This is a genomic window from Dapis purpurea BLCC-M126 (genome assembly GCF_050015975.1).
In the GTDB taxonomy this organism is placed as follows: Bacteria; Cyanobacteriota; Cyanobacteriia; order Cyanobacteriales; family Microcoleaceae; genus Trichodesmium.
Genome location: NZ_JBNHER010000131.1, coordinates 1 through 51,899 on the forward strand (window position 1 = coordinate 1; position 51,899 = coordinate 51,899).

The 51,899-nt window shown below is 35.1% G+C and carries 41 protein-coding genes, 1 rRNA gene and 1 pseudogene; 25 read left to right on the forward strand and 18 right to left on the reverse strand.

Translation table 11 applies throughout. The annotated features are described in order from the left end of the window. Positions 1 to 186 precede the first annotated feature (186 nt). Together ACP6PL_RS11605 and ACP6PL_RS11610 are read left to right on the forward strand one after the other, a co-directional pair. Positions 187 to 1,482, forward strand: coding sequence for a M16 family metallopeptidase (locus ACP6PL_RS11605; protein WP_426545416.1), 1,296 nt, complete (start codon positions 187 to 189; stop codon positions 1,480 to 1,482). 925 nt (positions 1,483 to 2,407) lie between these two features. Beyond that, entirely contained in the window at positions 2,408 to 3,103 is a 696-nt protein-coding gene (locus tag ACP6PL_RS11610) for a PEP-CTERM sorting domain-containing protein (protein ID WP_426545417.1), read from the forward strand. A 118-nt stretch (positions 3,104 to 3,221) separates the two neighbouring features. Here ACP6PL_RS11610 and ACP6PL_RS11615 read toward each other — a convergent pair whose 3' ends face one another. Continuing rightward, entirely contained in the window at positions 3,222 to 3,344 is a 123-nt protein-coding gene (locus ACP6PL_RS11615) for a hypothetical protein (protein ID WP_426545418.1), read from the reverse strand. Between the two features lie 83 nt (positions 3,345 to 3,427). Between ACP6PL_RS11615 and ACP6PL_RS11620 the strand changes: the two genes are divergently transcribed. The 3 genes from ACP6PL_RS11620 (at position 3,428) to ACP6PL_RS11630 (ending at position 5,682) form a co-directional block, all read left to right on the forward strand. Then, a complete protein-coding gene (locus ACP6PL_RS11620; protein ID WP_426545419.1) occupies positions 3,428 to 3,694 on the forward strand; it encodes an AbrB/MazE/SpoVT family DNA-binding domain-containing protein in 267 nt (88 codons plus the stop codon). 244 nt (positions 3,695 to 3,938) lie between these two features. Continuing rightward, positions 3,939 to 4,967, forward strand: a complete 1,029-nt coding sequence (locus tag ACP6PL_RS11625) for a C39 family peptidase (protein ID WP_426545420.1) — start codon at positions 3,939 to 3,941, stop codon at positions 4,965 to 4,967. Between the two features lie 535 nt (positions 4,968 to 5,502). Beyond that, positions 5,503 to 5,682 (forward strand): PEP-CTERM sorting domain-containing protein, encoded by a 180-nt coding sequence (locus ACP6PL_RS11630; protein WP_426545421.1) that lies wholly within the window; start codon positions 5,503 to 5,505, stop codon positions 5,680 to 5,682. Between the two features lie 492 nt (positions 5,683 to 6,174). Here the strand turns inward: ACP6PL_RS11630 and nadC are convergent, their stop codons facing one another. The 4 genes from nadC to sufR all read right to left on the reverse strand — a co-directional run bounded on the left by nadC (position 6,175) and on the right by sufR (position 8,735). After that, entirely contained in the window at positions 6,175 to 7,035 is an 861-nt protein-coding gene (gene nadC / locus ACP6PL_RS11635; RefSeq protein ID WP_426545422.1) for a carboxylating nicotinate-nucleotide diphosphorylase, read from the reverse strand. A gap of 85 nt (positions 7,036 to 7,120) precedes the next feature. Next, positions 7,121 to 7,237: ribosomal RNA gene (gene rrf, locus ACP6PL_RS11640) — 5S ribosomal RNA — on the reverse strand. Positions 7,238 to 7,541: 304 nt separating this feature from the next. Next, entirely contained in the window at positions 7,542 to 7,913 is a 372-nt protein-coding gene (locus ACP6PL_RS11645; protein WP_426545423.1) for a hypothetical protein, read from the reverse strand. A 99-nt stretch (positions 7,914 to 8,012) separates the two neighbouring features. Beyond that, positions 8,013 to 8,735 carry an iron-sulfur cluster biosynthesis transcriptional regulator SufR gene (sufR, locus tag ACP6PL_RS11650; RefSeq protein ID WP_426545424.1) on the reverse strand — a complete coding sequence of 241 codons (723 nt, stop codon included), beginning with the start codon at positions 8,733 to 8,735 and terminating at the stop codon, positions 8,013 to 8,015. Positions 8,736 to 8,998: 263 nt separating this feature from the next. On the opposite strand from sufR, the gene sufB reads away from it, so the two are divergent. The 5 genes from sufB (at position 8,999) to ACP6PL_RS11675 (ending at position 15,648) form a co-directional block, all read left to right on the forward strand. Continuing rightward, positions 8,999 to 10,435, forward strand: a complete 1,437-nt coding sequence (sufB, locus tag ACP6PL_RS11655) for a Fe-S cluster assembly protein SufB (protein ID WP_426545425.1) — start codon at positions 8,999 to 9,001, stop codon at positions 10,433 to 10,435. 745 nt (positions 10,436 to 11,180) lie between these two features. Next, positions 11,181 to 11,963: a Fe-S cluster assembly ATPase SufC gene (gene sufC / locus ACP6PL_RS11660; protein ID WP_426545426.1), complete on the forward strand. Its 783-nt coding sequence runs from the start codon at positions 11,181 to 11,183 to the stop codon at positions 11,961 to 11,963. 328 nt (positions 11,964 to 12,291) lie between these two features. After that, on the forward strand, positions 12,292 to 13,653 hold the full coding sequence (gene sufD, locus ACP6PL_RS11665) for a Fe-S cluster assembly protein SufD (protein ID WP_426545427.1): 1,362 nt from the start codon (positions 12,292 to 12,294) through the stop codon (positions 13,651 to 13,653). Positions 13,654 to 13,830: 177 nt separating this feature from the next. Continuing rightward, positions 13,831 to 15,093: a cysteine desulfurase gene (locus ACP6PL_RS11670; protein WP_426545428.1), complete on the forward strand. Its 1,263-nt coding sequence runs from the start codon at positions 13,831 to 13,833 to the stop codon at positions 15,091 to 15,093. Between the two features lie 177 nt (positions 15,094 to 15,270). Beyond that, positions 15,271 to 15,648 carry a DUF4177 domain-containing protein gene (locus tag ACP6PL_RS11675; RefSeq protein WP_426545429.1) on the forward strand — a complete coding sequence of 126 codons (378 nt, stop codon included), beginning with the start codon at positions 15,271 to 15,273 and terminating at the stop codon, positions 15,646 to 15,648. A gap of 494 nt (positions 15,649 to 16,142) precedes the next feature. On the opposite strand, the gene ACP6PL_RS11680 is transcribed toward ACP6PL_RS11675, so the two are convergent. Then, positions 16,143 to 16,616 (reverse strand): hypothetical protein, encoded by a 474-nt coding sequence (locus tag ACP6PL_RS11680; protein WP_426545430.1) that lies wholly within the window; start codon positions 16,614 to 16,616, stop codon positions 16,143 to 16,145. A 459-nt stretch (positions 16,617 to 17,075) separates the two neighbouring features. Between ACP6PL_RS11680 and ACP6PL_RS11685 the strand changes: the two genes are divergently transcribed. Continuing rightward, positions 17,076 to 17,279, forward strand: a complete 204-nt coding sequence (locus tag ACP6PL_RS11685; protein ID WP_426545431.1) for a hypothetical protein — start codon at positions 17,076 to 17,078, stop codon at positions 17,277 to 17,279. 604 nt (positions 17,280 to 17,883) lie between these two features. Next, the gene (locus tag ACP6PL_RS11690; RefSeq protein ID WP_426545432.1) at positions 17,884 to 18,492 is read left to right on the forward strand and encodes a cytochrome b/b6 domain-containing protein; all 609 of its coding nucleotides are present in this window, start codon (positions 17,884 to 17,886) and stop codon (positions 18,490 to 18,492) included. A 566-nt stretch (positions 18,493 to 19,058) separates the two neighbouring features. On the opposite strand, the gene ACP6PL_RS11695 is transcribed toward ACP6PL_RS11690, so the two are convergent. Next, positions 19,059 to 19,184, reverse strand: a complete 126-nt coding sequence (locus ACP6PL_RS11695) for a hypothetical protein (protein WP_426545433.1) — start codon at positions 19,182 to 19,184, stop codon at positions 19,059 to 19,061. 25 nt (positions 19,185 to 19,209) lie between these two features. On the opposite strand from ACP6PL_RS11695, the gene ACP6PL_RS11700 reads away from it, so the two are divergent. Together ACP6PL_RS11700 and cobJ are read left to right on the forward strand one after the other, a co-directional pair. Continuing rightward, positions 19,210 to 19,716 (forward strand): PEP-CTERM sorting domain-containing protein, encoded by a 507-nt coding sequence (locus ACP6PL_RS11700; RefSeq protein WP_426545434.1) that lies wholly within the window; start codon positions 19,210 to 19,212, stop codon positions 19,714 to 19,716. A gap of 281 nt (positions 19,717 to 19,997) precedes the next feature. Further along, positions 19,998 to 21,941: a precorrin-3B C(17)-methyltransferase gene (cobJ, locus tag ACP6PL_RS11705; protein ID WP_426545435.1), complete on the forward strand. Its 1,944-nt coding sequence runs from the start codon at positions 19,998 to 20,000 to the stop codon at positions 21,939 to 21,941. Between the two features lie 59 nt (positions 21,942 to 22,000). On the opposite strand, the gene ACP6PL_RS11710 is transcribed toward cobJ, so the two are convergent. From ACP6PL_RS11710 to ACP6PL_RS11720, 3 genes are all read right to left on the reverse strand, one after another. Continuing rightward, entirely contained in the window at positions 22,001 to 22,159 is a 159-nt protein-coding gene (locus ACP6PL_RS11710; protein WP_426545436.1) for a hypothetical protein, read from the reverse strand. 34 nt (positions 22,160 to 22,193) lie between these two features. Continuing rightward, positions 22,194 to 22,802 (reverse strand): hypothetical protein, encoded by a 609-nt coding sequence (locus ACP6PL_RS11715; protein WP_426545437.1) that lies wholly within the window; start codon positions 22,800 to 22,802, stop codon positions 22,194 to 22,196. 445 nt (positions 22,803 to 23,247) lie between these two features. Further along, positions 23,248 to 26,409, reverse strand: coding sequence for a WD40 domain-containing protein (locus ACP6PL_RS11720; protein WP_426545438.1), 3,162 nt, complete (start codon positions 26,407 to 26,409; stop codon positions 23,248 to 23,250). Between the two features lie 175 nt (positions 26,410 to 26,584). Here ACP6PL_RS11720 and ACP6PL_RS11725 point away from each other — a divergent pair, with 175 nt between their 5' ends. The 4 genes from ACP6PL_RS11725 to ACP6PL_RS11740 all read left to right on the forward strand — a co-directional run bounded on the left by ACP6PL_RS11725 (position 26,585) and on the right by ACP6PL_RS11740 (position 30,070). Next, positions 26,585 to 27,580, forward strand: coding sequence for an aspartate carbamoyltransferase catalytic subunit (locus ACP6PL_RS11725; protein WP_426545439.1), 996 nt, complete (start codon positions 26,585 to 26,587; stop codon positions 27,578 to 27,580). 250 nt (positions 27,581 to 27,830) lie between these two features. Next, positions 27,831 to 28,298, forward strand: coding sequence for a molybdenum cofactor biosynthesis protein MoaE (locus ACP6PL_RS11730; RefSeq protein ID WP_426545440.1), 468 nt, complete (start codon positions 27,831 to 27,833; stop codon positions 28,296 to 28,298). 401 nt (positions 28,299 to 28,699) lie between these two features. Continuing rightward, on the forward strand, positions 28,700 to 29,356 hold the full coding sequence (locus ACP6PL_RS11735) for a sigma-70 family RNA polymerase sigma factor (RefSeq protein ID WP_426545441.1): 657 nt from the start codon (positions 28,700 to 28,702) through the stop codon (positions 29,354 to 29,356). A 183-nt stretch (positions 29,357 to 29,539) separates the two neighbouring features. After that, entirely contained in the window at positions 29,540 to 30,070 is a 531-nt protein-coding gene (locus ACP6PL_RS11740; protein WP_426545442.1) for an anti-sigma factor family protein, read from the forward strand. A gap of 38 nt (positions 30,071 to 30,108) precedes the next feature. Here ACP6PL_RS11740 and ACP6PL_RS11745 read toward each other — a convergent pair whose 3' ends face one another. Beyond that, on the reverse strand, positions 30,109 to 30,510 hold the full coding sequence (locus tag ACP6PL_RS11745; protein ID WP_426545443.1) for a gamma-glutamylcyclotransferase family protein: 402 nt from the start codon (positions 30,508 to 30,510) through the stop codon (positions 30,109 to 30,111). A 494-nt stretch (positions 30,511 to 31,004) separates the two neighbouring features. On the opposite strand from ACP6PL_RS11745, the gene ACP6PL_RS11750 reads away from it, so the two are divergent. Next, positions 31,005 to 31,586: a glyoxalase-like domain protein gene (locus ACP6PL_RS11750; protein WP_426545444.1), complete on the forward strand. Its 582-nt coding sequence runs from the start codon at positions 31,005 to 31,007 to the stop codon at positions 31,584 to 31,586. A gap of 613 nt (positions 31,587 to 32,199) precedes the next feature. Here the strand turns inward: ACP6PL_RS11750 and ACP6PL_RS11755 are convergent. The 6 genes from ACP6PL_RS11755 to ACP6PL_RS11780 form a co-directional block, all read right to left on the reverse strand. After that, on the reverse strand, positions 32,200 to 32,748 hold the full coding sequence (locus ACP6PL_RS11755) for a YqeG family HAD IIIA-type phosphatase (protein ID WP_426545445.1): 549 nt from the start codon (positions 32,746 to 32,748) through the stop codon (positions 32,200 to 32,202). 292 nt (positions 32,749 to 33,040) lie between these two features. Continuing rightward, entirely contained in the window at positions 33,041 to 34,129 is a 1,089-nt protein-coding gene (gene mltG / locus ACP6PL_RS11760; protein WP_426545446.1) for an endolytic transglycosylase MltG, read from the reverse strand. Positions 34,130 to 34,397: 268 nt separating this feature from the next. Continuing rightward, on the reverse strand, positions 34,398 to 34,970 hold the full coding sequence (locus ACP6PL_RS11765; RefSeq protein ID WP_426545447.1) for a DUF3727 domain-containing protein: 573 nt from the start codon (positions 34,968 to 34,970) through the stop codon (positions 34,398 to 34,400). Between the two features lie 1,477 nt (positions 34,971 to 36,447). Beyond that, on the reverse strand, positions 36,448 to 36,873 hold the full coding sequence (ruvX, locus tag ACP6PL_RS11770; protein ID WP_426545448.1) for a Holliday junction resolvase RuvX: 426 nt from the start codon (positions 36,871 to 36,873) through the stop codon (positions 36,448 to 36,450). A 58-nt stretch (positions 36,874 to 36,931) separates the two neighbouring features. Beyond that, positions 36,932 to 38,221 (reverse strand): GNAT family N-acetyltransferase, encoded by a 1,290-nt coding sequence (locus tag ACP6PL_RS11775; RefSeq protein WP_426545449.1) that lies wholly within the window; start codon positions 38,219 to 38,221, stop codon positions 36,932 to 36,934. Positions 38,222 to 39,221: 1,000 nt separating this feature from the next. Beyond that, positions 39,222 to 40,394 (reverse strand): F420-0:Gamma-glutamyl ligase, encoded by a 1,173-nt coding sequence (locus ACP6PL_RS11780; RefSeq protein ID WP_426545456.1) that lies wholly within the window; start codon positions 40,392 to 40,394, stop codon positions 39,222 to 39,224. Positions 40,395 to 40,881: 487 nt separating this feature from the next. On the opposite strand from ACP6PL_RS11780, the gene cruF reads away from it, so the two are divergent. From cruF to ACP6PL_RS11800, 4 genes are all read left to right on the forward strand, one after another. Further along, entirely contained in the window at positions 40,882 to 41,823 is a 942-nt protein-coding gene (gene cruF / locus ACP6PL_RS11785) for a gamma-carotene 1'-hydroxylase CruF (RefSeq protein ID WP_426545450.1), read from the forward strand. A 351-nt stretch (positions 41,824 to 42,174) separates the two neighbouring features. Then, positions 42,175 to 43,353, forward strand: coding sequence for a 2'-O-glycosyltransferase CruG (gene cruG / locus ACP6PL_RS11790; protein ID WP_426545451.1), 1,179 nt, complete (start codon positions 42,175 to 42,177; stop codon positions 43,351 to 43,353). A gap of 320 nt (positions 43,354 to 43,673) precedes the next feature. Further along, positions 43,674 to 44,621 carry an Npun_F2552 family protein gene (locus ACP6PL_RS11795; RefSeq protein ID WP_426545452.1) on the forward strand — a complete coding sequence of 316 codons (948 nt, stop codon included), beginning with the start codon at positions 43,674 to 43,676 and terminating at the stop codon, positions 44,619 to 44,621. Between the two features lie 390 nt (positions 44,622 to 45,011). Beyond that, entirely contained in the window at positions 45,012 to 47,777 is a 2,766-nt protein-coding gene (locus ACP6PL_RS11800; RefSeq protein ID WP_426545453.1) for a UPF0182 family membrane protein, read from the forward strand. Between the two features lie 749 nt (positions 47,778 to 48,526). On the opposite strand, the pseudogene ACP6PL_RS11805 reads toward ACP6PL_RS11800, so the two are convergent. Then, positions 48,527 to 48,970: pseudogene (locus ACP6PL_RS11805) on the reverse strand (Uma2 family endonuclease); the annotation flags it as partial. 521 nt (positions 48,971 to 49,491) lie between these two features. Between ACP6PL_RS11805 and ACP6PL_RS11810 the strand changes: the two are divergent. Then, positions 49,492 to 50,430, forward strand: coding sequence for a TlpA family protein disulfide reductase (locus ACP6PL_RS11810; protein WP_426545454.1), 939 nt, complete (start codon positions 49,492 to 49,494; stop codon positions 50,428 to 50,430). Between the two features lie 255 nt (positions 50,431 to 50,685). Next, the gene (locus ACP6PL_RS11815; protein ID WP_426545455.1) at positions 50,686 to 51,888 is read left to right on the forward strand and encodes an RNA-guided endonuclease InsQ/TnpB family protein; all 1,203 of its coding nucleotides are present in this window, start codon (positions 50,686 to 50,688) and stop codon (positions 51,886 to 51,888) included. Positions 51,889 to 51,899: the final 11 nt, after the last annotated feature.

Below are 51,899 nucleotides of genomic sequence, written 5' to 3' on the forward strand. Positions count from 1 at the left end.
GCGTTTCATGTCGCGTAGCGAAACGGCATATCCAATCGACCAAGAGAAGAGAAATGATATTTCCCAATCTTCAATCCTCTCGGTTTTAACCAGAGGTAATTATCAATTATCCATTATCAATTATCAATTAATGAACTCTACCTTCTGCTATATATAGTTGAAGATAAACGACAGATAAAATCAAGAATGACCTCAACTTTAGTCCCACCAACCCTCCCACATCTAAATACTCCCACCATTCGTCAACTACCAAATGGACTAACTATCATTGCCGAACATCTGCCAGTTGAAGCTGTCAACCTCAATATTTGGCTTAACGTTGGATCTGCCTTAGAATCTGAATCAATTAACGGGATGGCCCATTTTCTCGAACATATAATTTTTAAAGGTACCCCTAAACTTCCCAGTGGCGAATTTGAACGTTTAGTCGAACAACAAGGCGCCGTAATGAATGCTGCCACCAGTCAAGACTACACCCACTTTTACATCACCACTGCTCCCAAAGACTTTGCTAAATTAGCACCTTTGCAATGGGAGGTACTCCTCAACCCCAGTATTGCTGATAACGCTTTTGAACGAGAGCGGTATGTTGTACTTGAAGAAATTCGGCGTTCAGATGATAACCCTAACCGTCGTTGTTATCGAAAAGTCATTGAAACTGCCTTTGAAAAATTACCTTATCGTCGCCCAGTATTAGGTACGGCAGAAATTATTTCTCAACTGCAACCCCAACAAATGCGTGATTTTCACCAGAGTTGGTATCAGCCGAATTCTATGACTGCTACTGTAGTCGGAAATTTACCAGTGGAAGAATTAATTGATATTGTCACAGACTCATTTACAGAAACTGACAATAGTCGAAATACTCCAGAAATACCACTGCCAGCTAATATTAATCTAACGCCGGAGTTACCTTTTACAGAAATAGTTCGCCATGAAGTAGTTGATGAAGCTCTTCAGCAACCAAGGTTAATGATGTTTTGGCGCGTACCTGGGTTAACCGAATTATATGAAACTTATGCCTTAGATGTGTTGGCAACTATTTTGAGTCGGGGGAAAACATCTCGTCTGGTGCGTGACTTACGGGAAGAACGAGGTTTGGTTTATTCTATTGGTACTAGTAACATAAGTTATTGTAATCAAGGTGTTTTCTATGTCTCTGCTAGACTGCCAGAAGAAAATTTAGCTGAAGTCGAAGCAGCGATCGCTCATCACATTCATACTATCCAACAAGAATCAGTGACAGAAACAGAAATTAAACGTATTCGGAGGTTAGTGGCGAATAGGTTTATTTTTGCAAATGAGACACCAAGCGATCGAGCAAATTTATATGGTTACTATCAGTCAATAGTGGGAGACTTAGAACCTGCGCTAAATTATCCTCAGAATATTCAAGCGTTTGAGTCGTCAGATATTCAACAAGCAGCATTGAAATATTTATCTGTTGATGCTTATGGGGTAGTGGTATTTCGACCAAAGTAATTTCAGTTATCAGTTATCAGTAGTGGACTAACATAACCAATTTAGTGCAAAAATGTAGGGTGCGTTAGACGGCTTAAATCTATACTATGAAAGGGATTTAGCAATCTGTAGTAACGCACCATTGAATATGTGTCAATCTAGTAAGGTGCGTTTCGGATATAGCCAACATGAAAAGGCGGTAATAGTAGTCGTAATGAATAACTAAATTAAAAATTCCTGCCGTAACGCACCAAGTAATCAAAAGTAGTAGTCTGTGAAGATTCAATTTTTTGTCAGTGGGAGCAAGATGCTCCCATCCCCTATTAGAATTTTAAAACTCACTAGAAGTACTTTACAATTTCTAGATACAATAGTAAAATAACCATTTTTTGTCTAAAAATTATATAATTCTAATTGAAGTAGCCTTGATATAGCATGATGTCCACTTAGAGGAATGCCTTGAATACCTTGGACTTCTATCTCCCCTCTCGTTCAATTACTCTATTTCATCTTAAGTTGTGTAAATTCACGCTCTCCTCTACCTAGTTGTTTTCTCTACTGATTCGGTCTTTTTCTTTGATGCTAATAGCCAGATTAACCACTATTTCAAGGTTTGTCATACTTTATTGATTTGTTGAATTTGATATTTTTCCTTTGAGACTTTTGTTTTTATTCATCAGTGATCGCACGGGTACAAAGTCCAATGCCGATAATTTATGTTTGTGATTCTAGACAGCTAAAATCCTTATTTCATAATTAGTTCCATTGGTTTTACTCTTCAAAATCTCTTCAGAAAATTTAAAGATTCTCTAAAGATTCTCAAAAAATATTGCAAAAGTTTTTTGAGACTGTTTTAATAAAAATATAGGAAGCACACAAAAGTTTACATTACTGACTCTAACTGCTATCACCTATAAACTTACAACACACAATAGGAAATTTAATCATGTTTAAGAAACTTTCAATTGCTGCTGCTGGCGCTACAATCGCTACTTTAACTGCTGTTCCTGATGCTAGTGCAATTGTAAATAGTAGTTTTGAAAACGATTTCACTGGATGGAGTACAATTGGAAGTACAAGTATAGAAGACGGTAGTTTTGGTACAACACCTTCAGATGGTGATTTTAATGCGTTAATCAATAGTAATGGTGGGGTTGATGAATCTGCGATTAACGCTTTCCTTAACTTGGCTTCAGGAGATATCGAGAGTTTCTTAGGTAGTGATGCTACTGGTTCTGCTATCAAGCAAACTATTTTTGCAAAAGCTGGAGATACTCTAACTTTTGATTTTAACTTTTTGACAAATGAATTTACCCCAGATTATCTGTTCAACGATTCTGCGTTTGTGTCTATCTCAGGCTTAAATATTTTAGCTGATACTAATTCTAATTTTATTACTTCTATAACTCCTTTCTCTGAAGAGACAGGGTATCAAAGCTTTTCTTATACCTTTTCTGAGACTGGAAATTACACTCTAGGATTTGGAGCTGTAAATGTAGGAGACGATGCAGTTAATTCTGGACTTTTAATTGATAATGTTGAGTTGACTTCTACACCTGAGCCGACTACAATATTAGGCTTATTTGCTACTGCTTGTGGAGCATTTTCTTTGCTAAAACGTAATCAAAAAGAAGAAGTGTAGGTTCACCAGTCTAACTCCTTGCAAACCTACGTCACTTTAAAAAACCTAATTTAATTATACCTACAAATATTTGATTTTAGAGAGATTCACCTGAAAGTGTTAGGTGTGTCTCTCAAATTTATTTATGCCATGTAATATTTTCTATTTGTTGTGAATAACTCCATTGAAAATTATCGCTGTAACGCACCAAGCAGTTAAGATTTATGGTAATTAAGTCATCTGTTACTAACTTAACTTTCATAACTCATCACTAAATCTACAGGACTAAAGTCGTTACTACCAACGAGCAATTGTTGACACCAACACCCCAGGTATGATGAGATTTTGTACTCACTTAAACATACCCAAACCAATTTAATCACAACAACCAAACTCGGAGAAGAATATCAAATAGTCATTCCTCCAGAAGTACGCGATACCTTAAAATGGCAACCAGGCGATCGCCTAGAACTAAAAATCGTAGACGACACTATAGTTATAGTCCCAGAAATGAGCCATACATCACGCCTCTTCGGCAAACATTGTCAACTCTGGCAAGAAGAAGATGCTATCAATTACATTCGCTCTCAAAGAGAATCATGGCGAGATTAGAAGAACTAGAAGGAACCCAAATAGCTCTAGAAAGCGTAATTTTTATTTACGCCTTAGAAGGTAATGCACAATTTGGCGATCGCGTCCAGATATAGGAGATTAAACAAATAGCAATAACTATTCTCCAAACTTAAAACAAACTAAAATTCCAAGCAACTTCTCAAAAATATCCCATAATTTGGTCTAGTCCAGAGAATAGTATATTATAGCTGCTGATTACTATTTCCTATTATATAAACCTAGTATGGAACTCAAAGACTTTCTGGGGACGGACCTTAAATACGACGTAAAAACCCTGGCCGATGATGAACACCTGACTCGCGAGATTCAGGCCATACTTATTGACCTAAATATGCTTAACCCTCCAGTCGATGGTATATTTGGCCCATTAACTACAGCAGCACTTCATCGGTTTCAAGTTAATCAAAAAAGTGGTGAAGCTGGATACTTAGGGGAAAAAACTATTACAAAATTGTTCGAGGCAATAGAAGCAAATATTCCCGCAGCTCCAATCATATTAAAAACTAAAAAGGATACTATTCTTAAGTCTAAACCGCTTCAATCTTCTCAATTAACTGATTCAGAAAAACATCATATCCCTGCTAATCAAGAATTTGAACTTTTAGCTTATGCTCCAGTTAGAAATCACTTCCGGATTGCTTTTCGTAACCATAAACACAACAGTTCAGGAGTTTGGTATATCCATGAAAAAAACGTTGAAATTTCTGAAAATAATCAAATTGTACATCCTAAGCTCAAACCAGACAATATCAGAATTAAAGTTCCCTACAAACCAAAACTAGATGATTGGTATAATCCTACAGGCTTATGTAATATTACTTCAATAGCTTCATGTTTAGAATTTTTACAGGCTAATCGTCAGTCTAATTATGGTGAATTTGAAGACGAACTGTACGACTATGCTTTAAGTCAAGGTTACAGTCGTCATAATCCATATCATTTAGTTAAAATTGTTAGAGATTATGGATGTAGAGATACTTTTAAAACTAATGCCACTATTGAAGAAGTTCAAGACTATCTAATAGCAGGAAATCCTGTAGCAATACATAGTTATTTTACCTCTTTTGGTCATCTAATTGTCGGTGTTGGTTTTGATAATGAAGGATTATTTATACACGACCCTTATGGTGAATGGTTCTCTACTGGATATCGTACTGATTTAAGTGGTGCTTATCTACATTATTCTTATCGATTAATTCGTAATGTTTGTATACCAGATGGTAATTTTTGGGTACATTTTATTTCTAAATAGAATAAGAAATACTAATTAACATTACATTTCTTATACTGAAATTTTCACCAAGTTGAAGGAGTAAAACGAGTTATAAACTTGAGATAATTAATTAATATATAAAGTCATTGTGACACTAACGGAGCGGAAGGAAGAATCCCAGGGTTTTAGATATTGCTTCCCTTTTGTTGCAATGAGAATTATTCAACGGAAGTTAATATTATTACCCTGATTTTAACGATGAAAAATAACCATCGGCAAAATTCAAGATTCTCTAAAGTTGAGTATATTTTTGTCAGGCTGAATATTATACTACTCCCAAAACTTTCTGTATATACTATCCAATCTAACTTCATCAAAACTTCATAATTCCTCTTTATGTAGCTATACACCTTAAAGGCTTATTTGGTAATTAATTGCAGTGATTTTAAATACTAAAAACACTATCGTTATTTTTAAAGATTCTGTAAAGTTGAATATGAAGGGGTTGCAAAAACTTTGAGGGGGAGGATAAATTAAATACAAGAGTAAAATCAACACACAGGAAAATTAAATCATGTTGAAAAATCTTTCAATTGCTGCTGCTAGCTTAACAGTCACTATTTTAACATTAGGAGCTGCACCAGCACACGCATCAGAAGCTGTATCTGTACCTGAACCTGCTTCTATCTTAGGTATAGTATCAGCAGGTGCTTTAGGCGCAGCTACCCTTAAGCGTAAACAAGAAGAAAAGTAGGTTGACAGATCTAATCTCTTGCCAACCTATCCTCATTTTTCAAATACAAGTTAAATTATACCTTCAAATATTTGATTGTTAAAGATACACACCTAATATTTTTTTAGGTGTGTCTATTGTTTTTGTTTATGTAATATTCTGTCTAGCAAAACAACTATACATTATAGGTTCGTTTGTAGCTTGGTTCCACAAAGTGGTAGGATAAAAAAAACAAACTAATATTATTTATCCTTGAATGACCACAAATAATAGTTAATCGGCAACATAGAACAGACAGAAAATTAGGAGATGCTAGAAGAATAGTACACAGATACATTTAAAATCCTGCGTTACGACATATACTTCAATACCTTTCAACACCTAGATTTTGGGGCAGGTTTATTTTATCTGATAGTTAAACTGCTTAATTTAACGTGGAACCCGCTCCTACTATTGCAACATTTTAGGTGTATCATGTTACTACAAGTTTTGCAATTCTCAATTCTCAATTCCCTATTCTATTTTCATACTTAAATCTAACCAAGTTGACCGAGTAATAGGAGCGCTAGTAGAAATATAATCTACTCTTGTTTTGGCCACATTCCTAATAGTTTCCAGGGTGATATTTCCGGAAGCTTCTATTTTAATCCGACTATTATTTTGCCGAATCATTTTAACTGCTTCCTCCATAACTTCAACAGACATATTATCTAGCATAATAATATCTGCTTGATACTCCAAAGCAGTCTCTACTTCTACTAATGTTTCTGTCTCTACTTCAATAGTTAAAGGATAAGGTATCGTTTCTCTGACTTTAGCGATCGCTTCCCCAATACCTCCAGCAGCAGCAATATGATTATCTTTAATCATCACCGCATCATCCAAACCCATCCGATGATTTTTTGCCCCACCGACTTGAGTAGCATATTTTTCTAATATTCTGAGACCAGGTGTTGTTTTCCGAGTATCAACAAGTTGTACTGGCAGATCGGCAATTTTCTCTGCATATCTACGAGTCATGGTTGCTATCCCACTCAGACGCATTCCCAGATTTAAGGCCACCCTCTCTCCAGTTAGTAAACTATTTAAAGGCCCATCTAATTTAGCAATGACTGTTCCCTTCTCGCACCATTCCCCCTCTGCAACAGTGGGTAAAAAATTTACCTTTTCATCCAGAATTTGAAATACCCTGGCTGCTATGGGTAATCCTGCAATGACTCCTGCTTCCTTTACTAACCAATGGCCTGCTCCTAAGATTACTTCATTTCCTGCAAATAGGCCAGAAGTTGTGCGATCGCCCCTACCAATATCTTCTAGCAGCCAATCTTTTAATAAATTGTCTAATATTATTTTTGATGGTAGAACTGCTTTCATAGTTTTCCCTATTTCCCATGATTTTCCATTTTGCCAAAAAACAAAGGTTCTCTCGTATCGTTGAGAGAACCTTTGTTCATATTTAACCTGGCATCGTGCTATTTTACCGGGCAGCTACCCACCGAGTATCTTCGCCACTCTAGCGTTTCACTTCCGAGTTCGGGATGGATCGGAGTGGTTCCACTACGTCATAGACACCAGGAAAAGCTAATAGTTAGTTATATTAATTATATTTGCCTTTAGCCATTTATAGGTTAAGGCGTCTTTTTTTCCTGACATTTATTAATATAAGTACCTTTTCTATGAATGTCAACCCCCTAAGCAAAATTTTTTTTCCGTCTCAAACTTTCAGCTCAAATAGGCCATTTTTCTTAAACTACCTAACCCTTTGGGTATTTAGAGAAGGGGACTTAGGAGGATTCTAAGTTGATACTACGCAAAAAGCGTCCATCTCCTAATCATCCGTATATCTGTGCCAAAAATCCTTGTCTAGCCTTCCTTCTTTTTTACTCAATTTTTCCTTTCTTCTCAAACCATTTAACCACCTGTTGAACTGTTAAATCCTGAAGTGGTATAGAAGATTCTTGAGCAACCTGCTTTAAGTGAGGTAACGAGGCCATCACCAATCTAGTAAAGAAGTTCTCAAAATTAGCGTCTATATCTAAATTTTGCTTCAGACTTTCATCCTTTTTAATCCAAGTTTTCACCTGTTCAGAAGGTATTTCCTCTAGAGTCAAAGCAGTTTCGGCTGCTATTTGCTTTAAGCACCTTAAAGAATAAATGGCCAATCGTGTTGAAAACTTATCCTTGGAAGTTAGAAGCGCTCCATCAACTTGAGCAGACTCCTCTGGTGTTAAAAATTCTATAGATTGCTGCATATCAACTTTTAATTTTATATTTTTTTTACTGACAGTATTAAATACAAATCACACTACTTCTTCCTTCTTCCTTTTTCCTTCTTCGTGTATAAAGACAAATCACACCACTTCTTCCTTCTTCCTTCTTCCTTCTTCCTTTTGTTTAGTAATTAAATAACCACAACGATGTTCTCCATTAACAATCCAATGAGTTCTCTCCACAGTACAATCATGCAGTACAGCACCAAACATCTCTAACTCATGGCCACAAACACTGGGGAAAGATTCGGCCACATTAGATATGGCACAGTTGTGTTCTATCAATATATAGCCTTCAACTTCCTCTAAAATTGAATCACTTTTGAATTTTGAATTTTGAATTTTGGCTTGTTCATTAGGATACCACTCTGCCATGTAACCCTCAGCTTTGCGGAGTTCAACTAAATGTGCCACGCGCTCTTGCACTGAACCTGTTCCCAATAGTTGGCGATAGTGCATTGCCTTACGTTGCCATTGTTTGTGCAGCACTTGGGTAAGTTGGTCATGTCCCATCGTTTCTGCCAAGGTATCCAGAAAAGAAACAGCGAACTGATCGTAACTGTGGGGAAAGCGATCGCGTCCCTGAGTTGTCAGTTCATAGATATGTTGTGGCCTTCCCATTCCTGTTTGTACTGATTTATATATAATTAGTCCTTCTGTTTCTAAGTCTTTCAAATGGCGACGTATAGCCTGGGGGCTAATTTCCAATGACTCAGCCAACTCCAAAGCAGTAGCTTGAGTTCGCTTCATTAAATGTTGCAGGATTTCTTGTTTGGTTGAATTTTGTTGAGTTGTTTCCATCATTTTAATTATCAGTTATCAGTTATCAGTACCTCCAATAATAGGGAGGCCAGAAAATCCTAAATTTCTTTTTTATACCCTTGAAAAAAGACCCTTGAGACCTTATTTATTGGCTAAAAAATTTTTTTTTATTGGACTTTGACAATATCACTGTTGTTAATGTAACCTAAAATAGACTTAAGCAACAAATAAGTTGTTTAAATCTAAAAGGCCACTAGAGCCTCTTTAATTACTAAGTAAGTAAATATAACTAGGAAATAATTACAATGACTGCTAAAGTAACAACCTTAGTCAATCAACCTTATAAATATGGTTTCGTCACTGATATTGAATCAGACACCATTCCTCGTGGACTCAGCGAAGATATAGTTCGTCTGATATCTGCTAAAAAGAATGAACCAGAGTTTATGCTCAACTTTCGTCTCAAAGCATATAAAAAGTGGCTGGAAATGAAAGAACCTGTTTGGGCGCAGGTTGACTATCCACAAATAGACTACCAGAATATAATTTACTATTCAGCGCCAAAAGTTCAAGATAAGAAGAAAAGTTTAGACGAAGTAGATCCAACCCTTTTAGATACCTTTGAGAAACTTGGCATTCCTCTATCAGAGCAAAAACGTTTAAGTAATGTTGCAGTTGATGCTGTATTTGATAGTGTTTCTGTTGCTACTACTTTTAAAGAAAAGCTTGCTGAAGAAGGAGTGATTTTTTGTTCTATTTCTGAAGCAGTAAAAGAATATCCAGAATTAGTGGAAAAATATCTGGGTAGCGTTGTACCAGTGGGAGATAATTTTTTTGCTGCTCTAAATTCTGCGGTATTTAGTGATGGCTCTTTTGTTTTTATTCCTAAAGGTGTACAATGTCCGATGGATTTATCTACCTACTTTAGAATCAATAACGGTGACTCTGGTCAATTTGAGCGCACTCTAATTGTAGCAGAAGAAGGTAGTTCTGTCACCTATTTGGAAGGTTGTACGGCTCCAATGTTCGACACGAACCAACTTCATGCTGCTGTAGTAGAGCTTGTTGCTTTGGATAACGCTGATATTAAATATTCCACAGTGCAAAACTGGTTTGCTGGGGATGAAAATGGTAAGGGTGGTATCTATAATTTCGTGACTAAGCGCGGTTTGTGTAAAGGAGTAAATTCTAAAATTTCCTGGACGCAGGTAGAAACTGGTTCCGCTATTACCTGGAAATATCCTAGTTGTGTTTTAGTGGGAGACAACTCAGTGGGAGAATTTTATTCTGTTGCTCTAACGAATAATAAACAACAAGCAGATACAGGTACAAAAATGGTACATATCGGCAAAAATACTCGCAGTACAATTATTTCTAAAGGTATTTCTGCTGGTAACTCTGCTAATAGTTACCGTGGTTTGGTGAAAATGGGATCTGGTGCGAAGGGAGCGCGGAATTATTCTCAATGTGACTCAATGTTAATAGGCGATCGCGCACAAGCAAATACTTTTCCCTATATTCAAGTAGATAATAATACTGCCAAGGTTGAGCATGAAGCTTCTACTTCTAAAATAGGAGAAGACCAACTTTTCTATTTTACTCAAAGAGGTATTTCTGCTGAAGATGCAGTCTCTATGATTATTAGTGGTTTCTGCAAGGATGTATTTAATGAGTTGCCGATGGAATTTGCTGCGGAAGCTGATAAATTATTGAGTTTGAAATTAGAAGGAACGGTGGGATAATGGATAATTGATAATGGATAATTGATAATTAATCCCCAGAGGTTTAAAACTTCTCATTTTAGTGAATAATGGATAACTAGAGAGAGAGAGTTTTCATTATTTATTATTCATTATAAATTAATAAAATTTCTGTACTTGATTCAATCTTTTCGTTTTTAGCCAGAGGTAATTAATAATTGATAATTAGCCTAAAAATGTAGGTTGGGTAAAACGAAGTGAAACCCAATATCAGCGTTATTATTGCTATACTTTATAAATATATTTCTTAATAAGGGATAGGTTATTAAGTAGTTATGCAGAATTAATTACACATACTTTCAAGCCGAAAAGCATATGTTCCTGTGATTTAGGAATAAAATTAGGTAATTAATTTTACCTAATTCAGAGGTATAAAGCCTGCCATTTTAAGGGAATGAAAAAGCGGTCGTTTGCGGAGCATTCCGAAGAATGAGATGGCGAGGTTTCCTGCTCTTGCAGAGCCGCTAACGCTTTTCATTTCGCGCAGCGTTAACGCGCGTTGTGCGGAACGCTAAACGCCATATCCAATCGAGTAAGAGAAATATTCAACTCAGCATTTCAAGCCTCCGACTTGAGTCGGAGATACTGATAACTGATAACTGAAATGACCTAGGTACTTGTTGTTGGGTTACCCTGGCGGGAAGCAAGCTACGTTCCTCAACCCAACCTACACTTATTCACGCATTTTACTAAAAAAAATAATTCAGAACTGTTCAAAGGTGTAAACATGATTAAAGAAAATAGCGAAGTTATTTTATCTGTTAAAAACTTAACAGCTAATGTAGAAGGAAAAGAGATTCTTAAAGGTCTGAATCTAGAAATAAAAGCCGGAGAAATTCATGCTATTATGGGTCCGAATGGTTCCGGAAAAAGTACCTTCTCTAAAGTATTGGCAGGTCATCCTGCTTATGAAGTGACAGGGGGAGAAGTTACATTTTTAGGCAAAAATTTATTAGAGATGGAGCCAGAAGAACGTTCATTAAATGGGGTTTTCTTGGCATTTCAATATCCTCTAGAAATTCCTGGAGTGAGCAATTTAGATTTTTTGCGAGTTGCTTATAATACTAAACAAAAACATCAAGGATTAGAAGAATTAGATGCTTTTGATTTTGACGATTTGGTACGGGATAAATTAGATATTGTCAAGATGAAACCAGAATTTTTAGACCGCAGTTTAAATGAAGGTTTTTCTGGAGGAGAAAAGAAGCGAAACGAAATCTTACAAATGGCATTGTTAGAACCAAAATTAGCAATTTTGGATGAGACAGACTCAGGGTTAGATATTGATGCTTTGAGAATAGTAGCAAATGGAGTAAATCAATTAGCAAATGAATCAAATTCTATGTTAGTAATTACTCACTATCAACGTTTGTTAAACTATATTGTGCCAGATTTTGTTCATGTAACGGAAGGCGGTAGAATTATTAAAACTGGTACAAAAGAACTAGCATTAGAACTAGAAGAAAAAGGTTACGATGATGTGATTGAAGCAGCAAAAGTAGGGGCTTAAATAATTATTAATTATTAATTACCTCTTCTTATTGATTTATTATAAAGAATGAGGATTGGCTAAAAGGATTTTTTTTGATGCAGAAACATTCAATTGTTTCCCCCTACTTCTTACTCCCTCTTTTCTAGAGATGTCTAATAACTGATAACTGAAATGACTACTTTTTTAATTACTTAATAATTGAAGTGTCACCTAAGTATAGTATTATAGCAGTCGAAGCCAAGAGCGCGGACATTTCTCAATCTTGAAACCCTTTGACAGTGTACTATTCCCTGTTCCCTGTTCCCTAGCGCGTAGCGCTATACTTTTGATAATTGGTATAAAAATTATGCAAGTGTCCGTAAAACCAGAGGTATCTTATTTAGACAAATTACTGGAAGAATCTTGTAAAGCAGTTTCTCCAACTGTACCCCCAGAATTTCCTCTAGATGTCAAAATGGCAGCTTGGTTACAACAAGTGCGCGATGGTGCAGCAACCTGGGTGCGTGAGTTAGCTTTTCCAACTAAGCAAGATGAGGAATGGCGCTTTACTGACTTATCTGAAATGATGAAGTTAGGTTTCCAAGCACCTGCTCCAGTAAACTTGGATGTTTTGAATATCGCTCCCTTTATTTTACCGGAAGCAATAGACAGTCGGTTAGTATTTGTCAATGGGGTATTTGCACCTAATTTGTCATCGGTGACAGATATAGAAAATCAGGTATTTGTGGGCAACCTGGGGCAGTTGCCGACTGAATATCAAGAGCAGGTTAGCAATTATTTGGCACAACAACCAGGGAGTCAAGAAGTATTTACCGCCTTGAATACTAGTGGTTTAACTGATGCAGCAGTAGTATGGTTGCCAAAAAATCAGGTGGTAGAAAAACCAATACATCTATTATTTATTGCTACTCAGACGGAAATTCCCATATTGACTCAGCGCCGTTGTTTAGTAGTAGCGGAAAGTAATAGTAGTGCGAAAATAGTTGAGCATTGCGTGACAGCAGAAGTAATTTGTCCAGAAGCACCAACTTCTCATCCTTATCTGACAAATACTGTTACAGAAATATGGGTAGAGGAAAATGCAGAAATTAATCACACTAGGGTGCAGCGAGATGCAGGAGCAGCATTTCATATTGGCAAAACAGCGATCGCTCAAGCTAAAAATAGTCGCTATACCTGTAATGCTATTCATTTAGGAGCAAAGTTATCTCGTCATAATTTAGAAGTTGCTCAAATGGGTGAGGGAACGGAAACTAATCTTTATGGTTTGGCATTTATTGGCAATGAGCAACAAGCGGATACTCACAGCAGCATTATTTTGAATCATCCCAATGGTATGACTGATCAACTTTATAAGTGCATTGTTGACAATAAAGCCCATTCTGTATTTAATGGCAAAGTCTATGTTTCTCAAACTGCCCAGTTAACAAATGCTGCTCAGTTAAATCGTAATTTGTTACTTTCTTCTGGAGGGAGAGTTGATACAAAACCTCAATTAGAAATTATTGCCGATAATGTTCAATGTTCTCATGGAGCAACTGTTAGTCAGTTAGATGATGATGAGGTTTTTTATTTGCAAAGTCGAGGTTTAAGTCAAGAAGCAAGTCGCAACTTATTAATTGATGCTTTTGCAGCAGAAATTATTAACAAGTTGCCCTTACCTTCTTTGCAACATATTTTAAAACAATGTGTTGCTTGTAAAGTTTAAAACAAGGAGCAAGGAAGAAGGAATAAATAAGGAAAAAGGTGAGTTAAAAAGTTTTTGTTTGTAGTAGGGCTTTAGCCCGAAAATTATAGATAGGGCTAGAGCAATTCTACAAGCTGTAATTATAACTATTTAACTAGAGATGATATAAGTCAATACTAATAACTGATAACTGAAAAGATGACTATTATTCAAGACAGAACTTTAGCAGATAAAGTACGAGCAGATTTTCCGATTTTAAATCAGGAAATAAATGGTAAACCACTGGTTTATTTAGATAATGCTGCTACTTCCCAAAAACCATTAGCAGTTATCAATGCTTGGCAGGAATACTACCTTAAATATAATTCCAATGTACACCGAGGTATTCATACTTTAAGTACAAAAGCAACAGATGCTTATGAGGGGGCAAGAGATAAAGTAGCTGCTTTTGTTAATGCCACATCTCGGAATGAAATTATTTATACTCGAAATGCTAGCGAAGCTATTAATTTAGTTGCTTATTCTTGGGGTTTAAATAACATTAAATCAGGAGACGAAATTATTGTCTCAGTTATGGAACATCATAGTAATTTTGTTCCCTGGCAAATGATTGCTCAAAAAACTGGAGCAGTTTTAAAATTTGTCGAATTGACTGAAACTGAAGAATTTAATTTAGAACAATATAAAACTTTGGTTTCAGACAAAACAAGGTTAGTAGCAGTTGCCCATGTTTCTAATGTTTTAGGCTGTCTTAATCCAGTAAAAGAAATCTGCTCAATCGCTCATCAAAATGGAGCTAAAGTATTAATAGATGCTTGCCAAAGTGTACCGCATTGTGTGGTAGATGTGCAGGCAATGGATTGTGATTGGTTAGTAGGTTCTGGTCATAAAATGTGCGCTCCAACTGGCATCGGTTTTCTTTATGGAAAATTGGAATTACTGGAGCAAATGCCTCCATTCTTAGGAGGAGGGGAAATGATTTCTGAGGTATTTCTTGACCATTCTACCTATGCAGAATTACCTCATAAGTTTGAAGCAGGAACACCAGCTATTGGAGAAGCGATCGCTCTTGGTGCAGCAGTAGATTATCTGACAAATATAGGTATGGAAAAAATCCATAATTATGAAGCAGAATTAACTACTTATTTATTTGATAAATTACGTCAAATTCCCGAATTAACTATTTACGGACCTCAACCAAATATCAATGGTGAAGGTAGGGCAGCATTAGCATCTTTTACAGTAGAAAATCTTCATCCCAATGATTTATCAACAATGTTAGATGAAGCAGGGGTAGCTATTCGTTCTGGTCATCATTGCGCTCAACCTTTGCATCAATATTTAAAGATTTCATCCACAGCAAGAGCAAGTTTATATTTCTATAATACTCGTGATGATATCGATGCTTTTATTGTTGCTTTGAAAGACACAATAGAATTTTTTGCTAGTATTATGGGTTAAAGAAAAATTTGGGTTTAATACTTAAGAAAGGCAAGAGAAACTCGGCAGAATGTAATTAATTTTGTGTACCTGCTGAATTACGCCTACCTAATTATATGTTGGGTTTTGTACCTTAACCCAACCTAAAAGAGCAACTAAAATTCCAAATTTTTTTGCAACTATATGGAGGTTATATGTATGAGAGAGTGGCACCTCAACAAACTTATAGTTATTAACTTAATTTTTCTGAATATTGCTATTATTGTCCTAGCAGTAGCATTAATTTTTGCACCCAATCAAACTTTAGCAACTTCCATCCCTAAACCTCAAGTAAAAACAGAGTCAAAAATTGAATTGGTAAATTCAGAAAAGTTAAGTCAGGGTAGGGGGAGAAAATATGAGTATAAAGTTGAATATCAATTTGGTTTTCCTCAAAGTGAGCAAGAAAGAGACAACTATACAAAAGCTTTAAATGAAGCTGGAAAAGATGGATGGGAATTAAGTCAAACTGACGTTATTTTTAATCCGACTAACGGACAGGGGTTGTATATTTTGATTTTTCAAAGAGAGAAATAAATTTTGATTTTTACCTTTATGTTTATAAATCTAGATTAGTAGTAGACTGACACACCTAAAATATTTTCATTAATTGATAATTGATAATGGATAATTGATAATTACCTCTGGTTAAAACTGAGAGGATTGAATATTCAATCCAGTAGGATATCTAGTGCAGGATGACGGAAATAAGTGACCAGTGACAAAATACTCAAAGCCTTACCAATCAAAACTTCTGACTTCTCCTCCTGGCTCCCCTCCTAGGAGGGGCGGGGGTGGGTTGGTTTAGGGGTGGGTTGAATTCTGACTTATGACTTATGACTTCCGCGTAGCGGTACTAGCTTTATTTTGTCAGTAAATCTGAGTAAATGAAGACCCTTTACCCAAACCCTCTCCTTTGTCCGACTTAAGTCTCCCTCTTTCAAAGAGCAAGTTAGGTTTTTACGCACAATTTTAGTCTAGACACGCTACTCTTAAGTAATTTAAGATTGTTTTTGAATAGTTAGTTAATCCTATTTTTGTGCGACAACTTCAATTATTTCTGTATCCATAATCATCTTGCTATTACTAACTAAATCTTCGTGCTTATTAGTATTTAGACTAACCGTTATTTCATTCTTACCTGGTTCTAAATTTCCGAGATAATACCAATTACTATAAATTCTCGTTATTTTTTTCCCGTTGATATACAAATGAGCATGGCCTTCATAGGGGTTACTACTTTGGTTAACTGTTTCGGGAACCAATTTAAAATTAGTTAGTTTTAACTCTAAATTCCATCCTTTCATGCTATCTTTATAAACAAATAAGTCTACTCCAGGAACTGGTTTTCCTGGCGGAATTTCTATTTTTTTATGACTATGATTCATGTGACTGTGAGATTGATCGGCAACTACAGAATTACTCGAAGAATTGACAGTAGTGGCGACTCCTAATCCAGCAGTTAAAATTACCATTGTGGATGTTAGCTTGAGTATTTTATTCATATTTATTTTTCCATAGTTTATTATTAGTCAGCACATCATATAGAAGAATAGTAAAAATATCAAAAGACAAACTGTCATAGTTATCAATTGAAAATTTAATAATTTATAACTGTTTAACTGGAAATGATATAGCGTTTTTCAGTCTAATAGACCTCTCCGATAATCAAAAATCAAATCAATCCCATACGTATAAATCATCAATTCTTTCCCCCTACTCCCTACTCCCTCTTTTCCGGAGATGTCTAATGAGGTACATATCTCTTTATGTTGTATTCTATTCCCTATTCCCTAAAACCAAAGAATTTTGTACCTCACCAGCATGGGAATTACTATATTAATTTTGCCAGGTTTATAAAAGGCTTCTATAATGTCGAGAAGTGAGTTTTTTATAATGAAGTTAAGAGTAGCAATAGAAAATAAAATCAGGTAAAATAAAAGTAGTTAAAAAAGGAGTGTGATATGGATAGGGAACAAATTAAGCGTATTTATGAGCAAGTAGCATCGAAAATAATTTACGATAGAATCGAAAATCGTGAATCATATTTAGTATTTGAAAGAAAACTATTGCAAGCATATAGAAATAGTGAAGAGGCTAGCAGAAAATACTATGAATTAGAAATGCTAATCAGAGAGTCCAGTAAATCTACTTTCATTAATGGATAATGGATAATTGATAATGGATAATTGATAATTACATCTCCCTTTTAGGGCAATGCTTTATAAACATCTTTCTTAACATAAAACTTGACAAAATAGACAAGTTATGATTAAGTTTTGAATCGGCTTTTTCAGGAGAAAAGAGTATTTTTCAATACTCTTTTTTATCAATGTAGACAGGATTCTTCCTCCCCATCCTCCCCATCCTCTCCACAAGGGTTTCAGGAGTTCCTTATAAGGGATAGCTTTTAGGGAGAGGATTGACACAAATGTTGAAAAGATTTATTTCTCTTGGTCGATTAGATATGGCGTTTTCGGCTAAGAGCCGACATGAAACGCAATCCCATCCTAACGGACTGCTCCGCAAACAACCGCTTTTTTCCCTTTGAAAGGGGAGGCTTCAAGGTGTGAATTATCTAATTATTTAATTGCTTAATTATTAATTATTTCGGTAAAATAGAAGTATTTATTTTTTACTTATTACTTATGATGATAATATATTCACCAATTTATATTAGTAATTGGTGATTTTTTTTCAAAAAAATAAGGGAAAATGTAAAAAAAAAGCTGTCATACTGTCAAATTGAATCTAGAAATAATAGAAAAAATTATGTCAAAAACTCAACTCTATAAACCTTTTTTGCTCCGTTTATTTCACAGTATTAATGCTTTATTGGTAATCGCTTGTGTAATTACAGGGTTTTTGGTTTATGACAGTTGGGATGGTAGATTTGGCAAAGTCGGTTTGACTATCAAAAACCGTAGTTTAATAGATATTCATGGAACTTTTGCTTTTGCTTTATCATTTGTATTTTTGGGATTTATTATAGTTAGCATTAAAGTCGGCAGAAGCCGTTTAGTAAAATCAGATGATTGGCAAAAATTGAGAAATAACGTGGGTGAGAATATTTGGTGGTATAGATTGCATCGCGTAGTCAATACCACAATTTTATTCTCAGCAATACTATCAATAGGTTCGGGAAAATTTCAAAATGAAAATTGGTTGCCTAATGGCGAAATGTATCATTTTTGGTACTCCCTGCATCTGATAGGTTGGCTAATCATGTTATTAGCGATCGCTACTCACTTATTACTGAGTGGTAAAGTAGGTGGATATCCTCTAATTTTATCCATGTTTAATGTAAAATATCTGCCTCAAGAAAGTCCGAAATTATGGCCAGAAAAAATTATGCTTTGGTTAAAACATCCCAGGTGGTAATACCGTTTGTCAAACATTGGGAGCAACTCTCCAGATACCAGAGTCTTGTCAAAAAACTCTAAACCTCTCTCTCAAAACCTATGCTTTATAAACATCTTTCTTAACATAAAATTTGACAGGCATAGACAAGTTATTTCTTTACCATTCAATCAATATTTTGGGAGAGTCAAAGTATTTAATTAGAGGTTTTTCCCCCACTTCCCCATTTCCCCAGCTCCATTCCAAAGGGTTTCAGGAGTTCCTTATAAGGGATAGCTCTCAACACCCAGGTTTATAGCGACTCTCTGAAAAATCATCTGGTAAATATTTGGTAAAATAATTGCGCAATAGTTTTTTTTGTAATAGTGCAATTGTAGATTAAAAATTTTAACATTACTTAACATTAAACTGAAATTAACTAATGCCAAATGAATAAAATATGCATGATTATACTTAGAATAAATACAGTATAAATACATATTTTTAAAGATTTGGTAAAGTTTATTGATACCCCATTGACAAACCCTTTTACACAAAATAAGGTGTAACTAAGGTAAAAGTTGAATAATATTACAAATAACAGGAGATTAACAAAATATGTTGCCAACTAAACTACTAACAACTGCTGCTGCTGCTACTACAGCGATCGCCACTACTCTATCTTTTGCCTCTGCTGCACAAGCAATCAGTTGAGATTTGAGTAGTTCTGCCACCGGATTAAACTTAGGTTCTACAGGGGTGACATACGATGTATCTATTACTGGAGGAACAGCATCCGGAACTATAGATGGTAATTTTCAAGGTGGTGCTGGTAGTAGTGTAACTGTTACATTCAGCGAAGCTATTGATTTGCTGGTAAGTCCCACTAATGTAAGTTCACCTTTTAATGACTTAGAGGATCGAGTAAATCTGCTTGTTAGTCCTAGTAGTAGTATTTCCGTATTAGATCCTGAAAATGAACTTGATCTACTTACTCCAGTGACCTCTAATCTTAGCTGGACATACTCCCCTGAGTTTCCTAATCCTGAAGGACGACCATTGAATCAGGAGTGGTCTCTCAGTGCATTAGATACTGACACTTTCACATTTTCTATTAACACTTCCAGCGCTTCCCACACTATTGCTAACTTTGATGCTACAGTCAGCACAGGTAGTACAGCAGTAACTCCTGAACCTACCTCAATTCTTAGCCTCTTCGCCCTTGGAACATTTGGCGTTCTCAACCGTAAAGGCAAGAGAAACTAACAGAGTATAGTGTATTTGTAGTGGCAGTTTTAGTTCATTATGTTTTTAGACAGTTTGTGTTGCAACCAACACTAAAATGACAACACGTCTGTTGAAAAAAAGCTAAAACTCTTAATCTAGAATTTTTGCTCTTTTGAATATGTTTTCTCAAAATCCCTACCTTCTTTTATAGGAGGTGGGTTAACTGCGTTGAATTTATGGGACTTGACCAATTTCTCCTCTAGGTATAAGTTGAATTATTGAATCATAAATACAATTCCCAATACCTAAACACCTAAAACATGAATTTAATTGCCCAAGAATTTCAACCAATAGCAGCGATCGCCACAACTCCTACCGCAGCAAAATTATTAGAACCTATTTGTCAAACATTGGGAGCAACTCTGTGGATACCAGAGTCTTGTCAAAAAACTGTAAACCTCCCTCGCAACACCCAGGTTTACACTGACTCTCTGAAAAATCATCTGACAAATATTTGGCAAAACTATTGCGCAATAGTTTTTTGTCTTGCTAGTGGTGCAGTCGTCCGTTTAATTTCTCCACTTTTGCAGGATAAATATCGCGATCCGGCAGTCGTTGTTGTCGATGAAGCAGGTAAATTTGTCATTAGTTTATGTAGCGGACATCAGGGAGGTGCTGATAAACTAACCAATATTCTCGCTCCTCTCCTCAACGCTACCCCAGTCATTACAGGAGCATCCCATAATTCAGGATTACCTGGTATAGATATTTTGGGTAAACCTTTTGGTTGGCAACTTGGGGAAGGTGACTGGAATAAAGTTAGTGCAGTGGTTGCCAGAGGAGAAACTGTACAAGTGCTTCAGGAAGTAGGTTCGACTTTGTGGCAAAAGCATCTACCGGAGCAACATCCATTTTACTTTGGCTCTCCAGAAATAGGCGAAGCATCCCCTACTCCCAAGGCAAGAATTTGGATTAGTTTTACTCAACGCCAGTTTTCGCCAGATTCAGATTTACCAAAAGTGCAATGGCACCCGCGAGTTTTATGGGTAGGAGTTGGTTGCGAAAGAGGAACTTCTAAAAAATTAATTGCTACTGGTATAGAGGAAATATTTCGCGCTCATCATTTAGCTGCAGGAGCGATCGCTGGTATTGCCACTATTAATATTAAAGCTGATGAAATAGGATTAGTAGAATTTTGTCACGAACGAAATTTACCTTTACGAACATTTTCAGCAGAGTTATTAAACTGTGTTGAAGTTCCTAATCCTTCTAATATTGTTGCAGCAGAAGTGGGAACTTCTAGTGTTGCTGAAGCCGCAGCTGTTTTAGGAGCAAAACAACAGCAAGACACAGATATTTCCGGATGCAATGATGATTCATCATCCCAACTTAAACAGGAAAAAAATATCTTAAAATCTTCGACGAATTTATTAGTTAGTAAACAAATATTTCGCCTAGAAGGTGAACCAGGAGCAATGACGATTGCTGTTGCTTTAGCTGAAAAAGAATATACAGGTAGAACCGGAAAATTATTATTAATTGGCACTGGTCCTGGTCAACTAGACCAGATGACATCCGCAGCTCAAACTGCTGTTAGTTATGCAGATGTTGTAATTGGTTATTCACTTTATATTGACTTGATTCAACCTTTGTTCAATCCCGGACAAATAGTAGAAAAAATGCCAATTACTCAAGAAAGAAAACGGGGAGAAAAAGCAATTGAATTAGCCTACTTTGGTTTAACTGTGGCAGTAGTCTCTTCTGGAGATTGTGGAATTTATGGCATGGCAGGATTAGTTTTAGAACAACTTCAAGCAAAAGGTTGGGATGGCAAAAATCCTGCAGTAGAAATATTTCCAGGAGTTAGTGCTTTACAGTCTGCTGCATCAAGAGTTGGTGCGCCATTAATGCACGATTTTTGTGCTATTAGTTTGAGCGATTTATTAACACCTTGGGAAGTAATAGACAAACGTTTAATTGCTGCTGCAATGGCAGATTTTGTTGTAGCAATTTATAATCCTAAATCTCAAAATAGAACGGAACAATTAGTCAAGGCAGTGAATATTTTTTTAGAGTATCGTCAACCAGAAACTCCAGTAGCAATTGTCCGTTCTGCTTATCGAGAAAATGAAGAAATTACTTTAACAAGTCTGGATAAATTATTAGAAGTTTCAGTTGATATGTTGACTGTAATTTTAATAGGTAATCAATCTACAGGAACTTATAATAATTGGATAATTACACCTAGAGGTTATTTAGGGTAATTTCAGTTAAGGGAGGAGTCAGGAGACAGGAGACAGGAGATAGGAGATAGGAGTCAACATTAGGGAGGAGTCAGGAGACAGGAGATATTAGCATAACTTCCTCCTATTTTCTGGCGATCGCCAGTTAAATTGCGGACATCTTGCCCGCGATGGGTGTATATCACCGAGGTGGAATCCACTGTACATAAAAAGCGATCGCTCCTGAAACTACGAAGCAACCGCTCTCACCGAATATTTATAACTTTGATAACTCTAGTTGCGCTTTAACTTGGAAGCAGCACCAGCAGTACCAAAAGCTAACAAACCTAAAATTGAAGCAGGTTCTGGTGTTGCTGCTGGGGTTTCGGAAACTACTGTGCCGTAGAACTGCAACTCCGAGAGTTGCATTGAGTTGGCCAAATCACTATCTTTTACCGTCGGGAAGACCACCATATAAGACGTGTAAGCAACATTATTTGCAAAATTTACGATCTGGCTGAACCCATTGCTATCGGGGACTATGTCCCGCTCAGAGGACAATGCCAGCGATCCCGAAGATATTAGCCTAAAGTCACTAATAGAATAGGATGAAGCCCCACCAACACTATTGTTCGTCCCATAAAGTTCATAGGATGCAGGATCGCGTTCTTCAGAATCGTTGGCAACCCAAAGCTCCATGCTGGTGACAATACTACCCAATCCGCCAGTCGCCCCTGTCGGCGTAACAATCACACCAGTGTTTAATTCACCGAAGTTAAGATACTTCTCAGCACCGCCACCGATCACGCCATTGATCAGATCTTCAGGTGGCTCATTAAACGGCCAGTTATTGAATTCTGGGGAAAATCCTCCTGTTCCTACATTGAACTGACCACCGCTCAATTGCCCTCCGATAATCTGGTCGCCAGGACTCAGCAATGCAGCGGCATGAGCTGTACCGAGACTGAGTAGAGAAACTGCGCTTGCTGCAGAAGTAGCTAGGAGAGTCTTTGTTGCTACAGCGCTAGCTAAACTTTTTACTGTCTACGACAGTAAAAAGTTAAAAAAATTTTTTTTTGATACTTGAGTCTTAGTCTTCATAATTATTCTGCTCCATGGATGGATTTTTTTTAACTTTGTTGTGAATAAAATATTTGTGATTAACCTCACTGTAAATATACTGACACAGACATTCTGAAAATAGCAAGTGTTTATTCAAAACTTCACTGAATCTTCATAAAATAGGTAAAAATCATGGAAAACTTTACCGAATCTTCATAAATAGGAAAAACTACGATTTGAGATTGCTTCCCTATCGGTCGCAATGACGAATTAAGTCATAGTCAAGTTATATTTCACAGATAAGCCGATCGCTCTGACTAACATTAGGGTTAGTTTGCAAATAATCATACACCTGTTGACAAGCTTGTTCCAATAAATTATCTAGATTCAAATTCCATAAAATAATCTTGCCATCAGATGCAGCAGAGGCTAATATCTGACCATCGGGACTAAACCTTACACTTAAAACATTCGCTTGATGAGTATCCAAACTTTTAAGCAAAGTACCATTAAAATGCCACACTCTCAATATTCCATCTGTACTACCGGAAACCAATATCTGACTATCTGGACTGAAATCAATACTATTTACCTGCCCTGTATGTATTAGAGTATGTAGCAGTTTTCCATTTGTCAGCCAAATTTTTACAGTTCCATCATAACTAGCAGTAGCTATTTTCCTATTATCGGGGCTAAACCTAATATCCCTAATTCCAGCACTGTGACGCTCTAGAGTCAAAAGTAATTTCCCCTCATCGCTAAGAATTTTTACTTTGTTGTAGTCAGCAACAGCTTTCATTTTGCCATCTGAACTCCATACAGATGATTTCGGTAGCTTTCCCTTTATAGTTGCTGATAACTTACCATTTTTAGTTTGCCAAATTTTGATAGTTCCATCCTGACTGGCAGAATAAAGCTTTTTCCCGTCTTTGCTAAACTCAATTTTGTAAATCAAAGAATTATGCCCTACTAATGTCTTCAATCTATTTTGGAGGTTCCATAAAATCACAGTTTCATCAGCACCAGTAGAGGCGAGAATATTTTCGGTAGGGCTAAAACTGACACCATAAACTGGAGAATTGTGACCGCCAAATACCTTTAATAACTCACCATCGAGACTCCAAAGTTTAACAGTGTTGTCATAACTAGCAGAGGCAATAGTTTGACTATCTGGGCTAAAACTGATACTCTGAATTAGACCATCATTATTTTCTTCTGCTATTTTTTTCAATAGTTCAAACTTTTTCCCTTGACGACTCCACAGAGCGATCGCTTTACCACTTGTGGATGCTAAGAGCTGCCCATCGGAACTGAAATTAAGACTTTTCACTGAACCATCATTATTCAGTGTCTGAAGTAACTCACCAGTTTCTGGATGCCAAAGTTTGATAGTTTTGTCAGTTCCTCCAGAAGCTAATATCTGACCATCGGGACTAAAACTAACACTTTCAACCCAGCCACGATGTCCGCGCAAAGTTCGGAGTAGTTGACCATTTTCACTCCACAGAATTACCCTACTATCTGCACTTGCAGATGCCAATATCTTGCCATCTTTGCTCCAACTTACATCTCTAACTTTATCTTGATGTCCGACAAATGTTTGCAGGAGTTTACCGTCAAGACTCCACAGTTTAATTGTGCGATCGTGGCTAGCAGAAGCAAGTAATGCTTTATGAGGATGGAAACTAATACTACGAACTTCAGCATCATGCCCGACAAATGTTTGCAATAATTTCCCCTGGGTATTCCATAATTTGGCTGTGTTATCGTCACTAGCCGAAGCAATAAGATTGCCAGCAGAATTAAAGGTTACATTAATGACAGTTTTTTCATGTCCATCAAGACGGTTACGTTCTTTTGACAAATAAATTCCTTGATGCAAAGCCATTATGACTCGCATTTTCGTATCTGCACCAACGCCCAAAGATTTTTTAAGTATTTTTCCAGCTTTTATTTCTGCTATTAAAGCATCTAAACTTCGGTCAGATTCAAATAATGCTTCTGAGGAAATACTGAGCAAATTTAACTGAATTTTTCTTTCACTAATTAACGATTTAATTAAAAATATACCTGTAAAAATAGTAAGAGTTGTCATAGCAATACTACTAAAAATAGCTATTCTTAATCGTTGACGCAGGACTTTATTTATTTCTAACTGGGAACGCTGTTTTTCTTCTTTAAATTCATTTTTTTGACTAGCAGCTAAAAATTTATAGTCTTTGTCACTTAAACTTTTATTTGTTACCCAAATTTGAGCATCTTGTAATGCTTTACCTCTTAATAATCGAGATTCATCTTCACAACCAGAAGCAAACCAAGCTGTTATTGCTTCAGAATAGGGACGAAGTTTTCCTAACTCTTTTTCTACCCATTCTAGGTTAAATACTTCTTGATATATTCGGTTATAAACTGTTAATTTATTCCCACGTTTAACTACCAACCCTGATAACTGTAATTGACTTTGTTCAGCACTACCATCAGTGTCTATTTCTCCCCTATTTAAAATTTGTTGATAAAGACCTAATAATCTATTAGCTGTTTGTTCATTTACAAGGAGGCGATCGCTAATAGTTTTCAAATGTTCTGGTTGGTCATATAATTGCCAATTTTCAATAATTTTTTGTCTAACAATATTCTCTACAAAATCAGCTTCAGAACAATTTTTGTAATTATCAACAGCTAATTCCAGAATTAACTGACAAACTTTTTGAGTTAAAAATGGCTGACCTGCCGTCCAATCTAAAACTGCAGACATTACTGCTTTATAATTATTAACTTTTCCCGTTAAACCTATAGTCAAAGGTTGAACTTCATTTATTTTAAAACCAGTTAATTCAATTGCTTTACCAATATTAAAAGGAGTACGTCGTTTATCCAGAATTAAATCTGAAGGGGTTGCTACTCCCATCATTACAAAAGTTATCCGTTCATATTTTGGTTGTTCTGCTCGTCTATTATAAAAATCTCTAATAACAGCAAAAAAATCATCAACACTAAAAGGCAAACTCAATATACTATCAACTTCATCAACAAAGATTACTATTTTTTCAGTAACTTTATTTAACAAAAAATCTTCAATAAACTTACTAAACTTTTTGACATGAGACAACTTATTGTAAGTTTCCCACCAATCATCAATATTAAAGATATAATTTAATTTTAAACTACCAACAATACTATCAATTATTCCTGCATACCATTCACTCGGACTAATTTCAAAAGTACCAATTTCTGTCATATCAATATTCACAGAAAAAACACCCTCAGCTCGCAGCTTTTGAATAGTTCTTACTCGCAAACTTGACTTACCCATTTGTCTGGAGTTCAATACATAACAAAAATTACCTGCTTTTATACCTTCATAAATGTCTTCATCAGCCTGTCGTTTCACATAACTCTGAGCATTAATCGGTAAACAGCCACCTAAATGATATGGGTAATTATTCATAAAATAAAACTCGGAAATCGGTACTGATTTTTATTTTTGTTAGTCATATTTTTGTTGGCAAAATTTTCTGTTAAAAAAAGTTGTAGCAAAATTTTATGAAATGTGCATAAACCCTATAAGATTGATCAAAGCTGATTAATTAACTGATAATCATTTCACAAAAATTCAATCAAAAATGTCTACAAACTCTTGGACTCATCGCCATATTCTATCTCTAGCAGAATTTACACCCAAAGAGTATAATATCATACTACAAACAGGAACCAGTTTTCAAGAAGTTCTGGGTCGTCGGATGAAAAAAGTACCTGCATTGCAAGGTCAAGTAGTGGCAAATTTATTCTTTGAACCCTCAACACGCACCCGTAATAGTTTTGAATTAGCTGCTAAACGTTTATCTGCAGATACCCTAAATTTTGCCCCAGGAACTTCCTCTCTTACCAAGGGAGAAACTATTCTTGATACAGCAATGACTTATCTAGCAATGGGAACAAATATGATGGTCATTAGACATCGTGATGCAGGAGTTCCAGCAGCGATCGCTTCTGCAATGGATCGAAACGGTTATCAAGTTGGAGTTCTTAATGCTGGAGATGGTCAACATGAGCATCCTTCTCAAGCTTTACTTGACCTATTTACTATTTGTAAATTATTAAATTCAACTGAACCTAGAATAGAACTTTTAGAAGGAAAAAAAATTGCTATTGTAGGAGATATTTTGCACTCTAGAGTAGCACGATCTAATATTTGGAGTTTGACTGCTTCGGGAGCTGAAGTACATTTAGCAGGAACCCCTACTTTATTACCTCAATATTTTGCCGAATTCGGTAATAATAGACCTGGTAAATTATTTCTACATTGGGAGATTGAACCTGCATTAGAAAAGGCGGATTTTGTGATGACTTTACGTCTGCAAAAAGAAAGAATGAGCCAACATTTACTCCCCAGTTTACGAGAATATCACCAACTATTTGGGATTACACGCGATCGCCTTAAACTTTGTCAACCAGCAGTTAAAATATTACACCCTGGGCCTGTTAACCGAGGAGTAGAAATTAGTTCTGATTTAATGGATGACTCACAGTTAAGTTTAATTTCTCAACAAGTAACAAGTGGTATTGCTGTAAGAATGGCTTTACTATATCTTTTAGGAGGAGGCAAAACTGATAATTAATAATTAATAATGAATAATGGATAATTAGGGAGGGTTTGCTAAAAAACTCTTTTTAAGGAACGGGGGAGTAGGGGAGCAATTTTTTGCCCAACTCTTGCCAAAAATGCTAACTTTTTGAGTGTTATAGCCTGAAAAACTGATACTTTTTTTCGACTTTAAGAAGACTAAATTCTTTATCTGTTAATGCTTTGAAAATTAATCAGCAGAGCAACAATTATAAATAGTTTTCATTATCAATTATTCATTATCTATGCTTTTCTCTAACAAACCACAACAAGAACAGGATAATTTTTCTATTACTATAGCTCCTTTGTCTATTGAAGATATCTATGCTTTAGCAGATAATCCTGCCAATGGTGCTGTCGTATTAATGAGCGGAATGGTTCGTAATCAAACAGACGGTAAATCTGTAGTTGATCTAGAATATCAAGCCTATCAACCTATGGCTATCAAAGTATTTGAACAAATTGCCACAGAAATTCGCAGTCAATGGCCAGATGTTAATACCGTGGTAATTCATCATCGAGTAGGACGTTTAAAAATTGGTGAAATTAGTGTTTTAGTGGCCATTGGCTGTCCACATCGTTCCGAAGCCTTTGAAGCCTGTCGTTATGCCATTGATACTTTGAAACATACTGCCCCTATATGGAAAAAAGAACATTGGGCTAATGGTTCCAGTAGTTGGGTAAGTATTGGAGCCTGTGAAATAGAGAATTAGTAATAGAGTAGTTTCAAGAATTGAGAATTGAGAATTAAGAATCGAGAATTACCTCTCCTTGAAAAGAAGAGGATTGACGAACAGGAAATTTTTTATTTATTGTCCCCTTAAAAGGGGAGGCTTTAAACCACAATATTTCCGGAATGACACACCTAAAAGCTTAGGGGCGGGTTCCTAGTTAAATTAATCTTCCTGAATATTAAATTTAGATAAACCCGCCCCAATGCCAAAAATTAACTGTTTCGATCTAGTAATAATCTGTTACTTGAGTTGTCAGTATTCCAATTCCCTCACTTCCCATCCAACAACTACTGTCCACTAAATATCTATTGGGAACTTTATGAAACATTTATCGTCTCTAGAAATTAGATAATAGCTAAACTATTGAGCCAGTTCCGCTGATGAGTCAATATATATCTGTACCTTGGTCTAAGGTTGAAACAACCTTTTCACAAGTGGAATTGCCACCAGAAAAACTCTCTAACTACGATCTAGTATTGCGCTGCCAACAAGGTAGTCGCCCAGATCGAACTATATTTGCCGAACTTCTACATCGATACCAACTCCATGTAGATAAAATTTTGTATCATTTGGCCCCCGAATGGCAAGATCGGTCAGATTTGGCTCAAGAAGTTTGGATTCGTGTATACCGTAATATTAAGCGCTTACAAGAACCAGCTAAGTTCAAGAGCTGGCTAAGTCGTATAACTACTAATCTATTTTACGACGAGTTACGGAAACGAAAACGGATTACCCCTCCTCTATCATTGGATGCCCCTTTGGCTTTAGATGATGGTATTATTGATTGGGAAATTGCTACAGATACTCCTGGCCCAGAAGAAGAATTAACTACACAAGAGTTTTATGACCGTCTCAGGGATGCTATCGCCCAATTGCCTGAAGTATTCAGAGTAACTATTGTCTTGAGAGAGATTGAAGGTTTATCTTATGAGGAAATTGCAGAAATTACTGGGGTTTCTCTAGGAACTGTTAAATCAAGAATTGCTAGAGCTAGACAAAGATTACAATTACAGCTCCAGAAATATTTGGATATTTGAAGATTTCAATAGGCTAAATTTAAGTTATTGCCTTCTGTTATAAATCACTCAAAAATATACTTAAAAAAATCAATAAAATTTAAATATATACTTCCAAATTATCAACTTAATTTTAAGAAAAAAAATTAATTGCTAGATAAATTTATTCAAAAATAAATCTCAATTCTTTAGCAGTGTTTAAGTATGAATGAAAAATTTAATTCAGATGAGTTTGATAATGAGCTTCAGGGTGAAAAAATAACTATGAAACAAGAAAGATTTGAATTAGTAAGTGCATACCTTGATGGTGAAGTAACACCATCACAACGTAGAGAGGTAGAAGCTTTACTGGCTAAAGATCCAGTTGCTAAACATCTTTATCAAAGACTATTACAACTACGTTCTGAGTTTCAAAGAATGCCAATAACTCCAACAGTAGAAACTGTAGATAGAACAGTTGAACAAGTATTTGAAAAAATTGATCGTAGATCAAAACAGACGTTTATTTGGGGTGGTAGTGCCATTGCTGCTCTATGTGTAGCAGTTATATCGGGGATTATTTCTGCTAATCGTTCTCCGGTAATTCAATTAGTGGATGAATCTAATACTGAACCTGTGGAGATAGCTTTAAATGAACCTGTTATAGAAATAATTAGCCCCAATAATGTTATGCTGACTGTCAATGAACCATTATTTCAAATTCCCCAACCCTCTGTTACACCTCTAGAAAATTAATAGTAATTGGTAATTATCAAATCATCATTTTAGTAGAGCTACTTGCCTATCCAACATCCACTAGGTAATAATTTACCACCAAGTAACTTAACTTTTTCCGGTAACATTAAATAGCTCCAAACAGTCCATAAATATTTTCCATCAAGTCCAAAAGTAGGAATTTTTTGTCTCTGATACTCGTTTTCTTGTGGAAGGCGTTCGGGATGATAATCCTCTAATTTATCCAACTCTAGCAAAACCTTTGGATTTTGGAATGATAATACAAATCCATGCACATTACCTTTACCATGAGTCATCCCTGGATAACCAACTGACAGTTCATACAAAAAACCATTTGCAACTGCTGGAAAATACTCCACAATATGTTCAGCACAATAGGATTGGTAGTTTACCTCTCCTGGTTTGAGAGTACCATAGACAAATACTCTAAGATAACCCATAAGTATCTGGCCATAAATAAAGTTAATATTGAAAACTAGGTAAGATAGCAGATGCTTTAGGGACGTACAGAACAGAATATTTTGATATAGTCTTAAGCATTTCTGTGCCGGAATACTCCGCAAACAGCTAGTGTCTTACAGAGAAACTGCATCTTTGATGTCGTGTAGCAAAATACTCAAGTCAAAACTTTGTAGGTAAAGGATTTCAATTTAATCAATGTTATTTATAACACTGTTTTGTAGGTTGAATTTTGTCTACCTACTTACTAAATCAGATTTGCTTCTGTTATTTATCAAGGTAGGCAACAGGCAAAAGCTAATTAGGGAAAAATTATAATTATACTTTACTTGATATAAACTTGATTGAGCATCACTGTCTAAACAAAAGTAAGTTTGCTATTATAGTATAACTATAAGTCTAAACTCAAATTAAATTAAATTGATTCAAGAGTAATTATTTAGACTTAATTTTAATGATATCAGTAGTAAATGTTATGACTTTTTTGCTTCCCCAGTTACCTCTAAGTGCTTTTTTACCAGAATTGCCTCTTGATAGTCTATTTTCTACCCAAGGGATAATGGTCATGTTATTAGCTGCTTATGCTGTAGCTATGTGGATGTTTCTGACCAGCGCCCCAAAAGTTCATACAATAATGGTTTCTGACTTGGCGATCGCCCAACAATTATATGAAGGAATGCTGGAGTTACCAGTAGCAGAAGTACCTTTACATTACTACTATAATTATGAACAAACATTAGGAGCAACTGGTGTAGACCCACTCTACTTATCAAATGATTATACCAGACCCAGCACTACTAACCAAGGAACAGCACCCTCAGATGGTTTGTGGTATCAATTAATGAAAAATACGCAACTACACATTATCAGTGGAGCTAGTCTCGGTGCAAAAAACCGCCAACGTCATGTTTGTTTTGATAAAGACTGTTTAGAACAAATATTGATCCGTGTACAAATGCGAGGTCTTAAGTACAAAATTAGGTCAGAAAAACCTCTTAATTTATTGGTTAAAGACTGGAATAGTCGAGTGATAGAAATAGCAGAAGTCAAGAACTAAATATTTATTATTCCTATCTTCTTCCTGGACAAAGAAAAAAGCAATGCCAGCTATTTTATGAAGGACATATCTTTTATTTTGGCTTGATAATAAAAGGAAAAAGCTAATACAAAATCCCAAAAAGTTTCCTATATATGATTATTATTAAACTAAGGTACTAGGTGTTAGAGGATTTAGGAAATACTTAAATTTTTCCTACGGAATTCTGGCTAAACAGCTTTGAGCTTGCCTCCTAGCTCGAAACTGCAAACTTCAGAACTTATTGTATTATAATTACACTTTTCAAGTCTAGAAATCAGAAATTATTATTTGTATATTTCAGATAATTTCTAGCACAAATAAGTAGCTATTCAGTTCATATAAGTGTTCTTAAACAAATCCTTACTTAATTGATCAAAAAACTGAGAGCTGATTGCCAATAAATGAATGTTTAGGCAAAAATACTAAAGCATCAAATATTTTTCACTTTAAAGGATTACTTTTTTTGAATGGTGTAAGGAGAAGAAGATATGTTTTTATGCTTATATTTAAAAAGCTGAGTTAGTATCAAAACCCCCATACTTAATGATTCACTAATCATCAACTAATTCTCAGCTAATTCTCAGCGATAAAATCATTTTTTATGGTCAGAAATTAAGCTATGACTAGTCATATTTAAAGACGCTCCTAATACTTGAGAAACCCACACTTCAAAAGAACGAACTTTATAATTGGGAAATTCTAAACCATCATTAGATATAGGTTCAACAAGAATAGTAAACATTCCTAAACGATTTCCTGCTAAAACATCAGTAAACAAGCGATCGCCTACCATAGCAACTTTTTCTACTGGTAAATTCATCGCATCAACAGCTTTTTTTAACTTACGACGAGAAGGTTTACCAGCAGCAGAAATATAAGGTATACTTAGTGATTCAGCAATTCGACTTATTCTATATTGGCTAATATTATTACTAACCAACCATAAACTTGCTACAGTTTTAATTTCTTCTACCCACAAACTCAATTCAGGAGAAGTGTCGCTATCACGAATTGACACAAGAGTTTCATCCACATCTAACACTAAACCTTGAATTTGATTTTTTTTAATAATTTCCAATGTTAGACTTAAAACTGAATCACCTAAAACTAAATCTGGCTGTAAAAGTTTACCCCAAGACATAATAATATTAATATTTAAAATAATAATTTTAAGCTGATAAATTAAAAGTCAAAAATTAGCATAGTGTCAATAGACAAAAAATATTTATTAACAAGTAGCAAGTCGCTAATTTTGACTTTCTCGAACATCAAGAAAACAACAAATCTAACAAAATGACATACTGCAACTTTACTAAAGTAACTCACCAATGACAAAATACTCAAATTTGCATAGCATTATGTAGTCAAGCATTTCCGCAGGAAAATTTTATCAGAGATACTTTTAACTTTTGACTTCCTAATAGGAATACCAGTTACTGAGATGATAACATTCTCTCTACCTCTGCAATAGCAGCCTCATGTTCTGCCCCAGTACGACTAAAAATATGAGTACCATCATAGCGAGCCATAAAATACAAATATTCTGTATCTTCCGGATTAAGAGTTGCTTCCAAACTAGCTAAACCTGGACTAGCAATAGCAGTTGGTGGTAAGCCAGTATTCATATAAGTATTATAAGGAGAAGGAGTTTCAACCTGACGATAAGTAAGAGGTTTTTCTTTCGTTTGACGAATACCAAGGCCATATTCTACCGTTGGATCTGCTGCTAACCTCATACCCTTTTCCAAACGATTATTAAATACACCTGAAATTACACCACGTTCTTCTGCAACTACAGATTCCTTTTCTACAATACTTGCAAGAGTTACCCACTCATGGAGACTTAATTTTTCTGTATTGTTAGGATTTTTCTGATACACTGGTAAAGCTATTCGCTCAAACTGTCCTAACATTTGATTAATAATACCCTCTGGAGTAGTATTCTCCGCTACTATTTTATAAGTATCGGGAAATAAATAACCCTCTAAATGAGGTATATTACTTGGTAACCATGGAAACTTAGTGTATGGAATATTTTTTGTAGCAGCAATAAAATCAGCAGCAGGAAAGAAGCCTTCAGCTTCCAAGTATTCAGCCATTTGTTTAATTGACCATCCTTCACGAATGACATAGCTGAGTTTAACTACATCTCCCTCTAAGATTTTATCTGCGATCGCGCTAAGTGGCTCGGTGGGTGATAAATTATAAGTTCCTGCTTTAAACTCCAGATCTGAATTTTGTAGACTTAACCATTTAACCCATAAATTCCAAGCTGTTGCAGAGCGGATTATCCCAGCAGCTTCTAGATCTTCACCTATTTGTTGACCATAAGTTCCCACAGGAATTTTTATAGTAACAGCATCTGCTTCTGGAGATTGGGTAGAGGATGTAGCTGCAACTAATGGACCACTTACCCAACTCCACCAAGTCCACCCCTGCCAAGCAAAAATACCACAGCTTACAGGCAAGATAGCCAAATAAAACAGGGCACGATTAGAAATTATTTTAATACTTTTTTTCATTTGATTGATTAATATTTGGTAACACAATTACTCTGAGGTTAGTTTGTAGTAAAAATTATACTTCGACTATTCTAGAGTATTAGTTAAGTCTAAATCTTCGGCTAAATGACTATAAAATAAGTTCTCAACCCTCTCCTTTCAAGGGAATAAAAAAGAAAATTAAGTATTTCAAGTCTCCCTGTTAGAGGAAGTAGTTTTAACTAAGTTAGTACTTAGGAGGCTAACTGATAACTAGAGTGACCCGAATTTGCTAAAAGCTGCAAATAGCTTATTCCATATCATCGAAAAGTTTATCTTCTAGCATTGCTTGAACCATTGGCTGAATTTTCTTAAATTCTTCTTCTGAAAGTAACTCCAGTTTTCCATCATAACTTTTACGGGCTGGAATCAAAAATGGATCTAATGGTGTATATATAGCGTATTTCTGATCTTGGTACAAAAAAGTTGCTAGTTCTTCGTAATATTCGCTTGCTTCATCATTTTCATCCAGTTCATCTAGTTCCTCTTCATCCCATTCTGGTAACTCCCCAGTCACAGTTAAAGTTATCGCCGTTCTTTGCAGGATCAGATTTTGTTCTTCGAGGACAACTTTGGCTGTATCAAAAATTTGGTCAATTTCTGATTCATTATCTACAGGGATACTTGCTTGTTCTAAATCTCCTGGCCCCCAAGTAAATATTTCTACAGGTAGGTCTAATGGTAGTAACATTACATACTCTTGATCGTTTAACTCTAGAGAATACTCTATAGTACAATATAGTGATCGCTCTGCCTCATCAGTTAGGGTGATATAGGTTTCTTTAAATTGTCCATTCTCTTGTGATTCTGGGGATGAAAACATTTTGGGTATGGGTGATTATTTGTTCATCTAAAAAAAAATCGGTAGTTTGAAAACCCTTTTGTTTGATTAAGGGTCTGAAAAATACCGGGGGTGAATTTGTGTGTATTTCAACACTTAAGACTTTTCCGAATTATACTCTCCATATCATACACCTTTTTCGAGTATTTTAACAATTAACTATTATTTATAAAAATTAAATTTTAATCCACACTTAGTGCCATAAAATTTTACTAATTCAATAGTTAAATTAGATTGTTATTGTTAATGATAATTTCAGGTTTAGGAATGTACAATTAAGTTGCATATCTATATTCTAGATATTAATTCTAAAATTAGTGTTAGTGAGATATACAGGTTTTTGGGTTTAAGAAATAGGGAATAGAAAAAAATACTGTACCTACTTAATATTATCGTCGCTATATTAAGTAGGTAGTTGGGAAAATTTTCAACTACTTCTGAAGCAAATTTAAGGGAGTGAAAAGTTGAGGGAGTATAAGATAGGATAGCCATCCCAAAGATTTTCGTAAATTTATATTTGGTTATAATACCAAATTAGATTACTATAGACCACATATTTTAGTTAAGGAAAGCTTGATATATATAGATTGTAGTTGACTTATTTGTGGTCTAGCCAAACAGTATTTGGTATAATATTTAGCTCTAATTACACATATTTAACTTCTCAAAATTTATCTAGAAATAATTATTCTTTAAAAATTATCAAAATCTTAGCAAAAAAAATATTTATATATATTAATTTAATGAATTTATCTTGATTATTGTAACTATATTAAACCTAAAATAGTTTAATTTATTTCAGTATTTTTATGTCAATAATCATCAATATAAATCTAAATTATCAATGATATTTTTAATCTTTCCTCGAGTCTAAATAAATTAGAGAAATCAGTATTCAGGTATCAGCTTTTTGCTTTTTTTCTCTCCCGTGTAAGTTTTAGGGGTTGCTTGCTGTGATGGATAAACATGAAAACTGCTAAGTAATCAAGTGTTAAAAAACAAGTATTTAACAAAGAGTAAAATTCCTTAACCACTTCCTGATGCTACCTTCAGTATAGTTAGCTCCAGGCTTTTCATCAAGATAAATTTTAACCCCGATTGACTTATACCAATTGTCACAATGAATGCTATGCTTGGATAATCTACAAGGGTAGATATTATACTAAATTTTTATCTCAATATACTTTCTATTTCCAATATCTTAGTGTCTTTTTTATTTACTAATTACTCCTTACTTCTGACCACTTTAAAGATCCGTAGCAAAATTTCTTAGGCTGGGCATTTTATCAACATAAAATCAGTATCTACCAAGTCTAACTATATTAAGTTATTAACTGGTAAATTGAGTATTTTTTATCAAAATAATTAGGTCTAATAACCCGGCCTTTGAAGGCGAAATTTTTTTTGAGAGTTGCCCAGGCATCCGCGTGACAAAAACAACTTCTGACTTCTGACTTCCTTATCTCCGTTCGTCCAACCATTGCTGCAAAATCAAAGCAGCAGCCTTTCTATCAATTAAACCCTTATTTTGAGAAGGAGAAATATTCGCAGACTTAAGCATTTCCTCAGCTTCAACCGAAGTCAAACGTTCATCAACATATTCTATAGGTAATTCGAGAGCTTGTGATAACCTTTGAGCATATTTTTGTACCTCCTTAGCTTGGAAACCTATAGAACCATTCATCGAATAGGGCAAACCAACCACAAGAACTTGTACTTGACGTTCCTGGACAATAGTTTCCAATTGAGCTATATCTTGCTGAAAGGAGGTACGCTTGATAGTGGTAATACCAGTAGCAATTAAACCTGTACCATCACATCCTGCTACCCCCATACGTTTTCTACCTACATCCAACCCTAGTGCTGAAATCCGACATTGAGCCATTAGCAATTAAGCTCCTTTATATATTAATAATTCAATTTAATTAAAGAATAAAAATTCATCACTTTGAGATTTTTCCATCATCATCATCTCCATTTTTTGAATTAGGAGGTATAAATTTCGAGACAGAATTTACTTGTTCATTTTGTCCTTCCCCATAATGCTTATCATTATTATTTTGTTGGGAATTAAGATTAATTTCATGTTTCTTTTCCATCATTTTTAACCAAGAACTACGGCTTGGAACAGGCTTTCTAGCTGGTTGTAGACTTTGCAAAACTTCTGAAAGTTGGAGGTCAGAAATGACTGACCTAGACTCTCGAACTTTGTGCCAAACAGAACGAGACATTAACAAAGTATGTTCAATTTGTTTAGCTTTGATTTGTTCCAAATATGCTTCACGTTCAGGTTGATAATCAGCAGAAGCAAGCTGCAAAGATTGATTAGGAAAATCTTGAGCCAATGTTGCCATTTGTGATAATAACTCTGGGTATAACCAAGTATAAGCTGGATGTACAGTTAACTCAGCGATATGTGGTTGTGTACCATCACGGCACAATTTTACTTGGAAGTAACCTATTGCTGCCTTGCGTTGAGATTCAAATACATAACCACTTACCAACTCAGTATGATTGAGCCATTGCCTGACTCCTTCAATCAAACCACTAACAAAGCTAGTTTGAAAATCTTGGACATGGCGGTCAAATACTTGGCGTACCTGGGGTGGCATAGATGCTGTATCTAATTGATAAAGCAACTGAGCATCAGCATTACTAACAGGGAGTAAGTTTGGTAAATTTGGCTGTGTTTGGGCTAAATCTTGTAATTGTTGGGGAGTAATTGTCCAGTAAGTAATTTGAGCCAATGGCTGAAAACCATTTTGGCGATACAGTGCCATTGTATCTTTATCATTCACATTAACTTGCAACAACCATGTCCGTGCTTCCCAAATTTTTTCAAAGCAGTGTCTAAGTAGTTGAGAACCTATTCCTCTAGTATTTCCTGCTTCTTCAACAAATATTCTTTCTACCCGCCAACTGCTGCGAGTGCGATTACTTGGACAAACTTGGATTGCCCCTTTGACTTGTCCATCTACTTCTGCAACATAGGAAGTTAACAAATATTTGCAAGGATTAGGGAAAAGACTCAATAACTTGATTGGCCAGTACCAACGATTAATTTGTGCAAATTTCTGGCTAAGGTGAATGGGAGAGAGATTAAAAGTAACATCTCGGTGGTTATGTTGGGCCTCTGGAGTTTCCCAGCATAGCTTTTTGATAGCTTCTAGGTCGCGGTACTCTAGAGGACGGATCAGCACCTGGCTTTGCTTTTGGCGAATGAAAGGTTTCATAATTTTGTGTTCTTGGTTTTGGGATACTTAGGTCAAAATAAGTTTTGAATTTTGTGGATCTTAGGAATTTGGCTAAATAAATTTATTGGTCATCCAAATTATTCAGAATTACTGGGGTGAGGTTCTCTGATGGTTAACTGCAAGGGCGATAATCTTGGCTTTCTCAAATCCACAGTTTGAGCTTCCCGGTTCTTCTCCTAATGTCCAACCTGACCCAGGTAGAGAAGATGAGACCTACCTTATGTAATGTTTTATTTAAGATATTTATTGCTGCATTTTCATGTCTGTCTATTACCAAACTACATTATTTAGCAGAAGAATAAGTTCTAACTGACAGAGTTTTAGGTACTTTATGACTACAGTTACTACTATTATAATTCTATGTATTAAGGCTAACTTTTACCAGATGAGAAGAATGTTTAACCTCTACTGTTTCAAGTTTTTTTATAAATGCATCTCAACCCACATAGATAAATGCATCATTTTGATAGTTTAGTATTGCTTGGCTTACCGATAATATGTAATTCCTCAACTACAATCAAATCAAATTAATTAACTAATTTATGAGCTATAATGCAAGTTAAATTTTTCCATTTATCTAGATTTTTTTTGATGTAGTAGATATTATCTTCATGTTGCTTATGCCAGTTCTGAGAGCAATTTTTTTTTTCTAGATACTTTCCTTGAGTTTTCCAGCTAATAAGAATGTAACTCTAGGATAAAATTGTGGAACAGGAGAATTTTCATAAGTATCAGTAGTTAAAAACTATTTGAGATATACATTAACATCAACCATATTTTTAATATTTTCTATAGGCATTAGACTAATAACTAACTTATCCTCTAAACTAAAACTAATTAAATTAAACTTAAATTTATAATCAGAAGAAAGCCATTTTTTACTAGATGTTTTCCTCTCCCATTAAATCAGAAATGATAACGGGAGATAAAAACAACTATTGTTTTTGATGGAGTCTCAAATTGTCATCAATTGTCTGTTTTATGATAACAATGGCCGAATTAGAACTACAGGAGTTTGCTCATCAGCATTTCCTGCGGGATTACTTATCAAAGCTTCCTCAAGTAAAGAAGGAGATACTTTAGAAGTTGCTGCTAATATTTTAACTGCTTTTAAGTCGTTAACGTCTACTATTGCTGCACCCAGACCTGTTGCTTGTTGTATTTTTTCTACTACTTGCTGAGGATTTTCTGGACCTAAAACTATAAATTGGTCATAAGGAGGTAAAGTTCCAGTCACATCATCTATTAGTCTGGCTTGTTCTCCAGCAAATTGGTAAAACATTCCGGGTTTTCCTAATATTTTGGCGATGGAGCCTGCAAAAAAAGCTATTAATACTCTTATTGGTCCTACGATATCTATTAGAGTTTGCATACCACAAGCTGTGGCCAAACTTGAAGTAGGCAGAAAGAAATAACAAATACGTTTGGCAACCCATCCTGGTTTAACATCTGTAGGGTGACGAAAACGACCTTGTATTAGAGCTAGGGGTGTTTCACCTATTGTAACAATGTCCCCTGTTTGAGCATGAGGAACTACATAACGTTTAATAATTTCTATCGGATCGTCTAGCTGAGTTAATAGGTGAGTCCGAATGGGAAATACTTTTGCATTTGTCGATTCTCGCTGATTTGGCGTAGTATTAGGGTCGGGAAATTTTAAGGGGACTATAATATTTTTTACTTTGGGAACTCGACCACCAGGCCCATAAGTGACATAATGTACTTTAATCCAAGCTGATTTTAGTTGCTCTAAATTATTACCTTGAATATCAATTGATATTTTTAGTTTCGTCTTTTTTCCTACTTTTACGATATAAGCAAACCAATAGTTATCGGGTCTAGCTGGAGCATCTTCATGGAAAGGAATAATTTGAGTTTGATAATTTACTCCTTCTAAACTTCCACTAGATAGAAGTTTTACTTCTGCTTGTACTTCTGGCACCATAATTTCAAGGCTTTTAGTACGGTTGCATAATTCCATTTCACCTACTAATAGATATTTTTCTGATTCTGCAACTGCTAAATTCCAATCTCCAGAGGTTAATTCTAAGGCATTTCCTGGACGATTACGATATTGTAATTCTAGTGCTAACCAGCTTAAAGTTATAAGTATGGCTAAAAAAATAATTCCTGTTGTTAAAATTTCTGTAATCACTTAATCTCCTACTAAATATAATTTTAACTAAGTTTACTTAATATAATTTCCTTCATTTTATTTGCAAATCCTGTTGATTCTACATAAGTCTAGTTTATTTAGGCAAATATATTTTTTTGACATTTTCTGCAAAATATGATATTTTACATGGCTTTTAATATTTATAATATTGAAGTAACTAAGTAAAACTGAATTTCAAGCAAAAAATTTTATCAGTTTTTTTCTTTTTTCTCTCTGAGTTAGAAATCAAACGAAATTCAAAAACATAAACAAAGAAAATATAGTTATTTTGGTTCTTTTTTTGTAAAGATTTGTAAACTATATAGATAGTGTTTTGTGGAATTGGTTTCAAGAAAAAATTAGTCCCACTAGGAAAAAATAGTTCCAAATCTCTACTGCTGATGCACAGAGTAGATTTGAACTATTTTCCCAAAAACATAAAAGCAGAAAATTACTGAGTTTTGACCTCAAAAATAGGACTTCTATGAAGCAACTTATGATTGCCGAACGCTATCTATTACTTGCACATATATTATCAACAGTTTTTGGCCTAGCAGGTCTTTTAATAGTTCTACCGAATCCGGAAATTATTGTCAGCTTACCTCCCATAGGACAAACTGCCTTCCAATGGAGTATGGCAGGTGGAGGAGCAACTTTCATTATCTTCGGAGCATTAGCAGTTGCTCTATATGGGATTAGAAATTTAGGAATAGGTACAACTTTGGCTTTTATGCTGCCTTCTGTATTTCTATCTTTGAGTAGCGAACTATTGGGTACTAGCACAGGATTTCCTTTTGGGGATTATGCTTATCTGAGTGGATTGGGATACAAAATTGCAGGTCTAGTACCATTTACAATTCCCTTATCTTGGTTTTATATGGGATTTGTTTGTTATTTACTGGCTCGTTGCGGTTTACAGATAAATACTTCTAGTTCTTGGTTACGTCATGTAGCAGCGATTGCTACAGGAGCAATACTTCTCACAGCTTGGGATCTAGTCCTTGATCCGGCCATGAGTCAGGCACCATTTCCATTTTGGGTATTTCAAGATGAAGGGTCTTTCTTTGGAATGCCTTACCGAAATTTAGTGGGGTGGGTAGGTACAGGTGCAATATATATGACTGTAGCTGCTTTACTTTGGGGTAAAAAAACTATTTTATTGTCTCGTCAACAATTAAATCTACCACTAATAACTTATTTGGTTAATTTTGCTTTTGGAGCAACAATTACTGTAGTTGCACTGGATAATAGGTTCTTATTACCTGTTGGTTTGAGTGTCTTATTGGGTATAGTTCCAGCAATTATTTTCTGGTGGATATCTGAAGCTAATAAATTAAGGCAGATGGATATGTCTGTAGAAAATGTTGTGGTGAATAGCGATGGGGAAAAACTATCTGGTAAAAAGGTAGACATGGCGATTAAATAAGACTTACTAAAAAAGTCTGATGGGTGAGAACAGGAAATGGGGAATAGGTAATAAGTAATAGCTTGACTATTAATTTTCCTATATTTTCCCCTTACCTAACCAGGAAAAATTCTAGGTAAAATCTGGAATTACTAATGTTGTAATAGTTTTTTCAAGCTTCTACTAAACTTCAAATTTTAATATTTATTCCTAATCAAATATGGTTCATATAAGACTAAAATTCATAAGGTCTGGAAATGTATAGAGTTGCTCTTCAGATTACAAAACTGCCAGACAAAACTTTTAACTGAACTATATTGATCTATAGACTGATATACTTTACCTTCTTCCTTCTTGAAAAAACCCAAAATCATGCCTGAAGTCTTTTTTTTTGTCATGCTAATGTTGCAACTACCAGCAACAGCTATCTTACTATCACGTCTCATTAAAGGTCCGACTCGCCAACCACCATTAAAACCTGACTCGCCTACACCAGAATTATTAGGTAAGGTGACAGTTGTGGTACCAACTCTCAATGAGGCAGAGCGTATTACTCCTTGTTTAATGGGTTTGAGTCGGCAAAGTTATGAAGTGCGAGAGATAATTGTAGTTGATAGTAACTCGACAGATGATACTCAATATTTAGTCAAGAGTAAAGCAAAAAAAGACCCTAGGTTTCGCTTAATTACGGACGACCCTTTACCTCCTGGGTGGGTGGGTCGTCCTTGGGCTTTACATACAGGGTTTTTGGCAAGTTCCTCAAAGAGTGAGTGGTTTTTGGGAGTAGATGCAGATACTCAACCAAATCCAGGGTTAGTAGCTAGTTTGGTTAAAAAGGCTGAAGTGGAAGGCTATGATTTGATTTCTCTGTCGCCACGGTTTATCCTGAAATATCCAGGAGAACTGTGGCTACAACCTGCTTTATTAATAACTTTAGTCTATAGGTTTGGACCGACTGGTACGGGGGCACAAACACCAGAAAGAGTTATGGCTAATGGTCAGTGTTTTTTGTGTCGGCGTTCGGTGTTGGCGAAGATGGGGGGTTACATTAGTGCTAAGAGTTCTTTTTGTGATGATGTGACTCTGGCTAGGAATATTGCTGCTGAGGGGTTTAAGGTAGGATTTCTGGATGGAGCGCAGGTTTTGCAAGTGAGAATGTATGAAGGGATGGTGGAAACTTGGCAGGAGTGGGGGCGATCGCTTGACCTGAAGGATGCTTCTCCTACTGTTCAAGTTTGGAGCGATATTTGGTTATTGTCGGTAACTCAGGGTTTGCCTTTGTTTGTAGTATTGGGTTATTTGTTGTTTAGTTTACCTCTTTCTATTTCTTTATCTGCCGAATTCTTATTATTTAGTTTGAATTTATTTTTATTATTAATTAGGTTTGCTTTGTTATTAGGTATTGCTCCCTCTTATGAGTTTAGTAAAGCTCAAGGTAGTTGGTTATTTTTATTATCTCCTTTAGCAGATCCTTTGGCAGTTTTACGGATATTTTTATCTGCAATTAAAACTCCGACAAAATGGCGTGGTAGAGTTTATGGAGAAAGTTAGGTATAAGCATTCAACGGTTAGCTAGCCGAACAAACTTCTAATATCATGTTCACTTAAATAGTTACTATCATTAAAGCTCATAGTAGGGCTTCAGCATTATCTACAGTTAGGGCTGAAGCCCTACTACAAACAAAAACTTTATTATAAGTGATTATCCGAACACAATATAATAACAAAAACCCTTGTAGGGAGGTTCCATAGAACGTCCCTACTCTCGTCTACCCCAGTGAAAACTGCTATAATTGGCTAATCAAAATTAGCCCTCTCCCAAAATACTCATTTTGGAATGGTTTTATAAATTAAATTAGTCAAAAAAAATTATGTCTAATGTCAGTTTAATCCGTGCTAATTCTTATAAAATTAATGAATTAGAAAAATTAATAGAGAATCTTTTAGAACCATTAGGGGGAATTAATTCTTTTGTCAAACCAGGTGATCGTGTTCTACTTAAACCAAATTTGCTCACAGGTTCTCGCCCAACCAAAGAATGTGTAACCAGAAGAGAAATAGTTTATTGTGTAGCTAAAATGGTAAAAGAAGCAGGTGGTAAACCTTTTTTAGGTGATAGTCCTGCTTTTGGTAGTGCTATGGGTGTGGCGAAAGCAAATGGTTATTTATCTTTGTTAAAAGATTTTGATTTACCAATAGTTGAATTTCATGGCAAACGTTACGACATAGTTAGTCAAGAATTTAATCATTTACTATTAAGTAAAGAAGCAATGGCAGCAGATGTAGTAATTAATTTGCCTAAGCTTAAATCTCACGTTCAACTAACTATGACAATGGGAGTCAAAAACTTATTTGGTTGTGTGCCTGGAAAAATGAAAGCTTGGTGGCATTTCGAGGCGGGTAAAGATGCTCATCGTTTTGGAAAAATGCTGGTAGAAACAGCAAAAGCAATTAATCCAGATTTGACTATTATTGATAGTATTATCGGTCACGAAGGAAATGGTCCTATTGGTGGAGAACCTCGCAATGTAGGTATTTTGGGGGCATCTACAGATGTATTTGCTCTTGACAAAACATTTGTAGAAATTTTAAAGGTTAATCGAGCAGAAGTTCCGACAGTAGCAGTTGCTGAGGAAATGGGATTTTGTTCTGATTTAAAGATGGTTAATTTTCCTTTATTACAGCCTGCTGAAGTGGAGGTAGAAAATTGGCAGTTACCAACAACTAAGACACCTATTGATTTTGGTGTTCCACGGATAATCAGGTCTACTTTTAAACATTTATTTGTTAAGTTTATTCGAGAACCAATGAATATTTAATATTAGGGAGTAGGGAGTAGGGAATAGACAAGAAGATGTAGCTATTTTTTTAAAAGAAATTAAGACTGAAATATAGCTTGTCCTCTGTAGGGGTTTTGGAGACCAAACCCCTACTTTCATCGACAGTGAAATTTCAATTTATGAGGGTATTTAAGTTTGAATACTAAGTCCGGTTATTAAAAGTACCTTTGAATGTTTAATATTAGGGAGTAGGGAATAGACAAGAAGATGCAGCTATTTTTTTAAAAGAAATTGAGATTGAAATATAGCTCGTCCTATGTAGAGGTTTGTAGAGCAAACCCCTACTTTGATTGGCACTTTAATACATAAAGCTTCTGTCTAAACCGGATCTAGTATAATAGACTTCTTAATACAAAACAATGGAAAATTATGAAAATACAAAATTCTATAATAATTGCATTTAGTTTAATTTTTTTAGTTGTTGTTTCCCTTTCTCGAACTTTAGTTCATTTATTAACTGAAGTATGGTGGTTTAATGCTGTTAATTTTGCTGATGTTTTTTGGACAAGATTAAGTTGGCAAATATTTCTTTGGGTGGGTACATTTTTTATTTACGGTTTGTTTCTTTGGGGTAATTATTGGATAGCTGAAAAATTGACAAGCGATCACTCATATAGTTTTTTGAGAGGAACTGAATTAGCTCCCTATAGTAATATCTTCACTAAAGCCATAGTAATTATAAATATTCTGCTGATATCTTTAAGTGCAGCAACAACTACATATCCAGCTTGGGAGACTTTTTTGAAATTCTTAAATGCTGTAGATTTTGAGATTCAAGACCCAATTTATCAAAGTGATATAGGCTTTTATCTATTTAAATTACCCTTATATGAAGGAATTAAAGATTGGTTATTTACCCTACTTGTTGGTGGATTAGTTATTGCTATTATAGTTTATGCTTTGAAAGGTAAATTTACCAATCAGCGAAGATGGCAAAATTTCTTAACAGGTTCAATTAAAACTCATATTAGTCTGCTAGTGGCTGGAATTACGATTTTAGTTGCAGTAGGATTTTGGTTAGAACGTTATGAATTACTTTTTGACTCTAATGGAGTAGTTTTTGGAGCTGGATATACAGATGTTCATGCAAAACTTCTTGCCTATTGGGTTATGGCAATAATGGCATTATTATTAGCAGTAGTTTGTGTACTTTCTATCTGGAAAAATAATATTCTGTTGCCGACTTATGGGGTGGTTATTTATATAGTTCTCTTTGGATTATTCAATGTTTTATATCCTGGGTTTCAGCAGAAATTTATAGTCAATCCTAACGAACTGGAAAAGGAAAAACCCTACATAGCAAATAATATTAAATTTACTCGTGAAGCTTATGGTTTAGATGATGTAGAAACCAAAAATTTTCCAGCTAAATCAGAATTAGATAGTCAAACATTAGAAAAGAATCAAGCTACAGTTCGTAACATTAGACTTTGGGATTATCGACCTCTACTCAGCACCTATCGTCAACTCCAAGAAATTCGACTTTATTATCGATTTAATGATGTAGATGTTGACCGTTACACTATTGATGAAAATTACAGACAGGTAATGCTTTCTCCTAGGGAAATGGTTTATTCTCAAGTTCCTAGAAAAGCACAAACTTGGGTAAATAAACACTTAAAATATACTCATGGTTATGGGTTAGTAATGAATCCGGTAAATGAAGTTAAACCAGATGGTTTGCCTGTGTTATTTATCAAAGATATTCCCCCAGTTTCTCAGGTAAATCTTCAGGTGGAGGAACCAGCTATTTACTATGGAGAAAAAACCGATACTCATATTTTTACGGGCATGAGTACCGAAGAATTTGATTATCCACGAAGTGGTGAAAATGCTTTTACTTTCTATACTGGTACGGGAGGAGTTCCAATAAATTCTCTGTGGCGAAAACTTGCCTATGCTTATGACTTAAGTAGCATTAATATTTTAATTTCTGGTTACTTTACTGACAATTCAAAAATTCATTACTATCGAGAGATAAAAGAAAGAGTAGAACAAGTTGCACCCTTTTTAAGATTTGATAATGACCCTTATATTGCTCTGATTGACGGAAAAATGCAATGGATATTAGATGCTTATACAGTTAGCGATCGCTATCCCTATTCCGAACCACTTTATTTGAGTAATAATGCTAGGGCAATATTGAATAGAGGTAATATTGAGCGGATTGCTAGAGGAAATGTTAATTATATTCGGAATTCTGTGAAAGTTATGATTGATGCCTACAACGGCACAATGAAATTTTTTGTAGTAGATGAAAATGATCCGGTGCTAAATACTTACCGCAAAATATTTCCTGAATTATTCACAGAAAAATCAGAAATTCCAGCCAATATTAAAGCACATTTTCGCTATCCTTTAGACCTATTTAAAATTCAAGCTCAAATGTATTTGTCATACCACATGAGCGAGCCACAATTATTTTACAATCAAGAAGATTTATGGAGGTTTCCTACAGAAATTTATGAAGAGAATAAACAATTAATGGAACCCTACTATTTAATTATGCGGTTACCAGAACAAAACAAAGAGGAATTTGTTTTGATTTTGCCATTTACTCCAGTTAATAAAGATAATATGATTGCCTGGATGGCAGCACAATCAGATGGGGAAAATTACGGTGAATTATTGTTATATGAATTCCCCAAACAAAAGTTAGTTTATGGTCCTAGTCAAATCGAAGCTCGCATCGACCAAAATCCTCAAATATCCCAACAATTAACTCTATGGAGTCAGAAAGGTTCCAAAGTAATTCGTGGAGATTTATTAGTAATTCCTATAGAAGAATCATTAATGTATGTAGAACCAATTTACCTCAGAGCTGAACAGGGAGAATTACCAGAATTAAAAAGGGTAATAGTTGCTTATGACAAAGAAGTTGTCATGGCAGAAACTCTCAATCAATCTTTAGCAGCAATTTTTGGTAGGGAAGTCGAAAAACAAGAAATTCAAGTTACAGAAAAAACGTCAGAAACAGAAAATATTTCTGAGTTGATTAATGCAATAGTAGAAGTTTATAGTCAAACTGAAGCAGCAAGACGACAAGATAATTGGGTAGAATATGGTAAATCTAAACAAGAATTTGAACAACTGCTTCAACAGTTAAAAAAGCAAACAGAAAATAATCAAAATTAGCATGAGGGAGTAGGGAGCAGGGAATAGACAAGAAGATACAGCTATTTTCCACACTAAAAGAAGACTAAAATATGCCTCTGTATCTGTAAGGGTTTGGTTACTAAACTCCTACTAGACTGACACGCCTTAAATGGTGCAATAAATTTTTAGGAAAAGTCTGAATTTATCAGAGATTAAGTCATTTTTCTAATGCACAGTTTTAGCTGTGTCAGTCCACTACTTTAATCAAATTAATTTAGGGGTTTTGCTGCGCTACATATTTGCGCAGCATTCCGCAGGAAAAGGTGTGGTGGTGCGTAGCACTATCGCCACTCACTTTATCTAAAATCTAAAAACTAGAGCGCAATAGTTGAATTAATTATCAATATTAAGACGAGTGAAGCAATAAATATAATTCGGGAAGGCATCCTAACTACCCGAAAATATAATGAACGGACAAGATGCTTATTCTACAACCTGCTTTAATAGACTTGTCGCTTTATAACTAAAAAAAACTGGCAAACCATTGTCATGTAAGGATTTTAGCTATTCTTAATCAAAAACGTCTGGAATTGATGCTGTATCTCAATTTGAGCGATTTTTTCCATATATTTAGCGACAACTCTAATATTTAGCTAATAAATTAGGTCTCAAAGCTCATCTGGGTTAATACCTCTTTCCCTCAAAATTTATGCTAGTCGTTTGGCACGTTGTCTTTCTTTTTGTGCTTGTTCGTATCCTGTTAATAAAATCCTACCTGACTTATCGCATCACCGCAGGCAATTATATTCTTTACCCTCTAATTTGCCCGACCAAATTATTAATCTTAACTCTACTTGTGACAAAAATAAATTATCTAAAATAATATAATTTTTTTTCTGCAAATTTATCATTTGGAGTATAAGTTTACCTAATTTATGAAGTGGGTCAAAAACTACATAATAAGCTACTCCAGCACGAGCATAATCTTGCAATTTACTATCTAGTTCATTTCCGATTTTATGATCAACAATTTCAATTGCTACCTTTGGGGATTTGCCGAACTCCCAGACAAAATAGGAAGGATTATTTTTTTGACTCCAATCTTCAGCAACTTCTATTTCTAAACTTAGGAGAATATCTGGTACGAGATGAGGCTGTTTAATAGCAAAAAAAAGTGGCACATTAGCAGTAGCTAAAAATGCTTTATCTGTCTGGAAATAACTATAGAGAGTAGACGTTAATAGTCGCCCTTATTTTTCATAAATCAGGCGAGCCACAGGTCTATCATTTTCTGTGATTAGATGACTAATATCAGGAGTTGGTACTTCCCAATTTTAACCCTGCATTTTCTGATATTTTTGATGATGATTCAATATTTACTTCTGTTGGAGATTTAGACATAATTTTTGATTACTGTTTAGCTCCAAACTATTGTTATAATGTAAGGAATTAGCCCTCAGCTAATAGCCAAAGATTTGTGTAAAAATAACCTGAACAGTTTTTTTGATGAAAGCTAGATTTTACAATTAATTTAAGATAAAATTTGTACAACTTATTTTTACATAGATCCTAAATGGTTAGTTGATAATTAATCATAAGAATTATCATACTGGTAAGGTATAAAATTATAAGTTTTAGGGGAAACTTTAACTGGCAAAATGGCAGTAATCTCATCTCATACCATGGCTGAGTTATTTTACAAAAAAATACTGATAACTGATATTGCTGATAACTGATATTGCTGATAACTGATATGATGTTATTTATTTTAGCTTCTACATCCTCAAATATAGTGGGTAGTATTCTCCTCTTGACTGGTATTGCTAAAGTTATAGAACCTTGGAAATTCATCCAATATATTACTACACTTAATTTAGTAAATTCTCAATTAATTATACCTGTTGCTCTAACTTTTACTGCAATTGAATCAGCTCTAGGAGTTGGTTTAATCTTAGGAGTTTTTCCCACTCTAATAATACCTGTAAGTATTTTATTATTGTTTGGTTTATCAATGCTTACCTACTGGAGTACATCAACTGGTAAAACTAAAGATTGTGGTTGTTATAACGGTTGGTTAGAAATTACTCCTACCCAAAGTTTAATCCTAAATACTATTTATATTTTTCTGTTAACATTCGCTGAATTTTTTGGTAAATATCAGCCTACTATTCTTTGGCAATGGCTAGTAGTATTAATAACTTTTATAACTAGCTATGCTCTAGTTGCTGGCTCCCTAGAATATATGCAAGAAAATGGTCGTCCTTATATTGATTTTACCCCATTACAAGAAAACCGAATATGGCAAATAGAATGGTTAGGAGAAGATTCAAAATCTTTAATGTCTGGATCTGTAATTGTGGTTTTTATGAGTATTGAATGTTCTCAATGTAAACATTGGTTGGGTGTGTTGAAATTGGTGCAATGGCAAGATGATTTACCAGCAATAGTGGGATTAATAGATACTAAAAATATCCAAGCAGGGCAGAATTTTGTAGATAGATATTTTTTGAATTTTCCTGTTGTCGCAGTGGATAAAAGGTTGTATAGAAAATTGAATATAGAGGTAGTACCCACGGCGGTTCTTTTAGAAAATGGGGTGATTCAAGAAAAATGGATAGGGTTAATGCCGATGTGGTTTATTAATAAGATTAATCAGGATCAAGGGGCGATAAGCACTTCAAAACCATTGTGAAATAATAGTTCAGACTATTAGACATCTCCGATGATAAAAAATAAAATAAATTAAATTATCGCACAGAAATAATTAATTCTTTCCCCCTACTCCCTATTCCCTGTTTTCGCGAGATGTCTATTAGATATATATTGAAAATAAAAATTTTTTTACCAGAAAATTGGGTTTAAAGCCTCGCCCTTCAAGGGCGACTTTTTAGCAGTTGATTTTATTTCAATAAATATGTTATCATGTTGTTAGTTTAATAGTCAAATTATGAAAGCTAGATTTAAGTATCGTATCTATCCCACACTCGGACAAAAATACCGATTAGCAAAGCTATTTGGTTGTGTCCGTGTGGTGTGGAATGATAGTCTAGCTTGCTGCCAAGAAAAGTATACTTCAGGAGAAAAGAAACCCACTAATGCTGAACTACAAAAGCTTTTTATTACTCAAGCTAAAAAGACTGAAGGCAGAGAATGGTTATCAGAGATTTCTGCTATACCATTGCAGCAATCATTGAATGATTTAAACCAAGCTTATCAAAACTTTTTCAAATCGACTAAAGGCCAGAGAAAAGGTAAACCTGTTAAACCTCCTAAATTTAAAAGTAGAAAGTCAAAGCAAACTGCTAGGTTTACAAAGGGAGGATTTAAAGTTGGTCAACATAAAGTTTATTTAGCTAAGATTGGAAAGCTGAAAATAGTTTGGTCAAGAGAGTTACCTGCTACTCCATCATCAGTAACAGTAATCAAAGATTCAGCTCATAGATATTTCTTAAGTTTTGTCGTAGAAATACAACCAGAAATCTTACCTCAAACTGATAATTCAGTAGGTATAGATTTAGGCATTTCTACCTTTGCTACATTGAGCGATGGTACAAAGGTTGATGCTCCTAAGCCACTGAAGAAACGAATTAAGAAATTAAGAAAGTTAAGTAAGTCATTATCTCATAAAACTAAAGGGTCAAAAAGGTATGAAAAAGCAAGGATTAGAGTTGCTAAGTTCCATGCCAAACTGAAAGATACAAGGACAGATTTTCTACATAAATTATCTACTAAAATAATTCGTGAAAACCAAACAGTTGTTTTAGAAGATTTAAACGTTTCTGGTATGGTAAAGAACCGGAAATTATCCAGAGCAATTTCAGATTTAGGTTGGAGAACATTCAGGACTTTTCTAGAAGGAAAAGCAGAAAAATATGGTCGCGATTTCAGAGTAATTAGTCGTTGGGAGCCAACATCCCAAGTTTGCTCAAATTGTGGGTTTAAAGGTGGTAAACTTGATTTATCAATTCGCGAGTGGGAATGTCTCAACTGTGGTGCAAAACATGATAGAGACGAGAATGCAGCGATAAATATATTAGTCGCGGGCGGGCAGTCCGAGACATTAAACGGACGTGGAGGCAAGCGTAAGACCACCGCCAAGGAGGCAGCAGCCAATGAAACGTCAACCCGCCGAGGAGCTACGGTTCGGTAGGAATCCCCGCG

What these genes read in the sequence shown, in the direction of transcription:
- ACP6PL_RS11605 (WP_426545416.1), top strand. Translation starts at nt 187, where the DNA reads ATGACCTCAACTTTAGTCCCACCAACCCTCCCACATCTAAATACTCCC.
- ACP6PL_RS11610 (WP_426545417.1), top strand. Translation starts at nt 2,408, where the DNA reads ATGTTTAAGAAACTTTCAATTGCTGCTGCTGGCGCTACAATCGCTACT.
- ACP6PL_RS11615 (WP_426545418.1), bottom strand. Translation starts at nt 3,344, where the DNA reads ATGAAAGTTAAGTTAGTAACAGATGACTTAATTACCATAAATCTTAAC.
- ACP6PL_RS11625 (WP_426545420.1), top strand. Translation starts at nt 3,939, where the DNA reads ATGGAACTCAAAGACTTTCTGGGGACGGACCTTAAATACGACGTAAAA.
- ACP6PL_RS11630 (WP_426545421.1), top strand. Translation starts at nt 5,503, where the DNA reads ATGTTGAAAAATCTTTCAATTGCTGCTGCTAGCTTAACAGTCACTATT.
- nadC (WP_426545422.1), bottom strand. Translation starts at nt 7,035, where the DNA reads ATGAAAGCAGTTCTACCATCAAAAATAATATTAGACAATTTATTAAAA.
- ACP6PL_RS11645 (WP_426545423.1), bottom strand. Translation starts at nt 7,913, where the DNA reads ATGCAGCAATCTATAGAATTTTTAACACCAGAGGAGTCTGCTCAAGTT.
- sufR (WP_426545424.1), bottom strand. Translation starts at nt 8,735, where the DNA reads ATGATGGAAACAACTCAACAAAATTCAACCAAACAAGAAATCCTGCAA.
- sufB (WP_426545425.1), top strand. Translation starts at nt 8,999, where the DNA reads ATGACTGCTAAAGTAACAACCTTAGTCAATCAACCTTATAAATATGGT.
- sufC (WP_426545426.1), top strand. Translation starts at nt 11,181, where the DNA reads ATGATTAAAGAAAATAGCGAAGTTATTTTATCTGTTAAAAACTTAACA.
- sufD (WP_426545427.1), top strand. Translation starts at nt 12,292, where the DNA reads ATGCAAGTGTCCGTAAAACCAGAGGTATCTTATTTAGACAAATTACTG.
- ACP6PL_RS11670 (WP_426545428.1), top strand. Translation starts at nt 13,831, where the DNA reads ATGACTATTATTCAAGACAGAACTTTAGCAGATAAAGTACGAGCAGAT.
- ACP6PL_RS11675 (WP_426545429.1), top strand. Translation starts at nt 15,271, where the DNA reads ATGAGAGAGTGGCACCTCAACAAACTTATAGTTATTAACTTAATTTTT.
- ACP6PL_RS11680 (WP_426545430.1), bottom strand. Translation starts at nt 16,616, where the DNA reads ATGAATAAAATACTCAAGCTAACATCCACAATGGTAATTTTAACTGCT.
- ACP6PL_RS11685 (WP_426545431.1), top strand. Translation starts at nt 17,076, where the DNA reads ATGGATAGGGAACAAATTAAGCGTATTTATGAGCAAGTAGCATCGAAA.
- ACP6PL_RS11690 (WP_426545432.1), top strand. Translation starts at nt 17,884, where the DNA reads ATGTCAAAAACTCAACTCTATAAACCTTTTTTGCTCCGTTTATTTCAC.
- cobJ (WP_426545435.1), top strand. Translation starts at nt 19,998, where the DNA reads ATGAATTTAATTGCCCAAGAATTTCAACCAATAGCAGCGATCGCCACA.
- ACP6PL_RS11720 (WP_426545438.1), bottom strand. Translation starts at nt 26,409, where the DNA reads ATGAATAATTACCCATATCATTTAGGTGGCTGTTTACCGATTAATGCT.
- ACP6PL_RS11725 (WP_426545439.1), top strand. Translation starts at nt 26,585, where the DNA reads ATGTCTACAAACTCTTGGACTCATCGCCATATTCTATCTCTAGCAGAA.
- ACP6PL_RS11730 (WP_426545440.1), top strand. Translation starts at nt 27,831, where the DNA reads ATGCTTTTCTCTAACAAACCACAACAAGAACAGGATAATTTTTCTATT.
- ACP6PL_RS11735 (WP_426545441.1), top strand. Translation starts at nt 28,700, where the DNA reads ATGAGTCAATATATATCTGTACCTTGGTCTAAGGTTGAAACAACCTTT.
- ACP6PL_RS11740 (WP_426545442.1), top strand. Translation starts at nt 29,540, where the DNA reads ATGAATGAAAAATTTAATTCAGATGAGTTTGATAATGAGCTTCAGGGT.
- ACP6PL_RS11745 (WP_426545443.1), bottom strand. Translation starts at nt 30,510, where the DNA reads ATGGGTTATCTTAGAGTATTTGTCTATGGTACTCTCAAACCAGGAGAG.
- ACP6PL_RS11750 (WP_426545444.1), top strand. Translation starts at nt 31,005, where the DNA reads ATGACTTTTTTGCTTCCCCAGTTACCTCTAAGTGCTTTTTTACCAGAA.
- ACP6PL_RS11755 (WP_426545445.1), bottom strand. Translation starts at nt 32,748, where the DNA reads ATGTCTTGGGGTAAACTTTTACAGCCAGATTTAGTTTTAGGTGATTCA.
- mltG (WP_426545446.1), bottom strand. Translation starts at nt 34,129, where the DNA reads ATGAAAAAAAGTATTAAAATAATTTCTAATCGTGCCCTGTTTTATTTG.
- ACP6PL_RS11765 (WP_426545447.1), bottom strand. Translation starts at nt 34,970, where the DNA reads ATGTTTTCATCCCCAGAATCACAAGAGAATGGACAATTTAAAGAAACC.
- ruvX (WP_426545448.1), bottom strand. Translation starts at nt 36,873, where the DNA reads ATGGCTCAATGTCGGATTTCAGCACTAGGGTTGGATGTAGGTAGAAAA.
- ACP6PL_RS11775 (WP_426545449.1), bottom strand. Translation starts at nt 38,221, where the DNA reads ATGAAACCTTTCATTCGCCAAAAGCAAAGCCAGGTGCTGATCCGTCCT.
- cruF (WP_426545450.1), top strand. Translation starts at nt 40,882, where the DNA reads ATGAAGCAACTTATGATTGCCGAACGCTATCTATTACTTGCACATATA.
- cruG (WP_426545451.1), top strand. Translation starts at nt 42,175, where the DNA reads ATGCCTGAAGTCTTTTTTTTTGTCATGCTAATGTTGCAACTACCAGCA.
- ACP6PL_RS11795 (WP_426545452.1), top strand. Translation starts at nt 43,674, where the DNA reads ATGTCTAATGTCAGTTTAATCCGTGCTAATTCTTATAAAATTAATGAA.
- ACP6PL_RS11800 (WP_426545453.1), top strand. Translation starts at nt 45,012, where the DNA reads ATGAAAATACAAAATTCTATAATAATTGCATTTAGTTTAATTTTTTTA.
- ACP6PL_RS11810 (WP_426545454.1), top strand. Translation starts at nt 49,492, where the DNA reads ATGATGTTATTTATTTTAGCTTCTACATCCTCAAATATAGTGGGTAGT.
- ACP6PL_RS11815 (WP_426545455.1), top strand. Translation starts at nt 50,686, where the DNA reads ATGAAAGCTAGATTTAAGTATCGTATCTATCCCACACTCGGACAAAAA.